Origin of the sequence: Kitasatospora sp. SUK 42, from assembly GCF_015776785.2 — a bacterium.
GTDB lineage: Bacteria > Actinomycetota > Actinomycetes > Streptomycetales > Streptomycetaceae > Kitasatospora.
Window position 1 is genome coordinate 1187895 of the sequence record NZ_LFMD02000007.1, and the last position, 57671, is coordinate 1245565.

The following is a 57671-nucleotide window of genomic DNA, read 5'->3' on the forward strand; positions in this document are numbered from 1 at the left end:
CGGTGGCGCCGACCGGTGCGACGGCGGCCTGCGGGGTGCCGGGGCTGGTCGGCCCGCACGCGGCGGCCCCGGCGAGGATGAGGGTGAGGAGGGCGGGGCCGGCGGCCCTGCCTATCGAGGGTTTGAACACGCGGCGTCATGTTACTGACGGGGAATAAGTTTGTCGAAAACACGCCAACGACCGAGCGGGGACGAACGAAGTCGCAGGTCAGACCAGCCGCGCGACAGGCAGCCGGCCAGTCGGCAGCGGCCCCGCCCGAACGGTCGACACCAGCTCTGCCAGGTACCGGGAGCGCCCCATCGGCGCCGCCCCGAGGCTGCGCACGTGCGGACCGTCCCACTGCGCGTCGAGCAGCCGCCCGCCCGCCGCGCCGAACCGTGCCCCGAGGTCGGCGACGGCGACCCTGGCGGCGTCGGACCGCCGGTGGAACATCGAGTCCAGACTCAGCACCGGCCCGACGGCCACCCCGAACACCCCGCCGACCAGCTCATCCCCCTCCCACACCTCGACGCTGTGCGCCGCGCCGCGCGCGTTCAGCTCCACCAGCGCAGAGGCCAACTCCTCGGTCAGCCAGACCGGTTGACGGCCTGCGACGCAGGCTGCGAGCACCTCGCCGAAGGCCCGGTCCGCCGTCGTCCACCACTGCGCCCCGTTGCGCAGCCGCCGGGCGAGGCGGCTCGGCAGCCGTACGCCGTCGGGCCGCAGCACCGGCCTGGGATCCGGCGACCACCACGCCAGTGCGTAGGGGTCGCTCACGCCCGACAGCAGCGCCACCCCGTCCACTTCCCCGTACCTGGCCTCGTTGTAGGCGCTCGCGTACACGTCCGCCGCCGGTAGCGGGAACAGGCCGTGCCCGTACGCCGCCAGCAGCTCGCCCGCGTCCAGCGACCCGCCGAACGCCACCGGCCCGTCCGCCGGGGCCCGTTGGAGATCGAGGCCGTCGAAGGCGCTCGCCCTGCCAACCCCGTTCACCCTGCCAACCCCGTTCACCCGGCCGCCCCCGTCCGCCCGGCCGGTCCCGCTCGCCCGACCGCCCCCAGGAATCCGTCCGCCTCCAGCCGCGCCAGGTAGTGGTCCAGCAGCACGGCGTCCACCTCCGGCAGCTCGATCCCGCTTCCCTCCAGCGCCGCCTCCGCGTTCGCCCGGTCGAACTGGGGGAACGTCGGCCGGAAGTACAGTTCGCTGATGGACAGTTCGGTCCCCGGCGCCCGGTCCACGAACAGCGGGACGAACGGCGTGATCGGGTGCGTCGGGTGCCCGGCGGCGAACCGGACCAGTCGCCGCACCCATTCCCCGTAGGGCAGTTGGGCGATCCGGTGGCCGCGCGACCGGAGCCGGTCGGCGAGGTCCGCGAGGGCTGCCGGGCCCGGCGAGGTGAGGTGGTAGACCTCGCCGTCGGCAGGTGCGCGGGCCGCGATGTGGACCATCGCGCGGGCCAGCCGGTCGGCCGGGACGAAGTCGAGCGGCAGCTGCACCGCCGGACAGGTGCCGCTGTCGGCGAAGTAGCGGATCAGCGCGCAGAGTTCGGTGCCGGTGTTCATGACGCCGGCCCCGAGGCCCCCGGTGACGTCGTTGGTGCGCAGCACCGTCACCGGCAGTCCGTCCGCCGCCGCGTTGTGCAGCAGCTGCTCGGCGACCCACTTGCTCTCGACGTACCCGACGCCGAGCCGGTCCGGGTGCGCGAGCGGCGTCCGTTCGGTGACCTCCGGAACGCCGGCCGCGCCGAACCCGGCGAGCACGGCGAGGGTGGAGAGGTAGTGCACGGGGACGCCCCGGCTGTACCCGGCGAGCCGGACGATCTCCCGGGTGCCGCCGACGTTGGCCGCGCGCAACTGGTGGTACGGGTAGAGGAAGTTGACCCGCCCGCCGAGGTGGTAGACCGCGTCCAGGTGCTCCGCCAGCCAGGTGAACCGACCGTCGGCCAGCCCGAGGCCCGGCAGGGCGAGGTCTCCGACCAGCGGAACCACCCTCGGCTCCGCCAAGTCGCTCAGCAGATAGCGCTGTTGGGAGGCCTGCAACCGTTCCAGCGCGCGCCCTTCGTCCGGGGCGCGGACCAGGCAGTGGATCCGGGCCCGGGTGGTGGAGAGCAGGGTGCGCAGCAGGTGGGAGCCGCAGAAGCCGGTGGCGCCGGTGAGCAGGATCTCGGCGGGATCGACCCGGCAGGGCGCGGGGCTCCAGGACTGCCGGACGGCGTGGGTGAGTTGAGCTTCGGCGCACCAGTCGACGGCGGCCTCCCCCGGGCCTGTGGCGCCGCCACTGCCGGCACCGCAGCCACGGGCCTCCTGCAGGGCGGCCGTGAAGGAGTGCAGCACGGGCGAGCGCAGCAGCGCCCGGGTGAGGGTGCGCACATGGCCGACGTCCAGGCCGAACATCATCCGGGCCCGGGCGAGCATCTCCATGGCGAGCAGCGAGGTGCCCCTGAGGGTGAAGAAGTCGTCGTCGGGGCCGACGAGTTCGACTCCGAGCAGCTCCGCCCACAGCTGCCCTACGGCCCGCTCCACCCCGCTCGCGTCCACCCCGCTCGCGTCCGCCTCGGCAACCACCCGCACCGGCTCGCGCCCTGGCTCCCGCACGGACGCAGGCCCGGGCGCCCGTGGCAGCGAGCGCCGGTCGATCTTCCCTGCCGGTGTGAGCGGCATCGCCTCCAGCGGCACGAACGCGGTCGGGACGAGGTGCTCGGGCAGCCGCTCCGCGAGGAACGCCCGGATCCCCTCGCGCGGGACGCCGACGTCCCTCGTCGTGTAGTAGGCGGTGAGCGCCCGGCCGCCGTCCGGCGAGGTGCCGTCGGCGGCGATCCGGGCCTGCCGCACGCCGGGGTGGGCGGTCAGGACGGCCTCGATCTCGGCCGGGTCGACCCGGTACCCGCGCACCTTCACCTGCTCGTCGAAGCGCCCGAGGATCTCCAGCCGCCCGTCCGCCCGCCAGCGCCCGGCGTCGCCGGTGCGGTACATCCGCGCGCCGGGCAGCGGCGCGTACGGGTCGGGCAGGAAGCGTTCGGCGGTGAGCCCGGGGCTGCGCCAGTAGCCGCGGGCGAGGCCGGGCCCGCCGAGGTGGATCTCGCCCTTCCCGCCGGGCCGGACCGGGCGCAGCCGTTCGTCCAGCACGTACACCCGCACACCGGGCAACGGCCGCCCGATCGGTACGGGGGCGGCCGAGGAGCCCAGCACCTCGGGGGTGATCTCGCAGAGCAGCGAGGTCACGGCCGCCTCGGTGACCCCGTAGGCGTTGAGCAGCCGTACGCCGGGCAGCCGGTCCAGGCCGGTCCGGCAGTCCTGGCCGTACAGCAAGTCCCCGCCGACCACCACCAGCCGCAGGCCTTCCGGCGCGGGCCCGCCGGGCGGCAGCAGGTCGAGCAGGTGGTGCCAGTAGGCGGGCATGAAGTCGGCGACGGCCAGGCCGAGCCCGGGCAGCCGCCGCACCAGTTCGGTCGGTGCCCAGGTGCCGCTTCCGGTGCCGGGGCCGGGGCCGGAGCCGGAGCCGGTACCAGTGCCGGGCCCGGGCCCGGAGCCACCGCCCAGCACCACCGTCGCCCCGGAGAGCAGCGCGGCGAAGACCTGTTCCAACGCGGTGTCCGACCCGAGCGCGGCCAGTTGCAGCACCCGCTCGCCGGGCGCGAGCCCGTACGCGTGCGCGACCCGGTCGAGGGTGAACAGCAGCGAACGGTGGGTGACCGGCACGCCCTTGGGCCGCCCGGTGGTGCCGGAGGTGTAGATCAGGTAGGCCAGGTCGTCGGCGGAGGCGTCGGAGGCGTCGGAGGCGTCGTCCGGCGGCACCGCCCCGACGGCGTCCACTCCCACCCGTTCCACCCCCGCGAACCCCCTCCCCGCGATCGCCACCCGCGCCCCGCAGTCCGCCACCAGCCCGCCGAGCCGCCGCTCCGGGTGCGCCGGGTCCAGCGGCAGGAACGCCCCGCCCGCCTTGAGCACCCCCAGCCACGCCACCACCAGCTCCACCCCGCGCTCCAGGCACACCGGCACCACCTGCTCCGGCCCCACCCCCCGCGCCCGCAGCCCGGCCGCCAGCCCGTCGCTGCGCCGGTCCAGCTCGCGGTAGCTCAGCGTGACGTCCTCCCCCACCACCGCGACGGCCTCCGGGGCGCGCGCCGCCCGCGCACGGAACACGCCGTGCACCGTCCGCGCACCACCACCCGCTTCAACCCGACGGTCAAACCGGCGATCAACCCGCCGATCGGCCCGCCGATCGACCCGACGAGCAGCAGCATCCACCCGCGCCCGGCACTCCGCCCGCCCCACCGCCCCGTACACCCGTCACCACCCGCCCGGCACCGTCAAGTCCCCCGGCCACACCGCATACTGCCCGTTGTCGTTCCGGACCACGGCGTGACGGCCGAAGCTCACATCCGTTCGTACGCCCCGTGCGCTGTCGGCTGCGTCATCCACCGGCTTGACCTCGTGGTGTGGCGGCAGAATGCTGGGAGGTGCGACATTTCCGACTATACGCACCCACGGAACACCGACAACGTCCGTCACGAACCACCGCCGGACGCCGCTGCGCCGTGGGCCGACCCCCTCCGCCACCCACCCCGCCCTCGCCCGAACTCCCTCGCCCGACCGGCGGGGTGACGTCGCGGAGGAGGTAGCCCCGTTGACTCGCCGGCGCCAACGCCTGATGGCCTGTTACCTGCTCTGGATGGTGCTGTTCACCGGCGTCTACTACGCCGACCCCGGGCAGCGGATCATCTGGTGGCCGGGCATCGGCCTCGGCGGCGTGGCCGCCATCCTGATCGGCGTCCACCTCAACCGCCCCCGGCACCCGCTGTTCTGGTACCTGCTGGCGCTCGCCAACCTGACCTTCACCCTGGGCGAGGTGCTCCAGGCCTTCCAGTTGGACATCCTGCACCTGCCCAACCCCTTCCCCTCCGTCGCCGACGGCTTCTACCTGGCCGAGTTCGCGCTGTACGCGGCCGGAGTGCTCGGCTTCATCCGCTGGCGAACGGCCCGTCAGGACCGCGCCGGGCTGCTGGACGCGCTGATCCTCACCATCGGCCTCGCGCTGCTCGCCTGGATCTACCTGATCCTCCCGTACGCCCGGAACCCGGACCTCGGCTGGTTCCAGAAGGCCGTCTCGATCGCCTACCCGCTCGGCGACGTGGTCGTGATCGCCCTGCTGCTGCGGCTGTTGACCCCACGCGGCGGCAACTCCCGCTCCCTGCAACTGCTCGCCGTGGGCACCCTCGGCATGCTCGTCTCCGACGTGCTGTACGGGCTGATCCAGCTGCACGGCACCTGGCACATCGGCACACCGGTCGAGCTGGGCTGGGCGGCGTTCTACACCGCCTGGGGTGCGGCCGCGCTGCACCCGTCGATGGTGGAGCTGACCAGGCCCGTGCCCACCCAGCAGCCGGACCTCTCCGCCGGGCGCCTGGCCCTGCTCACCATGGCCTCGCTGATCGCGCCCGCCATCCTGATCATCGAGTCACTGGCCGGGGACACCCGCAACGCGGGCGTGATCGGTGCCTTCTCCGCCCTGCTCTACCTGCTGGTGCTGGCCCGGCTGGCGGTCGTCGTGGTCGCCCGCCGGCAGGCGGTGGCCCGGGAGCGGACGCTGCGCGAGGCGGGCGCCCGGCTGAGCGCGGCCGTCACGGTGGCCGAGGTCGCGGACGCCGTGCAGTCCGCCGCCTCCGCCCTGATGCCCGCCGAGCCCGGGCACGTCGCCCTGCTGGCGGTCGCCGAGTCGGGGGTGCTGCACGTGCGGCACGCCGAGCACGGCGCGACGCGGCACCGCCTGGTGCCGGGGCACGGCGACGACGAGGTGCTCGCGCTCGCGGCCCGGCGCGAGACCCGGCTGCTGCCCGCCGGCTCCGTCGAGCTGCCCGCGTACCTGGACGGCATGCCCGCCGCCCTGGTCTGCCCGCTCACCCTGGCCGAGCGCCCCTCCGGCGACCCGCTGATCGGCGCCCTCGTCGTCACCGGCACCGAGCAGGAGCTGACCAGCCTGTGGGGCTCGCTGGAGATCCTCGCCGCCCAGGCGGCGCTGGCCGTCGAGCGGGTGGTGCTGAGCCAGGAGGTCGTCCGCCGCGACAGCGAGCTGTACTTCCGCACGCTGGTGCAGAACGCCAGTGACGTCATCCTGATCCTCGACGCGGACGACAGCGTGCGCTACGCCTCCTCCTCGGCCGAGCGCGTGCTGGGCCATCCCGGCCTGGACGGCACCCTGTTCACCGACCTCGTCCCGCCCGAGGACAGCCGGGAGGTCGGCCAGGCGCTGGCCCGGATGCGCGGGTCCACCGAACCGGGCCAGGGCGAGTGGCCCCGGAGCGAGCGGCCCCGGAGCGAGCGGCCCCGCGAGCACTGGCGGCTGCTGCGGCAGGACCGCACCCCGATCGAGGCCGAGGTCCGCTACACCGACCTGCGCGCCGATCCGACGGTCGGCGGCCTGGTGCTCACCCTGCGCGATGTGACCGAGCAGCGCCGGATGGAGCGCGAGCTCACCCACCGGGCCTTCCACGACTCGCTGACCGGGCTGGCCAACCGGGTGCTGTTCCAGGACCGGGTGGGCCACGCACTCTCGCGCGGCGAGCGCAGCGGCTCGGTGACCGGGGTGCTCTTCATCGACCTGGACGACTTCAAGGTGGTCAACGACACCCAGGGGCACGCGGTCGGCGACGAACTGCTGGTGGCGGTCTCGCTGCGGATCTCCACGGCGCTGCGCAGCTCGGACACGGCGGCCCGGCTGGGCGGGGACGAGTTCGCGGTGCTGGTGGAGGACGCGCTGCGCCCCGCCGACGTGGACACCATCGCGGGCACGGTGCTGTCGGTGTTCGCCGAGCCGTTCAAGCTCAGCGCGGGCGCGGTGCGGGTGAACGCGAGCATCGGCGTGGCCACCACCGAGGACAGTGTGGACGCGGCCGAACTGCTCACCCACGCCGACCTGGCGCTCTACGCGGCGAAGGCGTCCGGCCGCCGCCAGTGGTGCCACTACCGGCCGGCGTTGCAGGCGGGGCTGGTGGAGCGGCACGAGCTGAACGAGAACCTGGATTCGGCGATCGCAGAATCGGCCTTCCAGCTGTACTACCAGCCGATCGTCGACCTGCGCACGGGCGAGCTGGTCGCCTTCGAGGCGCTGCTGCGCTGGCCGCACGACCGGCGCGGCATGGTGCTGCCCGACGAGTTCATCGCCCTCGCCGAGGAGAGCGGCCAGATCGTCCCGCTCGGCGCCTGGATCCTGGAACGCGCCGTCCAGGAGGCCGCCCTCTGGCACGCCGCCAGCTCCGCCACCCGGGAGGCCGCCGGCCGCCCCCCGCTACGGGTCAACGTCAACGTCTCCGCCCGGCAGTTCCGCGACGCCGGCTTCGTGGACGTCGTCCGCCACGCCCTCACCGCCTCCGGCATCGACCCGCACACCCTCGTCCTGGAGCTCACCGAGTCCGTCCTGATGCGCCGCGACGACCGTCTGCGCACCGACATGGCCACCCTCGGCGAACTCGGCGTCGGCCTCGCCATCGACGACTTCGGCACCGGCTACTCCTCGCTCTCCTACCTGCGCGAGTTCCCGATCTCCATCCTCAAGATCGACAAGTCCTTCATCGACGGCCTCGGCCTCTCCCCCCAGCAGTACGCCCTCGTCGAGGGCATCGCCCGGATCGCCGACACCCTCGGCGTCCAGGTCATCGCCGAGGGCATCGAGCACCCCGAACAGCGCGACCTCCTCGCCGCCATGGGCTGCCCCCTCGGCCAGGGCTACCTCTTCGCACACCCGATGGACGGCCCCCAGGCCCGCGTCCTCGTGCGCGGCACGTCGTACGAACCGGCCTGAGGCGTCAATCCGTTTGCGCTCACACCGTGTCAACGGCGAAGATCTGTACCCGAACCCCGCCCGCCGTGCCTTCCAGAGGAACCCGGGAAGCACACGTCAGGAGCACGCATGGACGTCATCATCTCCGGGCTGGTCGTCGTCGGCCGCGGGATCATCCGTGTCCTCGACTGGGGCAATACCGTGGAAGGGTTCAGGATCCTTTCCCGGGAGCTCCGGGGGAAGTCCCGGGAGAACTGACCATTCGGCCCCGCGCTGCCCGACCCGGCCTGTCACTCAAGGAGATCACCATGACGGCGGCGAACGAGGCCGACGAGCAGTCCTGGTACGCGGTCCGCTGCGTCTTCCAGTGGAACGGCCGCGGCGGCACGTACGAGGAGCGCCTCACCCTGTGGCGGGCCGCCTCCGCGGACGAGGCCATCAGCCGGGCCGAGAACGAGGCCCACGACTACGCCCGCGACAACGGCCACCTCTACATGGGCCTGGCCCAGAGCTACCACCTGGCCACCGACGGGCGCCCGGGCGACGGCGACGAGGTGTTCTCCCTGCTCCGCGACAGCCACCTCGACGGCGACGCCTACCTGGACCGCTACTTCGACACCGGCGACGAGCGCCAGCACACCGCCCCCGGCCCCGATCCGACGTCCTCGGCGTCCGCCGAACACCCCGAGGCACCAGGGAGCCGTACGGAGCTGGTGAGCGCGATCAAGCAGGCTGCCGAAGCCGGCGTGTGGCGCGGCACCGGAAACCTGTACGAGGAGGCGCTGGAGAACATCGAGCACTTCCCCGCTCCCCCCACCGGCTCCGAGATCCCCGACCGGGAGGCCTTGGCGGCCGCGCTGGCGGACACCGTGGAAGCCTGGCGGCGGGACGCCGCGTCCGACGGGACGGGAAGGCCTGGAGTCATCTACTCGTGGTACGACGACCAGGCCCGGCAGTTGCGGATGTCGTTCGTTTCCGGCGGTCGCGGCGACATCCCCTTCCGGGCGCCCCTGCGGTTCGTCGATCGCGCACAGGACGTCGTGGACGCCTTCCTCGCCGGTGAGTACCGCGATCCCGACACCCCGTTGAAGGTCTTCGCCCTCGAACTGGCGGGAGAAGCCTGAGCGCTGGGCGAGGACCGCATCCTCTCCATCGACGGCATGTCAATCCCGGCTGACCGAGCTGGAAGCGGGTGACTGCACGCCGGACCTGACCGATCCGGGGCACGCGCTCAGGGAGTTCCTCCCGCATGACGACTTCACCGAGCTGTTCACCGCGCACAGACTCCGCGACGGCGGCAGCGAGGTGCTCGCCGGGGAGGTCGAGCAGACGCCGAGGAGGAGCACAACTCCGGGTGACCACAACCGACAAGTGAGAGCGGCCCTGCTCCGGAGTCCTCGGGAGCAGGGCCGTCCCGTGCCCTACTCCGGACGTGCGAGAGTCCGCCGCACCGAACGCGGCACCCGGTACGGCAACTGCGCGGACCGCTCCCGCACCCAGGCCCGACCGGCCGGGCGGTCCCTCGTCCAGCCGTCCGCGATCCGCGCCGGGAACCGGAAGGCGGTCAGCCACGGAAAGTCCGAGAACGGGCCCGGAATCCGGTGGCAGGCCCCCGCGATGTCAGCGATCAGCCGCCAGTCCACCGGGCCGTCCGTCACCGAGGCGAGACGACGCATGTCCACCAGCCCGGCCAGCACGATGTCATCACACCAGCGCCCCACCGACCCCCGCCCCGCCCTCGGCACCACCTCCCCCGGTGCCGTGGACGACGGGTACCGCGCCGCCAACCGCCGCACCGGCTCGATCGCCGCACCCCGGCGGTACCCCCGCGCCTGCCGCGCCATCCAGTGCCGTCCGTACTCGTCCGCCGCCGCCCACACCCTCCCCAGCAACTCCCGGTCAGACGGACACCGACGACCCGAGTACCGGGAACACAGCACCCGGACGTGATGGGTGACGGACGCCACCGACGCCGCGTACTCCCCCGCCACCAATTCACCCGGCCAGTCGGACGCCGCCTCCAGGCTCTCTCCGCTCAACCCGTCCCACGCCACGGACCGCAGCTCGATCAGGCCCCCGTCCCCGAGCTCCTCCACCAGAAAGCAGGCCGTAACCCCATGCAAGGGGTCAACCCCCATGGTCCACCGCCTCCAGCGTCCGCAATATCGAGCGCGGCACCCGGTACGGCAACTGCGCGGAGCGCTCCCGCGCCCAGGCCCGGCCAGCGGGCGACATCATGGACCGCCCTTTGGCAAAGCGCCCCGAATACCGGAGGGAGGCCATCAGACGGTTCGACGGAGGAAAGGGCACCCGGTAGCAGACACTCAGGATGTCGGTGATCCGCTGCCAGTCCACCGGGCCGTCCGTCACCGAGGCAAGGCGGCGAATATCCACCAGCCCGGCCCGCACGATGTCCTCACACCAACGCGCGATCACCCCACGCCCCGAATCCGTCAGTTCCTCCCCCTGCACGGCCGCGGACTCGTACTCCTCCGCCAGCCGACTCAGAGCCCTAGAAGCCAGACCCCCCACAGCCAGCCAGCAGCAGCGCGTCAACCAGTGCCGCCCGTACTCGTCCGCCGCCGCCCACACCCGCGCCATCACCTCCAACTCGGACATCCGCGGGCCACCCGGGCGTCGCGAACTCAACAACCGCACATGGCGGGTGACGGACGCCACCGACACCACGTACTCCGACTCCACCAATCCGCCGGGCCATTCGTACTCCGCAGACGGCCGCTCGCCTCTCAGGTGGGCGTGGGCCACGGAGCCGATCTCGCCCAGGCCCTCGTTCGTGCACGTCCTCACCAGGGCACGGGCATCGGCCTGACTCAACGGATCACCCCAGTCCGCCGGCTCCGGCAACCCCAACGTCCGCTGGATCGAGCGCGGCACCCGGTACGGCAACTGCGCGGAGCGCTCCCGTACCCAGGCCCGGCCGGTCCGCGACGTCGAGAACCAGCTTTCCCCCAGGTGCCGGGGGACCAGCACCGGCCGCACCGGCGCCAACATGGCCGCCGGATAAGGAATCCGGTGGCAGGCGTCGGCAATCTCCTTGATCTGCTGGCGGGCCTCCTCCGCCAGTTCGCCCGGCGCGTGGGCCGAGGCCAGCTCGTAGACGTCCTCGAACCCCGCGCTGTGCAGGCCCTGACACCACCGCACCGACGCCACGTGACGCCGACGCCGGGCAGTACCGCCCACCGGAGCGGTCCGCAGCGCCGCCACCAGTGCCCGGTACACGGTCTCACCGCCGTACTCACGGCAGGTGGCCAGCAGCCAGCGCTGCCCGATCGGATCCGCCGCCCGCAACCCGGCCACCAACGCCACCTCCGCCCCGGACCCTTCCGCCCAAGCGCTCCTGACCCGTCGACAGACGTCCGCCACCCCCGCCAAGTACTCCGCCAGCGCCTCAGCCCCCGGCGCCACCCCGGCCACGGCCGCCTCCGCCTCGAACACTTCGGCAGACCGCGCGACGCCCCGCACGGTCAGGAACCCCTGCAACGTGCACCACTTCAGCACCCATGCCGCATCGGCTCGCTTCATCGGTCCCGTCCTCCTGGTCGACTCCGGACGCCACCTATCGAAGCCGATAGACGTATATCGGCGTGTCCCACGGGATCTTTCCATCGATCGCCTTCTGCCTGAGGACGAAGAGCCGGTGGTTCCCGTTGTCGACCGTCTTGCCGTCGCTCAACAGAGTCGGGTACATGCCGTCTGCGGGCCGGAAGATCGACTGCAGCAGCTTGCCCTTGTCGAACAGCCTCTGTGCCTGCTTCAGCTTCTTGTCGCTCTCCGCGTTCCCATGGATGACGTCCCGGAACCACTTCCCGTTCAGGTCGGCGATGGTTCCGTTCGGCTCCGGCTGCCGACGCAGGAAGACCCGCTGGAACTTGTTGAAGTTCGGGTAAGGGGCACAGTTGTGCACCAGCACCGGTGTCCCGCCGGCCACCACGTAGTACGTGTGGACGTCCGCGACGGTGAGGTCGTACGCGGCGCGCGGGGTCGTGGTGTAGCTGGTCGCCGAGGTGACGGTGGCGCCGGTGCCGTCGGCGGTCAGGACCTCGTGGCCCGGCTGGAGTTGGCCGGCCTCGACCCAGCGGTCGGCGGTGACGTCCCAGAAGGGGTGGGTCACCGTGACGGTGAGCCGGGCGGACGCGCCGTCGGCGGGCCGCAGGGCGAGGTCGGTGAACTGTCGGTCGTCGGGGGTGGTGATGGTGGCGGTGACGGCCTTCGGTTCGCTGCGGCCGGTCTGCGGGTCGGTCGTGGCGACCTGGTCGGCCACGGCGACCTGCTCGATCGGCTTGGCGGTGCCGTCGGCCAGCATGACCAGGGTTCCGGCGGGGAAGCTGTGGCAGGCCTCGAAGAGTTCGGCCACCTTCGGCCCGAGGGTTTTCAGCAGACTCGCGCCGACGATGCTCGCGCCTTCGCCGACGAGGGCGGAGCCTGCGCCCTCCACGGTTCCTTGCAGCAGGCTCTGCTGCTTGTCCTTCGGGCTGAGCAGGTTGTGCGCCGCGGTGCCCGCCGCGCCGGCCGCCGCGCCGCAGCCGGCCACGCCGGCGACCAGGCTGGCGCCGCCGGTCTCGGGGGCGGCCAGGCCGGCCGCGCTGTAGCAGCCGATGTAGGTGACGCCGCTGACGATGGCTCCGCCGATGTCGGCCTTGTGGTCCCACAGGCAGCCGAACAGGCGTTGCAGGCAGCCCTTCTTCTTCTTGGGTTGGGTTCCGCCGTGCCCGTTGCCGTTGCCGCTGGTGGTGGCGATCTTGGCCGGGGCGTAGCGGGCACTGGCCCAGTAGCTTGCCGTCGACGTGCCTTGGGCGCACTCGATGGTGGCGCAGAAGCTGGCCGGGGCGAAGACGGGTTGTGGGGCGGTCGGGTTGTAGATGCCCTTGCCGCAGCCGTTGGGGTAGCAGTCGTCGGGTATGAGGCCGCTCGGGTCGCTCTGGTTGACCGGGTCGTTCTCGCTGTACGCGTACCCGTTCCACTGTTGCGGGTTGCCGACGTCGAGCAGGAGGTCGGGGTTGATGAACCGTCCGGTCCTCGGGTCGTACTCGCGGGCACCGAGGTTGGTCAGGCCGGTGGTGTCGTCCTTGAGCCCGCCCACGAAGCCCTTCTGCCCTGCCCAGGAACCGGCATCGGGCTGGGTGCCGCGGGGGTTGCCGAAGGGGTCGAGCGGACGGCGGGTGACGGCCATGCCGGCGGCGGTGTTGACCTGCACGTTGCTGGTGCCGTGCGGGTCGCTGGCCTGGACCAGCAGGGTGCCGCCGCCGATGGCCGAGGTGACCCGGGTGAGCGAGAGTCCTCCGGGGGCACCGAAGTAGCGGGTGTTGCTGGTGCTTCCGTTGCTGCTGCTGGTGTCGAGGGTGAGTTCGTCGGTGGTCAGGCTGAGCGTGGTCTGCCCGGGGTTGCGGCGGATCAGCAGGCCGCCGTCGGCGTCGTACAGGTAGGTGGTGGCGCCGGGCTTGGCGGTCTGGCTGTCGCCGGCGAGGCGGTCCTCGCCGTCCCAGGTGAGGGTGGTGGTGCCGGTGGTGTCGGTGATCGAGGCGGTGTTGCCGGCCGCGTCGTACTGGTAGGTGACGGCCTTGGGGCCGGCGGCCGAGGTGGTGGTGGAGCTGAGCAGGGCGTGCGGTCCGCCGGTGCCGCCGCCGGTGTTGGGCGCGATGGTCGGGGTGTTGACGCTCTTGGCGGCGCCGAAGGTCTGGGTGGTGGTGACGTCCTTGGCGGTGTTGCCGGTGACGTCGTGCTGGACCAGGCCGGTGCGGTTGCCGGTGGCGTCGTAGCTGTAGCTCTGCCAGTACGGGCTGGGCCCGCCGACGGTCTTGCCGCCGTTCGCCGTGGTGGCCGGGCCGGTGGCGTTGTCGCAGCCTCCGATGCCGGGCACGACGTTGGAGCTGCCGGTGCCGTGCTTGGTGCCGGAGGTGTCGGTCCAGTCGGCCGTGGTGTGGAGGGAACCGGTGTCCGTCCAGGCCTGGGTGAGCCGGCCGAGGTAGTCGTAGGTGAAGCACTGGGTGTCGGTGGCCTTGGCGTCCTGGATGTTGGATGCCGAGGTCAGCCGACCTGAGGCGGTGTAGGTGTAGCCGGTCTGGTCGACGGCGACGGTGCCGTTCTGCCGGTCCAGGAAGGAGTTGATGACCCGTCCGGTGGCCCCGTCGATCTGCGTGGTGCTGACGGTCTGCAGGCCCGGCGGTCCCACCACGGTGCGCACCGGCCGGGACATCGCGTCGTAGGTGACCCCGGCGACGAGGGTGTCGCCGGCGGTGTTGGCGGTCTGCAGCAGCCCGGTGTCGCTGTAGGAGTAGTAGACCGTCTCGGCAGGCAGGCCGCCCGCGGCCGGGAGGTCCATCGACTGCAGCGTGCCGATGTACGGGTAGTAGGTGAAGTTGGTGGTGTACGTCCCGGCGAGCGCGCCCTCGGTCGAGGGGATCGTGGTGGAGCTGCCGGTGGGGCGGTCCATCGCGTCGTAACCGGTGACGGCCTTGGTGTAGGCGGCGGCGCCCGGTACCGCTCCGCCGACGTAGCGGGTGGAGGAGGCCGGCAGGCCCTTGGTCACGGTGTCGTACGTCCAGGCGGCCAGTTGGTTGGCCGGAGCGACGGTGCCGGTGTACATGCCGGTCTTGCGACCGATCAGGTCGTAGGTGTAGGCGAGGGTGTTCCCGCGGGCGTCGGTGGTGTGGTCGATGCGGGAGTTGGCGTCGTACGCGGTGCGGCTGGTGCCGGAGTCGGGGTCGGTGAGGCTGGTCAGGCGGCCGCGCTGGTCGTAGGAGTAGCTCCAGGTGTTGCCGGAGGAGTCGGTGCGGGTTGCGGGCTGGCCGCTGGGGGTGTACGTGAAGGTGGAGATGTCCGCGTCGGCGGGCTTGCCGGTCGGGGTCGGCGTCCGGTACTGCCAGCTGGCGACGACCCGGCCGCGGGAGTCGCTGATGCTGGTGCTCGGGGCGGCACCGTCCGGGGGTGTGGTGTCGACGCGGTCGGCGCCGGGGTAGGCGGTGGCGGTGGCCCACTGGAGGTTGCCGTAGGAGCGGGTCTCGGCGCGCACGATGCGGCCCTGGCCGTCGAAGGTGTTCCAGGTCTGGGAGGGGACCTGGGAGTCCTGCGGCAGGTAGATGTTGCTGGTCGGGGCGGAGGTGGCCTCGTAGTACGGCGCGGAGGTCTTGATCGGCCAGCCGTGCGAGTCGTAGACGGTGTCGGTGATCAGCCGGCCGGTCTGGCGGGCGTCGCTGGTGCGCTGGGTCTGGCGCAGCCGGCCGAGGCCGTCGTAGAGGTCGCGCTGGCCGGAGTAGGCGTTGCCGGTGCGCTTGAGCCACTCGCTGGTGATCACCGAGGGCCCGTTGACGCCGTTGACGCTGTAGGAGTAGCGGTAGCTCGGGGAGAGGCTGGTGTCGCGTTCCGGGGTCCAGGCGGCGGTGAGGCGGCCGAGGCCGTCGTACTGCTGGGTGGTGGTGCGCCCGTTGAGGTCGGTGGAGGAGGTGGTGGCGCCGCGGCCCTGGTCGACGGTGACGGTGGTGGTCCAGCCAGCGCCCATGGGGCCGGTGGTGACGACGGTGCCGGCGAGTTCCCCGGTGGCGGGGGTGTAGTTGGTGGTGGTCACGCCCGGGGTGGTGCTGGGGGCGGCGATCCGGGTGCCGCTCGCGTCGTAGCCGGAGCCGTCGGTGGAGGTCGAGCTGGTGATGCGGCCGTAGTCGTCACGGGTGGTGGTGCCGTTGAGGGCGTAGACCGCGTTGCCATTGTCGTACCGGTCGAGGGTCTGCGAGCTGGTGGCGTCGCCGGTGGCTCCGGCCCGGCCGTACGGCTTGCCGTCGTAGAGGGTGCGGCTGACGCTGACGGTGTTGCCCGGGCCGGGGTCGGTGCCGCACGCCCCGGTGGTGACGGCGGTCTGCGCGATCAGTTCGGTGAGCAGCGGGTTGTCGCTCTGGCTCACGTACGTGTTGGTGGTGCAGGTCGGTGGGGTGGCGGCGGTGCCGTCGCCGAGGTCGGCTACCGACAGCAGGCGGTTGCCGTTGGCCGGGTCGCTGGTGGCGACGCTGGTGGTGGTGCGCCAGGTGCCGTCGCTCAGCAGGGCCTTGGCGATGCTGGTGACCTTGTTGGCCGGGTAGCGGGCGAGCAGGTCGGGCATGCCGCCGGACTGCGCGTGGGTGGCGGTGGCTTTCTGGGGTGTTTCGGAGAGCGTGCCGTTGATCGACACCACGGTGCCGCCGACCTGGTCGAAGGTCTCGGTGGCGACGACCTGGCCGGCCTGCCACTCGTTGTCCGGAACGGCGCCGCCGAGCGGGCTGGGAACGTCGGGGACGGTGCGCAGGGTCGTGCTGTCAGCGAGGTGGTCGCCGACCATGCCTTGCAGGTAGGTGACCCTCTGCTGGGTCTTGGGCGCCTCTCCCGGGTACGCGCTGCCGGTGGTGGTGGTCACCGTCCGGAAGCCTCGGAACTGGTCCCAGGTGCGGGTCTTGGGGTCGGCGAACTCGGCGTCGTTGCGGTGCCAGGCGGCGCCGCCGTCGTAGCTGTAGGCGGTGGTCTTGGTGACGGCAACACCGGTGACGGCGTCCTGTTCGCTGACGTCCTTGACGAGCGGCTTGTCGAACCAGTCGTCCACCGGATCGGTCGCGCCGGGCTTGTACCACTTGACCGGCATGCACGGCATGGAGTTGTTGTCGGCGGAGGACGGCATCCGGTTGTTGACCCGGGAGCACGCGGCGGTGGAGTAGTTGACGACGATCCGGCCGCCGGTCTCGGTGGTGATCTGGGAGATGCGCGGGCGGATGAACTTGGGCTGCGCCGGGTCGAGTCCGTCGATCCGGTTGGCGATCGGGACGGCGGTGAAGGAGACGGCGGGCAGCGCGGCGGCGGCGCGGCCGTTGGTGCCGGTGCGGGTGATCGAGTCGAGCCAGAGGGTCTTGGCGGTGTTGTCGCCCGGGTTGAAGAAGGACTGTCCGAGGTCCCAGCGGTCGACGGTGACGGGTGAACCGTTGACGGTGACCTGGGTGGTGATCGTGGTGAGGCGCTTGGTGGTGAAGAACGTGGGGCTGGTGTTGGGGCAGCTTCCGGTGCCGGTGCACAGCTGGTCGATCGGCGTGTCCGACCAGTTGGCGGCGTTGGCGGTGGTGCGGTCGCTCTCCTTGCAGGTGAAGGAGCCGGCGGGGAAGCAGCGTTCGGCCGTGGTGAAGAGCACGCTGGCGGCCGGCTTGCGGCTGCCCTTGGCGGCGATCTGCTCGGGCAGCCGCTGGCCGTAGTCGATCCGGCTGAGCGTCGCGGCGCGCTGGTAGCCGGTCGGGCTGCCGTTGGCGCTGGTCGGGCTGCCGCCGCGGTTGTAGGTGTTGGTCTCCGGCGCGTAGCTGTACGTGGTCAGGTTCCTGTGGGTGTCGACGACGTAGTCGAGGTTCCACCGCCAGCCCATGGTGCACCACGAACCCTTGCCGCTGGAGGCGGAGTTGCACGGGTCGCCACTGTTCGGCGAGTAGACCGGGACGGCGAGGGCGGCGTTGCTCGCGGGGTCGCTGCCGTCGCCGCCGGGCAGGTGGTTGAGGCCGAAGTAGTACTCGATGCCGTCGTGGGTGGAGACCTTCCAGTACTCGCCGGTGCTGGTGCCGTTGGCGGCGCCGGTGAGCTGCTCGACCGTGGTGCCGTCGTCGCCCTGGAGGTGCCAGACACCGCTGCTGTCGTCCTTCACCAGGGCGCCGGAGTGGCCGCCGAGGGCGAGGCTGGCGTTCTGGCCGCCCCAGCAGAGGTCGCCGGACTTGTCGATGCCGGCCTTGTCACACGGCTTGTAGGAGCGCTCGATGAAGCCGGGGTCGTAGCTCCAGCCGTCGCCGATCCAGGAGGACTGGCTGTTGGTGGCCGAGGTGCGGCCATCCACGGCGGCGGAATTGTAGTCGAGCGAGATGGCGGGGGTGGCGCCGCCGAGCGCGGGCGGCAGGGCGATCGGGTACGCGTAGGTGAAGTTGCCGAGGTTGGAGCCGGCGCCCCAGGCCATGGACGGGGTGAGCGGGCTGGCCGCGAAGTTGCCGCCGGCCCCACCGGGGGTGGTGTCGGCGGTGAGGACCAGCGAGGTGGGGGCCGGCGCGGTGCGGGCGATGCCCTTCGTGGACGCGGCGTCGCCGGTGGGTGCGACAGGCAGCTCGACCGAGGCGGTGATGGTGCCGGCGCCCGGGTCGACGCTCGCCTCGACCGGAGTCTTGGTGCGGCACTCGGGGCGGTCAGGCGTGGTGAGCGCGCAGGCTGGCAGCGTCACCAGCCTGGCCCGGTCGGCCCAGTTGGCCGGCTGCCAGGCTGAGAGGTCCAGGGAGACCCTGACGTGCTGCGGGGCGCCGGGCCGAGCCGAGGGGCCGGCCGACACGGCAACCAGTGGCGCGTCGACACCCACCGAGCGCCCGGCGGCCCGGTCGGTGACGGCGACCTCGGCCTCGTGCACCGGTTCGACGGCCTTCGGGTCCGCCGCCACCCGGACAGGCAGGTCGCCGGCCCGGGCGAAGGTGGCGCCGGCCGTTGCGGGCGAGCCGCCGCCGGTGGCGGCCAGGGCGGCCTTGGCCTCAGTGCTGTCGGGGCCGAAGGTGACGAGGGCGCTGCCGGTCTTGAGCGCCGGGAGCGCGGTCGGGGTGGAGTTCGCGGCGCCGGTGTCGCCCGTGGCGGGCAGCGGCGGAAGCGGGGTGACGGTGAGGTCGGTGCCCGGTACCGAGGCGGTGTCGTCGCCCAGCGGTGTGTTCGGCGGGTTCCAGACCTTCGGCGGCTCGTCGTTCGCCGCGGCCCACGCTGCGGCGGGCGGCACGCTCACCAGCCCGAGCGCGACGGCCAGTACGGTCGTCAGCCCGACCAACCGGCCGCCGGTCTGCTGCCCCGCCCGAGAACGGGCACGCCAAAGCGACATCTCGCTGTCCCCCCGGTGCTGTGGCACCCAACCAGGAACGCACGGTCGTCGTGCGTCAAAGTGGTCCAGACCATAGGGCCCCGACGATCGCCCGCGCCAGGGCTCGACCGGATCGATCCCGAACACTTGGGGAAGGCTTTGCTTTTCTCGTGACAGTCAATCAGGACATGTGCGCATAAGGCGAATTGGGGTTGACCGAACCCTTGGGGAGACAGCATCGTTCCGCCCCGAACTCCCGTCCGTCCGGGACGGGCACACGGATAGGGGATGCGACGCCCACGATGTTCACCACGAAATGGACACTTCCGAACACAAGGCGACGAGGCGGTTCATCGACCCCCAAACGCCGCCTCCGCGCGGCCGCGGCCGTCGGTGCGCTCCTCCTCGCGCCGCTCGCCGCCCCGGTCGCACACGCCGATCCGGCACCCACGCACGGCCCGGCCACCCTGCCGCCGCCGAGCGGGCCGGACTCGGCCGCGATGACCCCGGAGCAGCGCGCCGTGACCGACGCGGCCGCCCGGGCGAAGACCACCGGGCAGCCCGTGGTGGTCGACGCGCTCACCACCGAGCGCAGTCAGGCGGTGGTCAAACCGGACGGGCGGCTCAGCGTCACCGAGTCGGCCCGAGAGGTGCGCACGAAGAAGGGCGGCGGCTGGGCCGACCTCGACCCGACCCTGCACCGGAACCCGGACGGCACGCTCGGCCCGGCCGTCTCCTCGACCGGCCTCGCACTCTCCGGCGGCGGCACCGGCCCGATGGCCACACTGACCACCGAGGACAGCCGCAAGCTCGCCGTCACGGCCCCGTTCGCGCTGCCCGCGCCGACTCTGGACGGCGCCTCGGCGCTCTACCCGAACGTGCTGCCGGACGTCGACCTCAAAGTGACCGCCCTGCCCGCGGGCGGCTGGCGCGACGTGCTGGTGGTCCGGACGGCGGCCGCGGCCGCGAACCCGGCCCTCAGGACGCTGCGCTTCGCCACCACCACGACCGGCCTGACCGTCGGCGCGGACGCCAGCGGGAACATCAGTGTCACGGACGACACCGGCAAGGTCCGCTTCGGCGCCCCTCCCCCGCAGCAGTGGGACTCCGGCACCCTCGCCACGGCCCCGGCCACCGCCGGCGCCGCCAGGTCCGCCGCCCAAACCGCCGCACCGGCCGACCCCGGTACCCTCTCCACCCCGGAGGCACCGGGCGACGGCGCGAAGGTCGCCTCGATCGCCGCCAAGGTGACCTCCGGCGGCATCGAACTCACCCCGGACCCGGCCGCGTTGGGCCAGGGCACCGGCCCCTGGTACCTCGATCCGACGCTCGCCGCCACCAGCACCACCCAGGGCTCGGCCGAGGTCCAGGAGAACGTGCCGGGCGCCCAGAACTACAACAAGCAGAGCGAGGTCGCCACCGGCTACTGCGGCTTCAGCGACTGCGCCGGCTACGGCCGCGAACGCGCCTACTTCCAGTTCTCCGTCAACTCGGCGCTGTTCACCCAGCCCTCCGGGGCGCCGTACCGCCCGACGGTCTTCGGGTCGACGCTCTACACCAACGTCACCTACGCCTCCAGCAACGGCACCCAGACCCCGCTGGCGGTCTACTGGGCCCCGCGCGGGATCGACACGGGCACCAACTGGTACAACCAGCCCTGCGGGACCGGCGGCCTGACCCCGGCCTGCCCGAAGGCCACCGACAGTCGTCCGATCACCGGCTACGGCCCGCTCAACTTCGACGTCACCGGCCCGATGCAGCAGGCGGCCCGGGCCGGCGGCGGCACCTGGACGATCGTGATCGCCCCCGATGACGAGAGCCGGAAGGAGTTCCGGCACCGGATCGCGAGCAACCCCGTGATCACCACCGACTACGACATCACCCCGAGCATCTGGTACCCGAGGTTCTCGCCGTACGCCGGCTTCGCGAGCACCAACCAGATCACCGAGTGCAACACCGGCGGGGCCCACCCATGGGACAACGCGGGCTGGATCGGCAACAACCAGAACATCTATCTGGCCGCCAACAGCTGGTCCCCGGCCGGCTTCAACCTCTCCACGTCCTTCCAGGTCTGGGACGACAACGACCCCAATTTCGGCATCGCGCCGAGTACTTCGGGCGGAAACTACAACAACCCGGGATCGCCCGTCCCGGTCGGATCGCTCGCCGACGGCCACCAGTACGGCTTCCTCGCCCGCGCCTCCGATGGCACGCTCACCTCGGACGCCTCGGCCTGGTGCTACTTCCGGGTCGACCGCACCAACCCCCGGCTGAGCATCGGCTCCGCCGACTTCCCGCCCTCGGGCACCCCCAACGACAACCCGACGAAGTTCTCCGAGGACGCCGGCACCTTCACCTTCTACGGCCAGGACCCTGCGCCGGGCCCGGGCCTGCTGGCCTCCGGCGTCGCCTGCTTCCGCTACAGCTGGGACTCCTCCGCCGTCACCGGCTGGCACTGCGGTGACCAGAACACGGTCCTCGCCGACGGCAACGGCAACGCGTCCAAGGGGCTGACCCCGCCGCACTGGGGCACCAACATCCTCTGGGTCCAGGCCCAGGACAACGCGGGCAACTACAGCCAGCCCGCCACCTACGCCTTCTACGCCCCGTTCAAGCCCGGCAGCCGGCCCGTCCTGGGTGACACCAACGGGGACAGGATTCCGGACATCCTGGTCGCCGACGCCGACGGCTCGCTGCGGGTCATCAACGGCAACGCCGAGGTCACGCGCGCCACTTCGGCCACGGCGGCCAGCGCCCCGCGCCGGGACGTCAACGACACCAAGACCACGTGGAAGGACTACCAGGTCACCCACCGGGGCGCGCTCAACAAGTCCGGCTCGGTGGACCAGATCATCGCGCACAACACCGTCGACCCGATCCTGAAGCAGGACCTCTACCTGCTCCAGAACGACGGCTCCGGCCACTACGACGTCATGCCGCAGAGCTCGCTCGACCCGCCGACCGCCACCGCCTGCGCCAACGCCCCGAGCGGCGCGGTGCCCTGCCCGGCCACCCGCAGCTTCGGCAGCGACTGGTCGAACGTTTCGCAGATCGTCGCCATCGGTACCCCCGAGGGCGAGCAGACCGGGCCGTCCGACACCCCGCCCGGCCAGCCGCTGATCCTGTCGAAGACCTCCCTGCTGGCCGTGGTCGGCGACCAGCTGTGGCTGCTCAGCCCCGGCATCGGCGACAACACCCTGGACCGCACCGCCCGGCTGATCCCCTCGCCGGCCGGTGCGTGGAGCAAGTACGACCTGATCAACCCTGGCAACGCCAACGGCCCGACCATCACCGCCGACGGCAAGCAGCTGCTGCAGACCACCGTCTGGGCCCGCAACCGGGACACCGGAGACGTCCGCGCCTACCCGATCACCGGCGGCGCCACCCCCGACTTCAGCGCGCTCACCAACCCGGACGCCGGCACGCTGATCCTCTCCGGCGCGGCCGCGGGCACCACCAGGGCCAACTACCCGCGGATCGGCTCCTCCGGCGACCTCAACGGCGACGGCCTGGCCGACCTCTGGGCCATCGACAACAACAACGTGCTGCAGGTCTGGCGCGGCACGAACAGCAGCACCGTCCCCGGCCGGGTCACCGCATTGGCCGGGCCCAATGCCCTGGGCAACAGCACCGCCGCCGTCGAGATCCAGTCGGTGTGGCGGCCGGACATCTGCGCCGATGCCTGGGGCGGCACGAACAAGGGCGGGATGGTCGCGATCTACAGCTGCTACGGCGGCCCCAACCAGCAGTTCACCTTCGGCACCGACGGCACCATCCGCCACCAGGGCCTGTGCCTGTCGACCACCGAGACCGACCTGCGCGACGGCGTGAAGGTCAGCCTGGACACCTGCGACGGGCGGGTCGGCCAGAGCTGGGTGCGCAACACGGACGGGACCATCCGGACCGCCCAGTCGGGCTACTGCCTGGAGCTGCCCGGATGGGCTGACAAGCCCGGCACGCAGTTCGGCATCTGGAGCTGTACCGGCAACCCCAACCAGGCGTGGAGCCTGCCCCCGGTCACCGGCTGAGGTCTCCGGTTCCACCCGATCGAGCGGCGGTCAGGGGAACCTGGCCGCCGCTTCGCGCCCGTCGCAGGCCGGTGCCGGGCGTCGCTACCCGTACAGCGGGCTGCTGTACGAGTAGCGGCGCCCTGGCGTCGTCAGCCGAGCGGCAGCTCCAGCCGGGCCTCGCTCCCGCTCACCGAGGTGATGGTGGTGGTGGTCAGGGCGGGGAGGTCGGAGCCCGCGTAGGAGTACAGCGGGTCGCGGCTGTTGATCACCAGGGCGAGGCGGTGCCCGACCGGCAGGTCGTAGGAGGCGGCCTGGAGGCGCCAGGTGACGGTGGTGTTGACCTTCGGGGTCAGGTCGGTGACCGTCAACGGCTCGTGGGTGATGATCCGGGCGGTGCCGTCCGGAGCGACGTCGTACAGGTAGGCGATCACCGTGGCGGCGTCGGTGCTGCTGCGCACGGTGAGCTGCACGGTGGCGGTGCCCCTGATCCGGCGGGCCACCTCACCGGAGCCGGTCAGCGGGTCGGTCGACCAGACCAGCAGCTGATCGCGCTCGAACTTCGCCAGCTCGTACGGATCGGGGTTGCCGAACCACTCCCGCTGCCCGGTCTTGAGCAGCTCGCCCGCGACGGAGGAGGTCAGGGCACCGGCCGCGAAGTCCCGCGACCACCCGACGGTCGGCTTGTCGGTCAGCGCGCCGTCACCGGTGTCGCCGGCGCCGGTGAGGTACCAGTCCTCGCGGCCGGTGGTGACCTCGTGCCAGGACGCGTACGTCTCGCGGCGCGCCGGGACGGTGATCAGGTTGGTGCCGCCCGGGATGGCGACCGTCTGGTAGGTGAACATGCTCTGGCTGTTCACCGCCGGCCAGTTCGGCACCTCGTTGTCGACGCCGAGCAGGTGGTGGTCCAGCCACTCGTAGGCCTCCCGCGTCGGCACCGCCAGCCCGGGGAACGGCAGGCCGGTCACCAGCCCGGCCAGGCCGGGGCCTTCGGGGGCGCCGTGGTCGCCGATCCACAGGTTCAGCCGCTTCGGGACGGTGAGCCGCTCGAAGAGGTCGGTCACCGGGTTGACCGGGAACAGCGTCTCGTGCCAGGTGTTCGAGATGAACGTCGGGATGCCCCGCGCGTTCGTCTGGTCGACGTAGGCCTCCGGGGAGCGCTCGGTGCCCCAGGCGACCACCTCGTCGAGGTCCCGGCCGCTCAGGAAGTCCTTGAGGAGCTGCTGCGTCCCCTCGTCGAACTTCTCCTCCAGCGGTCCGCCGGTGAAGTCGATCAGCGCCTGCACGGCCTCCAGGTGCCGGGTGCCGTTGTTGTACAGGCTGGTGGCGAGGTTCCCCCAGGTGCTCAGCGCGACCACGGCGGAGACGCGGGCGGCCGGGTCGTGCGCGGCGACCAGCTGGCTGATCCCGGAGCCGTAGGACTCGCCGAGGAAGCCGATCCGGCTGGGCTCCAAGGACTCCTGCGCGTAGTCGATCACGGCCGAGCCGTCGGCCCAGTCGTTGGGCCCGGCCACGTCGATGAAGCCCTCGGAGGTCGACGGCCAGTCCTTGATGCCGATGCCGCGCGGGGAGTAGGCCAGCACGTGGTAGCCGCGCTGCGCCAGCTTGAAGTACGCGTAGAGGAAGGGCAGCCAGCCGAACGGGTTCCACCCGGCGGGCACGATCACCACCGGGTGCGGGGCGTCGTCCTTCAGCTTGATCGAGAACGCCGACAGCCGGACACCGTCGTGCGCGACGATGCGGGGGAACGCGGTCGTGGCGATCCGCTGCACCTCGGCCACCAGCTCCGAGAGCTCCGGCGGGAGTTCGACGCCCTCCTCGCCCTGGGTGGCGGCGAGCAGCGCCCGGGACACGTCGACGACGGCCTGATTGACGCTGTGGCCTGGGCCCCAGAAGCCGTTGGTGGCGATGTCGGTGAGTGTCGCGTTGGTGACCGACGGAGTCTGGTCACTGGTCATTCGGAACCACCTTCTCTGTGAACGGATGCCGAGCGGCATCATGATCAGAGCAGGGGGATACCAAACTGACGTCTCATCAACATTCACTGGAAATAGTGAAGTTGTGGCGATAGATGCCAGTGCGCGCCCCGTTCACGCTACCCACTACGAGGCCTCCCCTTCGTCGCCGTCGTCGGTTTTCGGCTGCGCCGACCGGCGCACCGGCCCTACGGTGTCCGCAACGACTGAGCATCAGGTACGAGGTGGTTGTGGTGGACATTCCCCTGGCGGACATGGTGGCCGCGGTGAAGGACGAACTGCTCGACGCCGCGGCCAGAGCCGGGGAGCACCCGGAGGTGGTGTTCGCGGTGGGGCCGGTGGAGATGGAGTTCGAGGTGGAGGTGCGCGCGGACGCGAAGGCCAAGGCCGGGTTCAAGCTGTGGGCGGTGGGCGCCGAGACGGAGGCCGGCGTCTCCCGGGGACGCACCCACCGCGTCTCCTTCACCCTGACCCCCCAGGGGCCCGACGGCGGCGACATCGTCGTCCGGTCCACGCAGGCACGCCCGGCCCGGCCCGGGAACACCCCGCCGCGCATCGACGGCTGACGGGGACCGGCCCCGGTCGCGGACGTGGTCCGTGGCCGGGGCCACACTGTTCGCAGGACGAACGTATGGGGTGTTCGTACGACGAGCGTGTGGGGTGGGAGTGGAGCGGGAGCGTCTTGCCGCGGTGACCGGCGCGGGCGGAGCTGGGTCCGGGTACGCGGTGGGCGGCAGGCTGGTGCTGTCCTCCGCCCATGTCACCGGCCCGGCCGGTACCCGGGTGGAGGTCTTCCACCCGGGCGGCCCCAGCGCGGTCGGCGCGACGGTCGTGTGGGCCGGAACCCCGAAGGAGCGCGACGACGCCGCCCTCCTCCTCGTCGACGACAGCCCCGACTGGCACCCGCCGACCACACCGGTGGGCTGGGGACTCCTCGTCACCAACCGGCCGGGCACCGCCTGCGAGACCTGGGGCATGCCGGACGAGGCGCAGCGCCCCGGCCGCGACACCGAGGCCTCGCACCTCGGCGGCCAGGTCAATCCCGGCAGCGGCTTCGTCAACTACCAGTACGTGATGGACCTCGCCCAGCCTCCCCCGCAGGAAGCCGCTGCGGGTACCTCACCGTGGGGCGGCCTCTCGGGCGCCGCGGTGTTCTCCGGCCGCCTGCTGATCGGGGTCGTCGCCGCCGACCGCTCCCGCTCCGCCCACGGCCGGCTGAACGTCGTCCCGTCCTACGTCCTCCACCACGACGAGGCCTTCCGCGCCGCCCTCGCCGAGCACGGCGCCGGGGCAGGGGGCGGGAGCGGGGCCGGGGGCGGGGGCGGGATCGGGCCCGGGGCAGGGGCCGGAACCGTCGCGGGGCTGGGGGCCGTGGAGTTCCAGGGCCTCGCCGACCCCGCCCACGACCACGCCGGACGCCGCCGGCCGGCAACACCGGCCGCACTGCTGGAGGCCGGACGCCAGGTCGTCCCCTTCCACGGCCGCACCGAGCTCCTGGACGAACTGCGGGCGTGGTGCGGGCTGGGCGGATTCGGCGCCTGGCTGCTGCACGGCCCCGGCGGCCAGGGCAAGACCCGCCTCGCCCACCACCTCTCCGGCCTGCTGGCCGCCGAGGGCTGGGCGGTGCTGTGGCCGCGCACGGACGCCGGCGCGGCGCAGCTACGGGAGGTACGGCACGCGGGCAGACGGCTGCTGGTCGTCCTCGACTACGCCGAGACCCGCACCGACCAGCTCACAGCGCTCGTGGAGGCGGCCGCCGAGCACCCCGGCACCAGCGCGCTCAAGTTCCTGCTGCTGGCCCGGACGGACGGCGACTGGTGGCTCGACGCCACGACGCGGAGCCGTCTCGCCGAGAGCCACTTGGCCGGGGCCCGCAGCCACCGGCTCACCCCGCTGGAGGACGACGCCGGTCAACGGCCCGCGCGCTACCGGGAGATCGTCCGGGCCCTCGCCGCGGCCCTGCCGCTGGTGGACGGGCTGGCCGGGCACGACTGGAGCACCCCGCCCCCTGCGCGCGGGCTGGACGAGGACGCGTACGGCAACGCGCTGACGCTGCACATGACCGCCCTCGCGGACCTCCTCGACATGGCCGATCCCGTACGTGCCGCACACGACGAGGCGCACACGGTCGAGGACCGGCTACTGGGCCACGAGCGCCGCTACTGGCGCCAGAACGCGACCATCCGCGGCCTCATCCCCACCCTCGGCGCCGCGACGCTGGAGACCGCACTCGCCGCCGCCCACCTCACCGGCGCCACCGACCGCGAGGACGCGGACCGGCTGTGGCAACGCCTGCCCGCCCTCGCCGACCAGCCCCGCACCGTCCGCGACCAGGTCACCGCCTGGCTCGCCGCCCTCTACCCGGCCGGGCCCGAACTCGGCGGACAGCCCTGGGGACACCTCCAGCCCGACCGCCTCGCCGAACGCCACATCGGCCGCGTCCTGGAAGCCGACCCCCACCTCGCCGAGCACCTCCTCGACGACGCCGACGACAGCCAGGCCGGCCAACTCCTCACCGTCTACAGCCGCACCGCCGCGCACCCGGTGTTCCAGCAGCGCCTGGCCGAGCGGCTCACCGACCTCTGCGTCCGCCACCAGCAGCAGTTGGCCCCGCACGTCATCAAAACCGCGATCCGCGCCGACCACCCCGCCCCGCTCGTCAGTGCTCTCGACGCCGTCGTCGCGGAGCCCACCACTCCTCTCAACGGCCTCAAAGCTCTCCAAGACCTGTTTCCCCACTCCAGCCGACGGCTCGCCGCCACTGCCGTCAAGCTCGGACGCGCCCTTGTCGACCGCCACCGCGCTCTCGTAGGGGAAAATTCGAGCGGTTACCTGTCCGATCTCGCCATGGCCCTCAACAACCTCTCCGTCTGTCTGAGTGAGGTGGGTCAACGGGAGGAGGCCCTTGCCATCAGCCGGGATGCCACCGGCCACTACCGCACACTCGCCGACGCAAACCCGGACGCCCACCTGCCCAACCTCGCCATGGCCCTCAACAACCTCTCCGTCAATCTGGCCGACCTGGGGCGGCGGGAGGAGGCCCTCGCCATCAGCCGGGATGCCACCGACCGCTACCGCACACTCGCCGACGCAAACCCGGACGCCCACCTGCCCAACCTCGCCAAGTCCCTGAACAACCACTCCAACCGGCTCAGTGCAGTAGGCCAGCGCGATGATGCCTTGACTGCCAGTCAGGAAGCCACCAACCACTACCGCACACTCGCCGACGCAAACCCGGACGCCCACCTGCCCAACCTCGCCATGGCCCTCAACACCCTCTCCATCCGGCTGGGTGAGGCCGGTCAACGGGAAGAGGCTCTGGCCACCAGCCAGGAAGCCACCAACCACAACCGCACACTCGCCAAGGCAAACCCGGACGCCTATTTGCCCGACCTCGCCGCTTTCCTCAACAACCTCTCCAACCGGCTGGGTGAGGCCGGTCAACGGGAAGAGGCTCTGGCCACCAGCCAGGAAGCCACCAACCACAACCGCACACTCGCCGACGCGAACCCGGACGCCTACCTGCCTAACTTCGCCGCTTCCCTCATCACTCTCTCCGTCCGGCTGGGTGAGGCCGGTCAACGGGAAGAGGCTCTGGCCACCAGCCAGGAAGCCACCAACCACTACCGCAAACTGGCGCGTGCCTACCCCGAGCTCTTCAAAGCCGAGCTACAGAAGACCCAGAATGTGGCCGCCTGGCTCGAAACCCTCGAACCGTAGCCCGGCGACTCCCTCACAGGCAGGCGAGGACGGCACTCACACGGCCGTCCTGTGGCCGGATGGGGCCTTGTCACCTCTCCGTCATCCCCTGGTGAAGAGGCCGTTGAGGTCCGGGTAGTCGATGCCCTCCCGGACGGAGTCGTAGCGACCAGCCCCGTGCAGGTCGAGCGCCGCGCGCCGTACTGCGGCGTAGGCGGACTGCGCGACGCCCGAGCCGAGGCTGACGCGGGCCACGCCCAGGGCGCCCAGCTCGGCCACCAGCGGCATGCCCGGCCCGGCCATGACGTTGAGGGGGACGGTGAGGGCCGCGGCCAGTTCCCTGATGGCGGCGGTGTCGGCGAGGCCGGGGACGAAGATCCCGTCCGCTCCGGCGTCGACGTAGGTGCGCGCCCGTTCCAGGGTCTCCGCGAGCCGGGTGGCGGGGTTGCCCGACCCGAGCAGGTAGGTGTCGACGCGGGCGTTGACGAACAGGTCGGCACCCGCCGTCCGGGCCGCACGGCGGGCGGCGCCGAGGCGTTCGGCGAGTGCGGCCGGCGGGCGGGGGCCGTCCTCGATGTTGATGCCCACCGCGCCGGCTTCCAGCAGCAGGGTGACGGTCCGTGCGACGTCGTCGGGGGTCTGCCCGTAGCCGCCCTCGATGTCCACGGTCACCGGGACGCCGACGGCTACCGCGATGCGGGCGACGACATCCAACACCTGGTCCCGGGGGACGGAGTCCCCGTCCGGGGCGCCGAGCGACCAGGCCACTCCGGCACTGGTGGTGGCGATCGCGGAGGCACCTGCCGCCTCCACGATGCGGGCGCCGGCGACGTCCCAGACGTTGGCGAGCGCGAGCGGACGGGCGGGGCTGTGCAGGGAGCGGAAGACCGAGGACTTGTTCGCGTTGATCATGTCCCTGAGCCAATCAGTGGGTGAGGACGTTGTCCGGCAGAAAACGGACATGAACGTGGGCCCCTGGACGCTCAGCGCTTGACGATCTGGTCGAGGACGGCGGCGACGCCGGACTTCACCGCGTCGCGGTGGTGGAGGGGCTCCGCGGGCAGGTCGCTGGTGGGGCGCACGCCCCGGTCGGCGAGGAGGTGGAGCATGCGCAGGGTGCGCAGGCAGTTGCTGATGTGGGCGGGCACCGGGGTGCTGATGCGGTCGGCCCCGAAGCGCTCGGCGATGGGATCCAGCCAGCCGACGGCGTCGCGTTCGCTCAGGTCGGTGCGGGTGAGGATCCGGGCGACGGCCCGGGCCAGGCGGTCGTCCTCCATCTGGTCGTAGACGTGGTCGGTGGGGGCTGTCAGCCGCGCGGCGGCCAGGTCCAGCATCCGTACCGGCGCCACCTCGGGGTGGCGGCCGAAGCTGCCGAGCAGGTCCGCGCCGTGCGCCACGGCGTGGAGCCAGCCGAGCGTCTCGTCGTGGCCGCGCAGGTCCTGCTCCGCCGGGTACCAGCGCTCGAAGGCGTCCACCCAGCCGGACTTGACGTCCCCCTTGGCCACCAGCATGTCGAGCACGAGGGGCGCGAAGGTGCGGGCCTCGATGCGCGGGTCGCCGAACCGCTCGGCCATCTCGTCCCCCAGCTCCAGCCGCCGGGGCGCATCGATCACCCCGCGGGCTATCCAGGTCGCGAGGACGGCGTAGGGCTCGCCGTCCCGGACCAGGGGGTCCGGGTCCGCCAGGGCACGGGACAGCTCGCGGACGAGTTCTTCCAGGGGCCGGTCCGCGGGCACGGCGTAGTCGGCGGCTTCGATGGTCTTCCAGTCGGTCACAGCGCGCAGGATAGGTCCTCGCCGTGGCCGTGCGCCTGCGAATTACGCCGGGACGATCAGGCCGAGGTGGTCGCGCAGGGCCCGCCGGCCGGTGGTGGTGACGGTGAGGGCGCGGGTGGTGCCGACCCGGGTGAGCCATCCGGCGGTGAGGGCGTGGGTGCACAGGGCGGCACCGGCGGCGCCCGCCAGGTGGGGGCGGCGCTCGGTCCAGTCGAGGCACGCGCGGACGGGCGGGCGGCGTGATCCGCCGGGCAGCGTGATCCCGAGTTCGGCGAGCCAGGCCGCGCCCTCACCGGTCAGTGCCGGCTGCGGCCCCCACGCCAGCAGGCCGCGCTCGACCATGGCGTCGGTGACCGCCAGCGCGACGGAGCCGGCCAGGTGGTCGTAGCACAGCCGCGCGCGGGCGAGCGCCCGCTGGCGGCCGGAGGCGGCCAGCGAGCGCGGCCGAGGGGGCTGCTGGGGAGCGAGCGCCGCGAGGCTCTCGATCAGCTCCACGACCCTTCGGTCGGCCAGCCGGAGGTAGCGGTGGCGTCCGTGCCGTTCCTCGGCGAGGAGGCCCCCGGCGACGAGCAGGTTCAGGTGCGAGGTCGCGGTCGAGGGCGCCACCCCGGCGTGACGTGCGAGTTCGACGGCCGTCCAGGCCCGGCCGTCGAGCAGCGCCAGGCAGAAGGCGGCCCTGGTCCCGTCGGCGAGCAGTCTGGCCACGGCGGCCAGGTCCACGCCCACGTCCTGTTCCACGCGTCGAGCGTCCACCAGTCGATTGTCCACCCGTCGATTGTCCGTCGGCGTTCCTTCGACGCCCGTCGAAGCGTCCGCACCGTAGCCTCGCCCGGCAACGCTCCCACACCCCTGGAGGAACCATGTCCGTACCCGGAACGACCCGCCCCCGGGCCGACCTGGTCGTCACCGACGCCCCCGCACCCGCGGACTTCGCGACGATCTCCGACGGGCTGGACCGCTTCAACGTCGAGCGGATCGGGGTCGACGACCGCAGGCCGCTCGCCGTCCTGGTCCGCGACCCCGAAACGCACCGGACGGTCGGCGGGCTGACCGGGCGCACCTCGCTCGGGCTGTTCTTCGTCGACCTGTTCTTCCTGCCGCCCGAGCTGCGCGGCGGCGGGCTGGGCAGGGAGGTCCTCCGGCAGGCCGAGAGCGAGGCCCGCGCCCGCGGGTGCCGCACGGCCGTGCTGTACACGATCAGCTTCCAGGCCCCCGGCTTCTACCGGAAGGAGGGCTGGCAGCTCCTGGGCGAGGTCCCCTGCGATCCGCCGGGGACCAGCCGCGTCTTCATGACCAAGGAGCTCACCGCGCCGCCGAGCCCGGAGTAGCACCCGCCGTCGCCCGCCCCCTCCCCGGACCACCTGCCCGTCCCTCTCCGGAGACGACGGCTTCTCAGGCACGGCTCAGACAGTCGTTTAAGGGTTTCTCATCTTCGGGCCCGACCTTTGGGCAGGGGCGTCCCGGTGCCGATCCGGTGCCGACCCGGTGCCGAACTCGGATGGGACGACCACGGGGTGGGATTTCGGCCGTTGCCGACATGGCCGTGACCAAGGCGGATACGGGCCCTGAGACGGGGCGGGCGGGGACGGGTGGGGGATGTCTCGGTTGCGTGACGGGTGGTTCGGCCGGATGACCCTGCGGGGTCGGCTGGCGTCGTTCACGGCCGCGGCCGTGTCACTGGCTGTGGTGCTGTCCGCGGTGACCGGCTGGTTCGTGGCCCGTGGGGAGATGACCGCTCAAGTCGATCAGACGCTGACGCGCACCTGGGCGCCGAACGCCCATGCGTCCCCCCAGTCCGAGATCAGAGCGATTTACGACTGGTGCCGCGGGGTCGTTCAGCCGTGGATGACGAGGGACGCCATTCCCACGGTGATCTTCGCGGACGGGACGTCCTGTCCGCCGAACGACTCCCGGTCCGTGAAAGTCACGGATGACGATCTGCCGGTGGCGCGCAGCGGGACAAGGGGAGCACACGCGCGCTCCCACTTCCGCGACGGCCAGCTGGCCAACGGTGACGACGTGCGCGTGTACGTGGTCAGCTACGGACCGATCGAGTTCAACGGCGAACGCACCACCGCGGCCGTCGCGCTGTCCCAACCCCTGCGCCCGGTACGCGACGCACTGTTCGGACTCGCCCTGATCACGACCTTCGCGGCCGCACTGGTGATCGCGGCCTCGGCCTTCGGCGCGCTGTGGCTAGCGCGCAGGGCCCTGCAGCCCGTCGACCGTCTCACCCAGGCGGCCGAGTACATCGCACGCACCCAGGAGCCGGGGACGACCATCGACGTGACCGGCCGTGACGAGATCGCCCGCCTCGGCCAGGCGTTCAACGCCATGAGCACCGCGCTCGCCCATTCCCGCGACAGCCAGTCCCAGCTCATCGCCGACGCCGGCCACGAGCTGCGCACCCCGCTGACCTCCCTGCGCACCAACATCGACCTGCTGGTCCGCAGCGAGGAGACCGGGCGGGCGATCCCCGAGGGCACGCGCGCGAAGCTCTTCACCAACCTGAAGGCCCAGACGGTGGAACTGTCCACCCTCATCGGCGATCTGCTGGTCCTCTCCCGCCCCCTCCCGGCCGCGGGTACCGCTCCTGTCGCCGCACTGGGGCTGCACGATGTCGTCTCCCGCGCGCTGGACCGCGCAAGGCTGCGCGGACCCTCTCTGGTGTTCAACGTCGACCTACAACCCTGGTACGTACGGGCGGACACGCACACCATGGAGCGGGCCGTCGTCAACCTCCTCGACAACGCGGTGAAGTTCAGCCCGGCCGACGGCGCCATCGAGGTTTCACTGGCCTCCGGCGTCCTCACGGTTCGCGACCACGGCCCGGGCATCGCGCCCGAGGACGTGCCGCACGTGTTCGACCGGTTCTGGCGCGCGCCGTCCGCGAGGCAGCTGCCCGGATCCGGCCTGGGCCTGGCGATCGTCGCCCAGGCGATCCGCGGCGCCGGCGGCGAGGTGGCACTCGCCCCCGCGGCCCCCGGACCGGACGGCACGACGGGCGGCACGGTGGCCACCGTGAGGCTGCCGGGCTCGCCGACACCTCCCGCTCGCACGGCTCCGGCCTCCCCGCACAACTAGAGCGCCGGAGCGGCGGTGGTTAGCTCAAACCTCGGTCGTGGCAGCGAAGGTGAGGAAGGACTGCCAGGCGGTCGGGGTGAAGGTGAGGTGCGGGCCGGCGGCGTCCTTGGAGTCGCGGACAAGGACGGCGGTGGTGGTCTCGGCGACCTCGACGCACTCCGCGCCCTCGTTGCCGCTGTAGCTGCTCTTGCGCCAGGCGATCTCGACGCAGGCGGCGCCCTCGTTGCTGCTGTGGCTGCTCTTGAACCAGACCAGTTCCATGCCTTCTGACGGTACGCCAACGGCCCGCCGCCGGGAAGGCGGTGGGCCGTTGAGGGGAGGTTGTCTCAGACCTCGGCAGTGGCGGCGAACGTCACGAACGCCTCCCACGCGGCCGGCTCGAAAGCCAGCTGGGGGCCACTCTTGTCCTTGGAGTCACGCACGTGGACAATGCCGGGGGTCTCGGCGACCTCGACGCAGTTAGCGTCCTCGTTGGTGCTGTAGCTGCTCTTGAACCACGCCAGCTCGGCCATGCCTATCGCTCTCCCAGAATCTGTTCGATCAAGGCCAGGGACTCCCTCAGGCTAAGCGCCTGAGCCCGGATGCTGCTGTACCGTGCGGCCATATTACGGACTTCCGCCGGGTCCGTGATCAACCGATTTACGTGCTGCGCTGCCACATAGCCGATCTGCGGCCGATTGGGCGGAGTCAGGAGGGTAAAGGAGCCGCCCATCCCAGCATGGGTCAGCCGATCGAGCGGCATGATCTGAAGTTCAGGGCCTCGCATCTTTCCCACCTTGAGGAGATGCTGGAGCTGCTCGCTGTGAACGTCCCATCCCCCGAGGGGGCGCCGCAGAACGCTCTCATCAACCACCCACGTCACAACGGGCATCGGCCAGCGAGCCAGGATCTCCTTGCGTGCCAGTCGAGTCGCCACCCACTCGTCGACCTGCTCGGGCGAAAGCAGCGGGCGCCGCATCTCGTACAGCGCCCGGATGTACGCCTCGGTCTGCAACAAGCCCGGGATGACCATCGTGCTGTAGTCGTGGATCTCGATGGCCCGGTGCTCTTCGGACGTGAAGGCCTTGGAGAAAGCCGGATGCCGCTCGCTGACCCGGATCTTCGCCTTCATCACGTCGTCCGCGATGACCTTCAGCGCACCCTCTGCGTTGAGGAGGCCGTCCACCAGCGTCAGGTACTCGATTCTCGGGGTCCGCACACCCCGCTCGATCGCGCCGACCAGGTCCTCGCTGTAGCCGCTCATCTTGGCCAACTGCCGCTGCGTCAAGCCGGCCCGCTCGCGGAAGAACTTGATCAGTTTCCCCACCGCGCTGTAGAACTCCGCGACGCCATCGGAGATTCCCGCCGTCTCTCCGTCATCGAACACCGTGCGCTCGACGCCACCCATGGGAACCACCCTCCCATTGCTCGATTGATTCGGGCCAGCCGACAAGCCAACCCTCCGCATTCGCACAGACACCCTCCGTGCCTGCCGAATCCATGGTCAGCGTACGTCCGCCCCGCCACGCTTTTGCCCATGAAGTCCGAAACCCCCCTCGACAGACCGCGTTCCCACACCACCCTCCTCCACGCCACCCCCAAGGGCGCCGCCATCTGCCGACGCATCGCCAGGCGTCAACTCACCGCCTGGGGACTGAATTCGACGCACACCGAACCCTTCTACTCGGCGCTCCTGATCGTCGCCGAGCTCGCCGCGAACGCGATCACGCACGGACGCATTCCGGGGCGCGGGTTCGAGCTTCACCTCGCGCTCACCACCACCGTGCGCCGGGGCACGACCCTCCGCATCGAGATCTCGGACCCCCGGGGCGAGCGACTCCCCCTCCTCCCCACCGTCCACACCCCCAACTCCCAGTCCGGGCGCGGCCTCGTCCTCATCAGCGCCCTCGCCGACCGCTGGGGCACCATCCCCCGCCACCCCAACGCCAAGACCGTCTGGGCCGAGCTCGACCTCACCCCCACCACTCCCGAAGCCCCCTGAAACGCCGAGGAGTGGGAAGTCGGCCCCACCGACTTCCCACTCCAAACCCGCGCTACAGGACCACTCCAGCCAGTGCTGTGACCGCGTAGGTTCATCGGGTGACGTCCATTCGACCGCTGGAGGCGCGGCGGCTGAGCCTGTCCGTGTACGCAGATTGACCGACCGCGAACCGCAGCCCCGGAGTGCCGAAAGGGACAAGTTCACGAGAAGGACAGCGACAGAAGGACGACTCAGGAGGCGGACGGCTCGATCTCGCCCGCAAAGACGATGACCTGGTCGATGCGGTTCCGCCGCAGATGGACGACGTCCGTTCCCGACAGGCGGGGGCCTCCATCCGGCGTGGTGAAGACCCACTGGTACCGGGCCCACTCGTCAGGCATGTCCACCTCCGAGCAGCGCGCCATCGTGCCGGTCCCCGCCGGGTGGCGCCGGATGTCCAGCACGAACCGCTCGACCGCCGCGATTCCTTCGCTGCGGCCCAACGGCCCCCAGAAGACCACGTCCGAGGTCAGGGCCTGGGAGAGCAGGGCAGTCACATAGCTGTCGTCCGAGGCGTTGAACGCGGAGATGAACGTGTCGATCGCGGTGCGTGCCGTCTCTTCCTGCATCCCCCAGTAATACCAGCCGTTACGCGTGCGCTCGCCCCGCGAGCCGCCTTCGGATCACGGTGGACCATCCCGGTCACAGCACCAGTCGCCCCGGACCCCGAAGCCGACGGACCCTCCCCATTCCTCACTCGTTCGAGTGAAGATCCGACATCACTCGGGCCGAAGTATTGACGGAGCGGGAAGTCGGCCGGGCCGACTTCCCGCTCCACGGCAAGGTGAACTCACCAGCTCGTGGCGCCGGCCTCCCCACCCACGCTGCCGGCGCCGTAGCCGCCGTAGCCTCCGCTGACGCCGCCCCCGTAGCCGCCGTACGAGCCCGAGACACCGCCCGAGACCGTACCGGCCGGCTCGCTGGAGGCGATCACGACGACGGTGATCCGGCTTCCGTCGAGCTCCTGCCCGTTCAGCGCGGCCACGGCGGCGGCCGCGTCCTGTCCACTGCTGTACGTGGCATAGCCGAAGCCCTTCGACGCCCCGGTGTCGCGGTCCCTCATGATGATGGAGTCGAGCACCTGCCCGTACTGCGCGGCCACTTGGAGCAGGGTGTCGTCCGTGGTCGACGAACTCAGGTTGCTGATCTTGATCTTGGCAGCCATGGCAGGACCCCTTCGAAGCGCTGACGACGATCCGTCGCGCCAGGATCGCAGGGCGCCCGCTCCGCGCAGGGCCGAATCCCACGATCCGTCCGGGAACGACCGTCCAGCCTCCACCTCCCTCGCACATCCGGAACGGAACCGTTCGGAGGTTCGGGATTCGCCAAGGGTCCACTTTGTAAAGGCCGTTGCATATCCCACCCATCAGGGCACAAGGTGGATGCTTCGGGTACGCGGACAGGAGCGGATCATGGGGATATTCGGCCGGAAGCGGAAGCGCGAGCAGGAGCAGGAGCAGCCCTCGGGCGGCGGGATCGACATCGGCGGCGGGATGCGGGTGCACCTGGAGGTCAGTCCGGAGCAGATGCGGCAACTCACCGACCAGGCCCGGCAGGCGGCCGAGGCCGGGGACGTCAAGGCCATGTTCCACCTGGCAGGGTTCCTGGAGCACCAGGGCAAGGTGCAGGAGGCCGCGAACTGGCACCACAGGGCCTCCTCCGCCGGCAACGCGGACTCCGCGGCCTGGCTCGCCGACAGGCTGCTCAAGCAGGGCCAGACCGAGCAGGGCCTCGACTACCTGCGGCTCGCCGCCCAACTCGGGCACGTCTCCGCCACCTTCAACCTCGCGGTCCTACTCCTCGGCGAGAACAGCGAGGACTACGAGGGTGCCCGGTGGATGCTGCGCGCCGCCGAGGCGGGCCACCAGAAGGCGATCGACTACCTCGGGATCAACATCGAGGAGGTCCGCAAGGCGCGGGCCGCCGTCGAGCGGGACATCGCCAAGGCCGAACAGGGCGACGTGGCCGCCGCGCACCGGGCCGCCGTCGGGCTGATCGACCTCGTCGAGGACGAGCAGGCCGACCACTGGTTGGAGGTCGGAGCGCGGGGCGGGAACGCCGACTCCGCCTACGAGTTGGCACAGCGACTGCGCGACGGGGGCGAGACGGAACGCGCCCTGGAGCTGATGAAGCAGGCCGGGCAGCTCGGCCGCAAGGACGCGACCCGGGTCGCCGGGGTGTGGCTGTACACCGACGGCGACCCGGCCGCCGCCGTACCGCTGCTGCGGCAGGCCGTGGCGGACGGCGAGGAGCTCGTCGTCCCGATCCTCGGCGCCGCGCTCGCCGCCGCCGGCGATCTGGACGGCGCGGAGGCCGTGATGCGCCCGGCCGCCGAGGCGGGCGACTGGCAGGCGCAGTACAACCTGCTGTCCGTCCTCCAGCAGCAAGCGGCCCGCGCCGGGACGCAGCCGAGCCCGGAGGAGCAGGAGCTGCTCATCCGCGCCTCGGAGGGTGTGCACGACGCCGCCCAGGAGCGACTGGACGCCGGCCGGCCGGACCAGGCCGTCCACATGCTGCGGATCGCCGCCCGGGCCGGCGACCCGGTGGCGCAGCGCTCCCTGGGAAAGCTGCTGCTGGCCATGAACCCGAAGGACCCCGAGGGCCGGGAGTGGAAGCAGCGCGCGGACAGCGTCCTGGGGCGGTAGTCCTGGGACGGAAGGAGGCGGCCCGCCGGGAGCGGGCCGGGCGACGAATTTCAGCGAACAGATAACAGATTTCGAAATCTGTCATCTGTTCGCTGTTATCTGTTCGCTGTCACCTGTTACCCGCCCGAGGGGGCGCGGCCGCGCCGCTCCGGTGTTCCAGGAGCTCCACGCCGGTCCGATACAGCTCCACCAGCAGCGGCCGCAGCGCCTCGCCGGTCGGCGTCAGCCGGTACGAGGTCCGCACCGGGAAGCCGAGCAGCCGCTCGCGGGCCACCAACTCCCGCTCCCCCAGAGTCTGTAGACGCTCGGCGAGCACCTTCGGGCTGATCTCCGGCAGGCGCTCGCGCAGCTCCCCGTACGACGCGGGGCCGTGCATCAGCTCGCGCAGCACCAGCGTGGTCCAGCGGCCCGACACCGCCGCCAGCGCCACCTCCACCGGGCAGTCCGGCTCCGGGCGCACCGTACGGCCGCGCGCGTCCGGCACCAGCTCGGCGTCCCAGCGGGTGTCGGTGCGGGGCACGTCGCTTCCCGTTTGGTGACCTACGACGGCCGCGGATTCACTGCTCGCATGACTCACCCCACCAGCCTCCCCCTCACCAGCGACCCGGCACAACACCCGGCCGTCTTCGCCGCCGCCTTCAACAGCGGCGACCCGGCCGCCCTCGCCCAGGTCTACGACCCCGCCGCGCTCTTCGTCCCCTCCCCCGGCACCACCGCCACCGGTGCCCAACTCCACCGCGCCAACGCCGACTTCCTCGCGCTCGGCCTGCCCATCACCGTCCACCCCCGGCACACCTACGTCGCCGACGACATCGCCCTGCTCATCGTCGACTGGACCATCTCCGGCACCGCCCCCGACGGCACCGACGTCCACCTCACCGGCACCGCCACCGACGTCGCCCGCCGCGGCCCGGACGGCCGCTGGCGCTACCTCATCGACAACCCCTTCGGCACCGCGTAGACGCCGTGCCAGACGTCGTACCAGGCGCCGCGCAGGGCGCCGTGCAGGGCGCCGCTACGCTGGGCCGATGCTGCTCCCCACCGTCCCGCGCACCCGCGTACGACCCTCCGCGCGGCCGGCCATCGCGACCCCCTTCGGCCCGCTGACCTTCGTCACCGCCGTCGGGGACACCGCCCTGCCCTCCCTGCCCGAGGAGCTCTTCGAGCTGCCGGGCGGCCGCACGATCGCCCGCTGGACGCTCCCCTCGGCCCGCGTCGAGCTGCTGCTGACCCCGTACGACGCCCAGCTCGACCCGGACCACTGGGGGCCGTTGACCGACTGCCAGGCGGCGGTGTGGCGGATCGACGCCCTGGCGCCGCTGCCCCGGGTGTGGTTCTCCGCGAGCCTGCCGGCCCAGCTCCCGGAGGGTGCCGGCGCCTACTGGGACGGGGGCCAGGCGCTGACCGCGTTCACGGTGGAGGACGAGAGCACCAAGCTCACCGTCGGCGGCCACGACGAGGAGGCGATCTGCTCGGCGGCCGATGCGCGCGAGGTGCCCCGACGGTGGGCGGCACTGATCGACGAGGTCCACGAGCGTTCGTCCAGCACCTGGGGCGTGGACTTCAACACCGACGCCGACGCCGACCGCGGCATCGTCTGGCGGCTGCCCCCGCTGGAGGCCGGCGAGCACTGCGAGCTGCCGGTGGTCGCTGCCTGGGCCTCGGCCGACGACGAGACCGAGAACACCTGGTACGCCGTCATGCCCTCGCCGACGGTCCTGCTGCGCCAGGTCACCGCCGCTGCGGCCTGATCGAAGAGCCGATGGGGGACTTCCCCGGCGGGAAGTCCCCCATGCGGTCAGACCGTCCGGCCGCGTACGGTCAGATGCTCGCGGCCAGCTCCGTGCCCTGCTTGATCGCCCGCTTGGCGTCCAGCTCGGCCGCCACGTCGGCGCCGCCGATCAGGTGCACCGCCAGGCCGCGCTCGCGCAGCGCCTCGTACAGGTCGCGGCGCGGCTCCTGGCCGGTGCAGAGCACCACGGTGTCCACGGGCAGGAGTTGGCGCTCGCCGTCCACGGTGAAGTGCAGTCCGGCATCGTCGATCAGGTCGTAGCTCGCGCCGGCGACCATGGTGACGCCGCGGTGCTTGAGCTCGGTGCGGTGGATCCAGCCGGTGGTCTTGCCCAGCCCGGCGCCGACCTTGCTGCTCCTGCGCTGCAACAGGTGGACGCTGCGCGGGGGCTTCGGCCGCTCGGGCGCGCGCAGTCCGCCGCGCTCGTGGTACTCCGGGTCGATGCCCCACTTCGCCTGGAACACCGACGGGTTGAGGCTCGCCGCGTCGCCCCCGTCGGTGAGGAACCCGGCCACGTCGAAGCCGATCCCGCCTGCGCCGAGGATGGCGACCCGCTCGCCGACCGGCGCGCCGTCGCGCAGCACGTCCAGGTAGCCGAGCACGCTGGGGTGGTCGATCCCGGGGATGTCGGCGGGAGTTCGGGGGGTGACGCCGGTCGCGAGGACGATCTCGTCGTGGCCAGCCTCGGCCAGCTGCGCGGCGGTGACGGTCGCGCCGAGGCGCAGCGTGACGCCCAACTCGCCCAGCCGGGTGCGGAAGTAGCGCAGCGTCTCGTCGAACTCCTCCTTGCCGGGGATGCGCCGGGCGATGTTCAGCTGCCCGCCGATGCTCTCGGCGGCGTCGTACAGGGTGACGTCGTGGCCGCGTTCGGCGGCGGAGACGGCGAAGGCGAGGCCGGCCGGGCCGGCTCCGACGACGCCGACGCGCTTGCGCAACCGGGTGGGGGCCAGGACGAGTTCGGTCTCGTGACAGGCGCGCGGGTTGACCAGGCAGGAGGTGATCTGGAGGTTGAAGGTGTGGTCCAGGCAGGCCTGGTTGCAGCCGATGCAGGTGTTGATGGCCTCGGCGCGGTCGGCCGCCGCCTTGTTGACGAAGTCGGGGTCGGCGAGCAGCGGTCGGGCCATCGAGACCAGGTCGGCGCAGCCGTCGGCGAGCAACTGCTCGGCGATCTCGGGGGTGTTGATGCGGTTGGTGGTGACCAGCGGAATGCCGACCTCGCCCATCACGCGCTTGGTGACCCAGGCGAAGGCGCCGCGCGGCACGGAGGTGGCGATGGTGGGGATGCGGGCCTCGTGCCAGCCGATGCCGGTGTTGATGACGGTCGCGCCGGCGGCCTCGACGGCCTGGGCGAGCTGGACCACCTCGTCCAGGGTGGAGCCGCCGGGTACCAGGTCGAGCATGGAGAGCCGGTAGACGATGATGAAGTCCTCGCCGACCCGCTCGCGGACCCGGCGGACGATCTCCACCGGGAAGCGCATCCGCCGCTCGTACGGGCCGCCCCACTCGTCCTCGCGGTGGTTGGTGGCGGCGACGACGAACTCGTTGATCAGGTAGCCCTCGGAGCCCATGATCTCGACGCCGTCGTAGCCCGCGCGGCGGGCGAGTTCGGCGCAGCGGGCGAAGTCCTCGATGGTCTGCTCGACCTGCTCGGCGGTGAGCGCGTTGGGGACGAAGGGGCTGATCGGGGCCTGGAGCGCGCTGGGGGCGACGAGGTCGCGATGGTAGGCGTAGCGGCCGAAGTGCAGGATCTGGAGGGCTATCCGTCCGCCGGCGGCGTGCACGGCGTCGGTGACCACGCGGTGCCGGTCGGCCTCCTCCTCGGTGGTGAGCATCGCGCCGCCCTCCCAGGGGCGCCCGGCCTCGTTGGGGGCGATGCCGCCGGTGACGATCAGGCCGACGCCGCCGCGGGCGCGCTCGGCGTAGAAGGCGGCCATCCGCTCGTAGCCGCCGGGGGCCTCCTCCAGGCCGACGTGCATCGAGCCCATGATCACGCGGTTGGGGAGGGTGGTGAAGCCGAGGTCGAGCGGGCTGAGCAGGTGCGGGTAGCGGCTGCCGGCGGGGGTGGAGCTCATCGGCGTCTCCTGGAGGGCGGGCGGTGGATTTTGTTACTGAACAGTAGGGTACGGTCGCGGCGCTATGCAACTAGTTGCATAGCGCCGATGGGCATGGAAAAGCCCCGGCCTCCCGGAGCTCGGACTCCAGCGGAGGGCGGGGCTTCCCCGGCCGACTGCGTCAGACGTTCACGCCGTAGTCGGTGGCGATGCCGCGCAGGCCGGAGGCGTAACCCTGGCCTATCGCGCGGAACTTCCATTCGGCGCCGTTGCGGTACAGCTCGCCGAAGACCATCGCGGTCTCGGTGGAGGCGTCCTCGGACAGGTCGTAGCGGGCGATCTCCTGCCCGTTGGCCTGGTTGACGATCCGGATGAAGGCGTTGCGGACCTGGCCGAAGTTCTGCAGCCGGGCGTCGGCGTCGTAGATCGACACCGGGAAGACGACCTTGGCGACGTCGACCGGCACCCGGGCGAGGTCGACCTTGATCTGCTCGTCGTCTCCGTCGCCGCCACCGGTCAGGTTGTCGCCGCTGTGCTCGACCGAACCCTCGGGGCTGCGCAGGTTGTTGAAGAAGACGAAGTGCTGGTCCGAAACCACCTTGCCGAGCGCGTTGCACAGCAGCGCACTGGCGTCCAGGTCGTAGTCGGCCCCGGTGGTGGTGCGTACGTCCCAGCCGAGACCCACGATCACGGCGCTCAGTCCGGGCGCCTCCTTGCTCAGCGAGACGTTGCCGCCCTTGGCCAGCGAAACTCCCACAATGCCCTCCTCGGATCTCTCCCTAGCGGACGAATCTACAACACTGTAGAGATCACGAGAATCCGCCTGCAGGCGGGCTCCGCCCCGGGGATTTCTCAGGGACTTCGGCAGGAACCGATCGCCGGGGAGCCCGGTCCGCACGACCACCCTAGACTGGCGGTGGATTCCCGTTCCAGGCCCTGTCGCCGGAGGTTCCGATGCGCCAGCGGTACAGCTTCCACCTCGACCAGGGCGGGCACTCGGTGACCGTCAACGTCCGCTCCGGCCTGATCACCGAGACCGAGGTGCTGGTGGACGGCAAGGAGTGCGCGTTCCACCGCGTCCACGGCCACGGCGACTACCCGCTCACCCTCTCCGCGCAGCTCGCCGGGGAGCCGCCGAGGCCGCTGTCCGTACAGCTGGACCGCACCGGGGTGGCGGAGCACCCGCTGGCCTGCGTGCTGGAGATCGGGGGCGCCGAGCACCCGATGCCGGAGCACACGGCGCGCTGACGCGACCACCGCACTGACGCGACCACCGCACTGACGCCCGGCGCGGGGAGAGGCCGGGCCCGGCCGTGCGTGACAGCGCGGTCCGGGCCGTCCGCCCCTCCGTGGTGGTGCGCTACTCCGCGCCGATCTCCGCGAGGATCTCCTCGACCGCCTTCCGGGCCCGCTCGGCGTCCTCCGCGACCAGGCCGATCCTGGTCCGACGGTCGAGGACGTCGGCGGCGTCCAGGGCGCCCTCATGGGTGACGGCGTAGGCGATCTCGGCGCGCGTCACGTCGACGCCCTCGGCCACCGGCTCCAACTCCCCCGCCGCCAGCACCTCGTGAGCCGCGCCGCCATGGCGGGCGAGCAGTGAGACGGGGATGCCGGCGGCCGGAACCGGGCGGCTGTCCCCGTGCCCCGGGGCGCCGACCAGCGGCAGGCGGGCCGTCCAGCAGGTGCGGGCGGGCAGGCCGCGCAGGCGGACGGCGGCGTCCACCGCGTCCTCGGCCATCCGACGGTAGGTGGTGAGCTTGCCGCCGACCACGGTGACCACCCCGGACGGGGACTCCAGCACCGCGTGCTCCCGGGAGATGTCGGCGGTGTTCCCCCCGCCGGTGTCGATCAGCGGGCGCAGTCCGGCGTACGCGCCGCGCACGTCCGCCCTGGTCAACCCGGTGGCGAGGGCCGCGTTCACGGTGTCCAGGAGGAACGTCAACTCTGCTTCGGTGGGCTGCGGTTCGTCCGGGATCGGGCCCGGGGCGTCCTCGTCGGTCAGCCCGATCGCCACCCGGCCGAGCTGCTGCGGCAGGGCGAAGACGAAGCGGCTGGTGGAGCCGGGCACCGGCACGGTGAGCGCGGCCGCCGGGTGGCCCAGCACGGCGGCGTCCACCAGCAGATGGGTGCCCCGGCTGGGGCGCAGCCTGATGGAGGTGTCCACCTCGCCCGCCCAGACGCCGGTGGCGTTGACCACCGCGCCCGCGGTGACGGTCAGCGCCTGCCCGCTCAGGGTGTCGACCAGCCGGGCGGAGGTGCCGGTGACGTCCTCGGCCCGCACCCGGGTCAGCACCCTCGCCCCGTACTGCGCCGCGGTGCGCGCCAGGGCGACCACCAGCCGCGCGTCGTCCACGAGTTGGCCGTCGTGCGCGACCAGCGCGCCGCGCAGGCCCGCCGTCCGGACGCCCGGCACCAGCTGCCGCGTCCGGGCCGCGTCGATCCGGCGCATCCGGGGCAGCAGGGCTCCCGGCGTCCCGGCGCTCAACCGCAGCGCGTCCCCGGCGTGGAAACCCGCCCGGATCAGCGAGGCCTGGCCGGGGCGCAGCAGGTCAGGCAGCAGCGGCACCAGTTGGGGCAGGGCGCGGATCAGGTGCGGGGCGGTGCGGGTCATCAGCACACCGCGCTCGACGGCGCTCTCCCGGGCCACCTTGACCCGACCGGAGGCGAGGTAGCGCAGGCCGCCGTGCACCAGCTTGGAGCTCCAGCGGCTCGTCCCGAAGGCGAGGTCGCGGGCCTCGACCAGCACCGTGCGCAGGCCGCGCGCGGCGGCGTCCAGGGCGACCCCGGCGCCGGTGACGCCGCCGCCGATCACCAGCAGGTCGACGCGCGGATCGTCGGCGAGCGCGTCGAGCTCCAGGGAGCGGCGACGGGCGTTGAGTCGAGTGGTTCCCGCGTACGGGCCGGCGGGCGTGCCTGCGGTGGGCGTCATGGCGCGAGGTATCCGTTCAGCGCTCTGGCCAGTTCGCGCCGCCAGGCCGCCTCGGGCAGCAGGGAGGCGACCATGCGGTGCGACTGGACGGTGGACTGGGCGATCAGCAGGACCATGGCGGCCAGTTCGGTCGGCTCGCCGGCGCGGATCGAGCCGTCGGCCTGGCCCAGCTCGATGCCGGTGCGCAGCGCCTCCAGCAGACCGCGCTGGCTGGCGCCGAGCCGCTCGACGACGTACCGGAGCAGCAGGTCGGAGTCGTCGGAGTGGAGCAGCGCGCCGAGCACCGGGTGGTCGCGCAGCCGCACCGCGACCTCGACCACCCGCGCCACGAAGGTCTCCCGGTCGCGGACGGCCAGCGCGGTGCCCTCCAGGGTGGCCAGGATCTCCCGGGTGAGCAGCGCCCCGATCACCGCCTGGACGTCCGGCCAGCGCCGGTAGACGGTCGGGCGGCTGACCCCGGCACGGCGGGCGATCTCCGCCAGCTGGGTCCGGCGGACGCCGAGCTGGACGACCAGGTGGGCGGCGGCGTCCAGGATCGCGTCGTCGGTGCTGCGGGGCTGCTCGGATGCGGCGTTACTACTTGACATGATGTGTGAAACTGTAACGCATGGCACCTGAGACGCAAGCGGGACCGGCCGGCGCCGCCCTTCCGCTCCCCCCGATGAAGTGGGACGCCTGGGGCGACCCGGCCCTCGCCAAGGAGCTGTCCGCGGACATCAAGGGGCTGCTCGCCGCCGCCCTCGGCGTCACCGGCGACGCCACCCCCGGGCCGGACGCCGCCGAGGTCGTGCTGCGCCCGTCCCGGATCACCGCCGAGGACCTCAAGGCCCTGGCCTCCGCCGTCGGCGAGGCGCACGTCAGCGCGGCCGACGCCGACCGGCTGCCGCGCGCCGGCGGCAAGTCCACCCCCGACCTGCTGCGCCGCCGCAGCCGCGAGCCGCAGGACGCGCCCGACGCCGTCGTCCTGCCCGGCAGCGAGGACGAGATCGCCGCCGTCCTCGCCGTCTGCGCCGAGCGCCGCCTCGCCGTCGTCCCGTTCGGCGGCGGCACCAGCGTGGTCGGCGGCCTCGACCCCGAGCGCGGCCCGTTCGAGGCCGTCGTCTCGCTCGACCTGCGCCGCTTCGACCAACTCCTCGACCTCGACGAGACCTCCGGCGAGGCCGTCCTCGGCGCCGGACTCACCGGCCCCGCGGCGGAAGCCCTGCTCGCCGAACGCGGCTGGGAACTCGGCCACTACCCGCAGAGCTTCCGCTACGCCACCATCGGCGGCTTCGCGGCCACCCGCTCCTCCGGCCAGGACTCCGCCGGATACGGGCGCTTCGACGAGATGGTGCGCGGCCTGCGCGTCGTCACCCCCGCCGGGATGCTCGACCTCGGGCGCGCCCCCGCCTCCGCCGCCGGGCCCGACCTGCGCCAGCTCTTCCTCGGCTCCGAGGGCACCCTCGGCGTCATCACCGCCGTCCGCCTGCGCGTCCACCCGCTGCCCGCCGTCAAGGCCTACGAGGCGTGGAGCTTCCCCGACTTCGCCACCGGCACCGCCGCGCTGCGCACCGTCGAACAGCAGGGCACCGGGCCGACCGTCATCCGGCTCTCCGACGAGGCCGAGACCATGGTCAACCTCGCCATGACCGAACAGATCGGCGGCGCCCCGGCGGTCAGCGGCTGCCTGGCCGTCACCGTCTTCGAAGGCAGCGCCGAACAGGTCGCCGCCCGGCAGGAGCTCACCCGCGAGGCGCTGCTCGCCGCCGGCGGCACCTCGCTCGGCGACGGCCCGGCCCGCTCCTGGGAGCACGGCCGGTTCAACGCCCCCTACCTGCGCGACTCCCTGCTCAGCGCGGGCGCGCTGTGCGAAACCCTGGAGACCGCCGCCGCCTGGAGCCGGCTCGCGGGACTGCGGGTCGCCGTCACCGAGGCGCTGACCGGCGCCCTGCCCGGCGCCCTGGTGCTCTGCCACATCTCGCACGTGTACCCGACCGGCGCCTCGCTCTACTTCACCGTCGTCGCCGCCCTCGGCGAGGACCCGCTCGACCGCTGGGCCACCGCCAAGCGGGCCGCGGGCGACGCCATCCTCGGCGCCGGCGGCACCATCACCCACCACCACGCGGTCGGCACCGACCACCGGCCCTGGATGAGCGAGGAGATCGGCGACCTCGGCGTGCGCATCCTGCGCGCCGTCAAGGCCGAACTCGACCCGGCGGGCATCCTCAACCCCGGCAAGCTGATCCCATGACCGACACGAGAACCGTCCGCAGGGTCGTCGTTCTCACCAACCCGGCGGCGGGCATCGGCCACGCCGAGTCCGCCGCCCGCCGGGTCGTCGCCCGCCTGCGCGCCCTCGGAGTCGAGGTCGAACCGCAGGCCGGGCGCTCCACCGAGGACGCCGTACGCCTCGCCCGCGAGGCCGCCGCCGACGGCGTGGACGCGCTGGCCGTCGTCGGCGGCGACGGCATGATCAACCTGGCCCTCCAGGCCCTCGCCGACACCTCCGTACCGCTCGGAGTGATACCCGCCGGCACCGGCAACGACCACGCCCGCGAGTACGGCCTGCCGCTCGGCGACCCCGAGGCCGCCGCCGACGTCGTCGCCGCCGGGCGCACCCGCGGCATCGACCTCGGCCGGATCACCGGCCCCGACGGCGCGGCACGCTGGTACGGCTCCGTCCTCGCCACCGGCTTCGACTCCCTGGTCAGCGACCGCGTCAACCGGCTGCGCTGGCCGCGCGGGCGGATGCGCTACAACCTCGCCATCCTCGCCGAGTTCGCCAACCTGCGCCCGCTGCCGTTCCGGATCACCCTCGCCGACGGCACCGTCATCGAACGCGACCTCACCCTCGCCGCCGTCGGCAACACCCGCAGCTACGGCGGCGGCATGCTGATGTGCCCCGACGCCCTCCCCGACGACGGACTGCTCGACCTCACCCTCGTCGACGCCATGCCCCGGCTGCGGATCGCCCGCTTCTTCCCCACCCTCTTCAAGGGCACCCACACCACCCACCCGGAGGTCACCACCCTGCGCACCGAGTCCCTGCGGATCGAGTCCCCCGGCATCACCGCCTACGCCGACGGCGAGTTCATCGCGGCCCTGCCCGTCGAGGTCACGGTGCGACGGAAGGCCCTACGCCTGCTGGTGCCGTGAGAACCTGAGGCCAGGGAGGGCAGCCACCATGCAGCTCGCAGTGAACGTGACACCCCACGGCATCCCCGTGTTCGAACTCCTCATCGGCCTGGCCCCACTCGCCGTCGCCGGCTCGGCCGTCATGGCCGCCGGCCTCGGCCTCACCAACCACTGGCGCTGGACCCGCCGCCCCAACTGACCGCCCGCGCCCGCGCCGAGAGCCACGGGAGCGAGCCGGTCGTGCGCGCCGTCCTCACAGGTGCGCCCTGATCTGCCGTACCGGGTGACCGAGCGCGGCACCGATCGCCGCCAACTGCGGCTCGGTGAACCAAAGGCACTCCGGGTTCCACACCTCGACCTCGAACCGGGCGAAGCCGCACGGCCAGTCGTACTCCAGCACCTCCAGCGTCGTTTCCGCCCCGCAGCACGGCACCGTGACCACGAGCGTCGCGAAGCCGTCCTCGGCGTGTTCCTCCAGCAGGTCGCCCCACCAGTCCGGCCCGAGCGTGCCGCCACAGTGCGGGCAGCCGATCCTCTCCAGGTTCTCCCCGCAGTCGACCGCCGCCGTCCGCTCGTGCCAGGTCAGCTCCAGCTCCGCCCCGTCGTCCGCACCGAGCAGCCCGACCACCACCGCCCGCGCCCGCTCGGCTGCCGATGGATCCGGCTGCCAGCGCGGGTCGGTGGGGATCACCGACAGCACGTCGTCACTCATGCGGATCCCCCTCGGCGTCCAGCATCAGCGGGGCGGCCGGCTCCGGCGCCGGGCCCAGGTCGAGCGGCCGCCAGTCCAGGCCCTCGCCCCAGCCCGGCTCGGCCCGCGCCCAGGCCGTCATCGCCGCGATCACCGGCTCGGGCCCCTCCAGGTGCACCTCGAAGTGCCGGTCGGCGGAGCCGTCGCGGTGTTCCAGCGCGTAGTGGCGGCCGGCCTTGTGCCACACCTGGATGTAGACGTCCGGCAGGTCCGGTATCCGCTGCACGACGAGGAAGCAGTCGCCCCCCGCGCCGATGCGCCGGACCAGCCCCGCGAGTTCCTCCGCGCCCACCCTCAGGTGCCGCGCATCGTTCGTCTGCACCGCGATCGCCAACATGCGGTCACCCTGGCACGCACCACTGACAATCGGGCGGGGCGGTCCGGCGGTTCAGGCCCGTACGGGACTCCGCTGACAGGGCCGACCGAGAAGGCCAGGGCCGAGATGCCGGTACGGACGGTGACCCGGCCGGGGCCGGTCAGTGCAGCCCCCTTGCCCGTGGGCGCCCTATGCGCCGTGGTCCTCCCGGCGGAGGCGGAAGACGACGTTGCGCCGCGCCGGGTCCTGTGGGGCGTCGGGGTCGGCGAAGTCCTCGGCGGGGTCGTGGGTCATCCCGAGGCGGTGCATCACCTTCTGCGAGCGCAGGTTGGCGGCGGTGGTGATGGCGAGGATCTCGGGGAGGGCGAGCGCGTCGAAGCCGTGGGCGAGGACCGCCCGGGCCGCCTCCGTCGCGTAGCCGTGGCCCCAGGCCGACCGGGCCAGGCGCCAGCCGATCTCGACTCCGCTGACCGGGTCCTGCTCCTCGACCTCGTCCAGGCCCGCGAAGCCGATGAACTCGCCGCCCTCCCGGGTCTCGACGGCCAGCCACCCGTGCCCGCGCCGCTCCAGCTCCGCCTCGAACCGCGCCACCGAGGAGTCGCTCTGCTCGCGGGTGAGGATGCCGCCGAGGTGCTCGCGGACCTCCGGGTCGGCGTTCATCGCGGCCCACGGCACGAGGTCGGACTCCCGCCAGCGGCGGATCAGCAGGCGTTCGGTGATCATTTCGTTCATGCCCCAACCCAACGGCACACCGCCCGCGCGGGCAAGCGAAAAACGGGGTGCCCCGCCGCGCCCTGCCCGGGTAGCGTGCGGGGCATGTCGAGCCCTGAGGCATCCAAGGTGGGGGCACGCGGTCACGCCGTCTGCCCCCTGAAGCACTGCTGACACTGCTGAACCGCTGAGTTCAGCGACCCGATCGTGCGTGTGGCCGGTCGGGCGGGTGCGTGTGCCCTCGGTGGGGGGGCGGGCTGTGGTGACGAGACGGACGGTTCCTGTCCCGACTTCCACCCTCCCGGAGTCTCTCGATGCCTGTTCCGCTGTACCTGCTCGCCCTGGCCGTGTTCGCCATGGGCACCTCGGAGTTCATGCTCGCCGGCCTGCTGCCGGGCCTCGCCGCCGAGCTCGGCGTCCCGCTCGGGACGGCGGGCACCCTCACCTCCGCCTTCGCGCTCGGCATGGTGGTCGGCGCGCCGCTGATGGCCGGGCTGGCCCGCAGCCGGCCGGGGCGCGCCACCCTGTTCGGCTTCGTGCTGGTGTTCGCGGCGGCGCACGTCGTCGGGGCCGTCACCACGAGTTTCCCGGTGCTGTTCGCGAGCCGTGTCGTGGCCGCGCTCGCCGATGCGGGCTTCCTCGCCGTCGCGCTGACCACCGCCACCGCGCTGGTCCCGCCGGACCGCAAGGGACGGGCGCTCGCCGTACTCCTCTCGGGCACGACGGTGGCCACGGTCGCCGGGGTGCCCGGGGGCGCGGTCCTGGGCGCGCTGCTGGGCTGGCGGGCGGTGTTCTGGGCGGTGGCCGCGCTCTGTCTGCCCGCCGCCGCCGGCATCCTGCTCGGCCTCCCGGCGCCCGCCGCAGCGGGGCGGGCGCCGGGCCGCCCCGACCTGCGCGCCGAACTCTCCGAGCTGCGGCGGCCGGGGCTGCGGAAGGTCCTGCCGCTGGCCGCGCTGGTGAACGCCGCGACCTTCGGCGGCTTCACCTTCCTCGCCCCGGTCGTGACCGGCCCCGCCCGTCTCGGCGACCTGTGGGTGCCCGTCGCCCTGGTGCTGTTCGGGGCCGGTTCCTTCCTGGGCGTCACCGCCGCCGGGCGGCTCGCGGACCGCCGCCCCGGCCTGGTCCTCGCCGTCGCCGGTCCGCTGCTGCTGATCGGCTGGCCCGCGCCGGCCGTTCTGGCACACGAACCGGCCGTCCTGCTCCCCCTCGTCCTCCTGCTGGGCGCGCTGTCCTTCGCCCTCGGCGGCACCCTGATCACCCGAGCCCTGTACGCAGCGCCGGGCGCCCCCACCATGGCCGGCGCCTACGCGACCGCCGCCCTCAACCTCGGTGCCACCGCCGGCCCCCTGGTGGCCGCGACCACCCTCACCACCCCCGCCGGGCCGCTCGGCCCGTTCTACGCCGCCGCTCTCCTCATCGCGGCCGCCCTCCTGCTCGCCGCGCTCCCGCCGAGGCTCGGCTGAGCCTCAGTCGACCACCGTCAGCACGATCTTCCCCTGGAGGTGCCCCAGTTCGGCCCTGCGGTGGGCGGCCGCGGCCTCGCGCAGCGGGTACACGCTGTCCAGCGCGACCCGGACGCGGCCGTCCACCGGCAGTTCGGCCAGTTCGGCGAGGTCGCTGCCGCTGGAGCGGACCTGCCAGATGCCCTCGTGGAGGACGATCCCGAGCTCGGCCGCCCGCTCGGGCCGGTAGTCGCCGAGGAAGGCCGACACCCTCGGCGCCGAGGGGCCGGCCGAACCCGCCCTGATCGCCTGGCTCACCGAGTTCATCCTCGGCGCGGGCGCCCACCAGGGCCTGCCCGCCACCCTGATGGCCACCCTGGAGAACCCGGACTCCGCCCTGCACGCGAGCTGCCTGCGGATGCGGCAGGCCGGTGGCCGGCTGCTCGCCGCCGCCCAGCGGGACGGCGCGGTCCGCCCGGACGTCACCCCGCTCGACCTCTTCGCCCTCGCCAACGCCCTGAGCTGGATCACCGACCAGGCCCCCACCCTGGCCGAGCGCCGCGACCACCTCCTCGGCCTGGTCCTGGACGGCCTGCGGGCCCGCGTCTGAACGGCGTCACACCCCCCGGGTCGCGGTGATCCGGCCGGCCTCGATCGCCTCGACCAGCTGGGCGTGGTCGGCGGCCGTGCGGTCGGCGTAGTGGAGGGCGAAGTCGGCGACGGCGTCGGCGAAGGTGTCGGCGGTGCCGAGGTAGGCGGCGATGGCGAGGCGGTCGCCGGTGCGGGCGTGGGCGCGGGCGAGGGTGCGGCCGCACAGGTCGGCGTAGGAGCGCAGCAGGTCCGGGGACATGGTGTCGATGTCCGCCGAGCCCTTCATGTCGCGCAGTTGGCGGCCGTAGTAGTGCCGGCCCGCGGGGCCGGCGGTCCAGCCGAGGAAGATGTCGCTGTGCGCCTGCATCAGGTGCTGCCCGGTGACCACCCGGCGCCCGCCCTGGTGGGCGGCGACCTCCGCGTCGACCCGGGTGGGCGGCAGGTGGTCCTCCAGCACGGACCGGCCGGCCTCCTTGAGCTGGAGGAACAGCGGGTCGCCGCTGTTCCGGCCCTCCAGCAGGACGATGTAGCAGCGGGTGCCGACGCTGCCGACGCCGACCACCTTCATCGCCGCGTCCACGAAGCGGTAGCGGTCCAGCAGCACCCGGCGGTCCTCGGCGAGGGTGGCCCGGTAGTCGCCGAACAGCTTGCCGATGCCCCGCAGTTCGGACTTCTTCAGCGACTCGATCAGCGGCGGCTCGCTGACGATCCGCCGCCGCCCGTCCCGCTCCTCGGTGAGCTTGCCGAAGGCCTGGAGGCTGGTGCACCGCCGGGCACGGGCGAGCTCGGCCGCGACCTGCCTGCGCTGCTCGGGCTCACGGACGAGCGGCAGCAGCTCGGCGGTGTCGACCCGGCTGTACCAGACGTCGAGCTCACCCAGCCCGGCCAGTCGGCGCAGCGCGACGGCGTAGCCCTGTGCGGCGGTACGGGCGGCGCGCCGGGCCGAGTCGTCGTCCTCGCCGCGATCGCGGGCCGCGACGGCGATGCTGGCCGCGAGGCGCTTGACGTCCCACTCGAAGGGGCCGGGGTAGGTCTCGTCGAAGTCGTTGACGTCGAAGAGCAGCGCGCGTTCCGGCGAGGCGTACACGCCGAAGTTCAACAGGTGGGCGTCGCCGCAGAGTTGGACGGTGAGCCCGGTGTGGGGGACGGCGGCGAGGTCGGCGGCCATCACGGCGGCGGCGCCACGCAGGTAGGCGAAGGGGGTGGCGGCCATCCGCCCGTAGCGGATCGGCAGCAGCCTGGCGACCCGGTCGGCGCCCTGCGCCTCCAGCACGGCGAGCGGGTCGGGGCGGTCGGCGGCCGGGATCCAGCGGCCGTGGTCGGAGCGGGTGGCGCGCTCGCGGGCGGCCCGGCCGCTGCGGCGGCGTTCGGCGGGGGTGGTCATGCGGCGGCTCCGTCCGTCCCTGGGTCTCCACAGTGATATGCCCGGAAACGGGCGCACCTCATCGCGACGCTAGGGGCCCGGTGCCGGAGGGCGCAGCGCGGCGCCCTCCGGCACTGGGCCGCACGGGTGAACCGACCGGCTCACCGCACGGTGAAGTCGGCCATCATCGCCATGTCCTCGTGCTCCAGGTTGTGGCAGTGCAGCATGTACGTCCCCGCGTAGTCGCCGAAGCTCACCAGCACCTCCACCGCCTCGGCCGGGCGCAGGTCGACGGTGTCCTTCCAGCCCGCGTCCCACGGGCCCGGGTCCTCGCCGTTGCGCCCGATCACCTGGAAGTGGCTCAGGTGGACGTGCACGGGGTGGTGCACGTCGCTGGAGAAGCGCCAGCGCTCGACGGTGCCGAGGGCGGGCGCGGCGAGGCTGTGGCCGGGCCGGTACGGGCGGCCGTTGATGGTCCAGCCGTCCTTGCGGCTGCGGCGGAACCGGAAGTCGCGGGTGGCGACGGCCTCGGAGGCGTTCAGCTCCTCGACGGTGGAGAGCCGCTCGGGCACCCGGGCGTCGTCGTCGACCGGCCGCGAGGAGACGTCGAAGCACATCACCTCGGCGGCGCGGTCCTCGCCGAAGCGGTTGAGCAGGCGCACCCGGGTGCCGGCCGGGTAGCGGGAGAAGTCGACCACCACGTCGAAGCGCTCGCCGGGGGCGATCTCGATGGCGTCGTGGGCGACGGGGGCGGCGAGCAGGCCGCCGTCGGAGCCGATCTGGACCAGCGCGTCGCCGCCGGCGGGCTGCGGGTCGAGTGCGAGCCGGTAGAGCCGGGCGTTGGAGGCGTTGAGCAGCCGCAGCCGGTAGTGCGCGCGGTCGGTGTCCAGGCGGGGCCAGGGCGCGCCGTTGACCAGGACGACGTCGCCGAGGACGCCGTTCATGTAGGCGTCGGTGACGCCGGGTTCGACGAGAGCGGGGTCGGCGACCGGGTAGCGGAAGGAGCCGTCGGCGGCGAAGGAGCGGTCGGTGAGCAGCAGCGGGAGGTCGCGTTCGCCGCGCGGCAGCGGCAGGGCGTCCTCCTCCTCGTCGTGGACCAGGTGGAAGCCGGCCAGGCCGCGCCAGACGCCGAGGCCGGTGAAGCCCATCCGGTGGTCGTGGTACCAGAGGGTGGCGGCGCGCTGCTTGCCCGGGTAGGTGTGGGTGCGCTCGCCGACCACGGCGCGGACCTCCGTCTGCGGCATCCCCGGCATTCCCGGCATGTCCGCCATCGGCGCCGGCCGTGGGGGCGCGGCGGAGCCGACCGGCAGCAGCAGGTCCGTCGGGTAGCCGTCGCTGTCGGCCGGGGTGTGCCCGCCGTGCACGTGGACCACGGTCGGCACCGGCAGTTCGTTGCGGTGCCTGACCATCGCCGCCCGCCCGGAGCGGGTGACCACCGTCGGCCCGGGGAAGGTGCCGCCGTACGTCCAGGCCTCGGTCCTCACTCCGGGCAGGATCTCCACGGAGGCGACGCGCTGGGTGATTTCGTAGTGGTCGCCGGTCGCGTCCGACAGCACGGGCCGGAGCACGGGTGGCACCGGCAGCGGGACCTGGAAGGCCTCGGGCAGGTCGAGTTCACTGGAGAGCAGCCGCCCGGGGCGGCCCTCCACGAGCAGCCGGGCGGCCGAGGGGCCGGCGACGGCGGCCAGCGCGCCCGCGCCGAGCACCGAGGCGCCGAGGCCCAGGAACCGGCGGCGGTTCACCGGTTCACCTCCAGCGGCCCGCCGGGGCGCGGCAGCCGTCCGCCGCCGTCCTGGCCGGTGTCGCGCAGGGCCTCCCGGGCGGGCAGCGGCAGCCGCCAGGCGCCGACCAGGACGAACAGGATGCCGCTGACCAGCAGCACGCCGAGGGTGATGTGCAGGCTGACCGCCCGCGCGTAGCCGGCGCCGATCTGGCCGACGACGGCGAGGGCGAGCAGGGCGGTGGTCCCCAGCGGCCAGCGCGGGCCCCGGCCCGGCCGGAGCACCAGCGCGGCCACCGCCAGCTGGAGCACGACCACGGTGGCCAGCAGCATCGCGGCGCCCTCGTGGCCCTTGAGGGAGTCGTAGGCGCCGTCGAGGAAGCTGCCGGCCAGCACGGTCTGGAGCAGGGCCAACAGCGCCAGGGCGGCGGTGGAGATCCGCAGCAGGATCAGCGGCCAGCGGGGCGCGGCGGCGGGGGGACTGCTCATGTCGGGCTACTCTCTGCGTCGGCGGGTCGGGCGGGGGCGGGCGAGAGCGTAGCTGATCAACCGTCACGATCAGCTGAATCGAAGGTGCTTGGCCTTGATCACCACCCCTTCGAGCCCGATCCCTCCGACGGTCGTCCCCCGTACGGCCGCCACCCGTACGGCCGTCACCCGTCCAGGGGAACGCCCCCGGGTCTCCCCGAGGGCGTCACCCGTACGGACGCGGCTACTGCCGGGCCGCGCCCGCCGCCACCGGCCTGGTCCGCAGCAGCAGCCGGGCGGGCAGCCCGGTCGCGCCCAGGCAGAGCAGGACGGCTCCGGCGGCCAGCGGCACGGCGAGGGTCGCCGGGACGTACGGGGAGGTGCCCGCCACCCCCCGGGCGACCGGGACCAGCGTGATCCAGGCGATCACGGCACCGACCGCCAGCCCGGCCGCGGCGACCAGCAGCGCCTCCCAGCGCAGCATGCCGCGCACCTGGCGCCGGGTCGTCCCGGCCAGCCGCAGCAGCGCGACCTCGCGGCGCCGGTCCAGGACGGTCATCACCAGGGTGTTGGCGGCCGTGACGGCGGCGAACCCGCCGAGTACGGCGGCCATCACGGTGTTCGCCCAGCTGTTGAGCTCCATCATCCTGTCGGCCTGGGCGACGAACCCGGCCCGGTCGGTCACCATCGCGCCGCCCGGTCCGCCGAGGCCGCCCAGCGCGGCGGCCACCGCCGCACGGTCGGCGCCGGGGGCGTCGGCGACCAGCACCTGGCTGTCGTACCCGGCGGTGACGTGCGCGGCGACGGCGGCCCGGGGCAGCAGCGCCCGGCCGAAGCCGAGGCCGCGGTCGTACACGGCGACCAGCGTGGGGCGCACGGCGGTGCCGTCGCCGAGCCAGAGCGCGACGCGCTCGCCGACCTTCGCGTCCAGCGCGTCGGCCAGGGTGGCGTCCAGGGCGACGGTGTCGGCGCCCCGGCCGAGGTCGGCGAGCGAGCCGCTGCGCACGCCCAGGTCGAGCACCCGGGGCAGCCGGGCCGGATCGCCGTCCACGCCGAGGGCGGGGGCGGAGCCGAGCTGGCCGCTCTGCCGGTAGACGACGCCGGTGCGCAGCACGCCGACCGCGCTGTCCACCCCCGGCACCTTCGCCGCCCGCTCGGCGGTGCCCGCGGGCAGGCCGGGGCCGGTGGCGGCGAGCACGTGGTCGGCGGTGATGCCGGCGCGGACGTTCTCCCCGGTGGTGTGGCGCAGGGTGCTCTGGAGCACCAGCAGGGTGCCGCAGAACGCGGTGACCAGCACGATCGGGGTGATCGCGGAGGCCAGCCGGCGGGCGTTGGCGCGGGAGTTGTCGGCGGCCAGCGAGCCGGTGGCACCGCCCGCCCGCAGCGGGGCGCCGAGCACCGCGGCGGCGATCCGGGCCAGGTGCGGGCCGAGCAGGGCGACGGCCATCATGAAGCACATCACCGTGCCCTGCGCGGTCTGGGCGGCCTTGGCGCCGTCCAGCGCGGAGGCGACGGCGGCGGTCACCACCCCGCCGGCGGCGAAGACCAGGCCGAACGCGATGCGGACCTTGCCCGGCCGGGGCGGCTCGACGGCGGCCTCGCCGAGCGCCTGCCCGGGGCGCAGCCGGGACGGGCGGCGCGCGGCCAGGAAGCCGGCGGCGAGCGCGGCGAGGGAGCAGGCGAGGACGGCGGCGAGCATCGGCAGCGGGCCGACGTCCAGCCGGACGCCCGCCGGGACGGCGTCGCGGTCGACCAGCTGGTCGAACCACCAGTGGGCGAGGGCGAGTCCGGGCAGGACGCCGAGCGCGCCGGCGACGGGGGCGACGAGCATCGCCTCGGTGGCGATGGTGCGGCGGATCTGGCGCGGGGTGGCGCCGATGGCGCGCAGCAGCGCGAACTCGCGGGCGCGCTGGCCGGTGGCGAGGGCGACGGTGCTCATCACCACGAAGACGGCGGTCATGGTGGCGTAGCCGCCGAAGACGCCGCCGAGCTCGGTCAGCAGGGTGCGGGCCTCGCCGAGGGCGGGCTGTTCGACGGTGGCGCGCTCGTCCCCGGTGAGGACCTCGGCGTCGGCGCCGACGGCCTGGCGGACCTGGGCGGCCAGGGCGGCGGGGGTGACGCCCTCGCGGGGCTGGACGGCGATGGCGTCGATCCGGCCGGGGTGGCCGGAGAGGCGGTCGGCGGTGGCGTCGGCGAACCAGGCGGTGGGCCCTGCGGTGGATCCGGTAGCGGAACCGGTAGCGGGCCCGGTAGCGGACCCGGTAGCGGACCCGGCGGTCTGAGCGGCGGCGAGGCCGGAGACGCGGTAGCTCGCGGTGCCGCCGGGCGCGGTCAGGGTGATGCTCGCACCGGGCGCGAGGTGGGCGGCACGCGCCGTGTCGACGTCCAGCACCACCTCGTTCGCGCCGGGCGCGCGGCCCTCGACGAGCTTGTCCTGCGGTCCGGCGATGCCGAGCGCGGCGTAACCCCGGCCCGTCAGCGAGGGGATGGCAGGGGTGGGAGTCAACGGGAAGGCGGTGTCCGGTCGGGCGGCCGCGACCCTGGGCAGGGCGGCGATCCGGCCCACCAGTGCGGCGTCCGTACGGGCCCGCTCGGGCGTGGTCTGCCGCTCGGTCTCGGTGTCCTCGCCGACC

Annotated in this window: 46 protein-coding genes and 1 pseudogene (1 of these 47 only partly in view); 19 read left to right on the forward strand and 28 right to left on the reverse strand. The window is 72.8% G+C overall.

From position 1 onward, the window contains the following. Window positions 1-208: 208 nt before the first annotated feature. From RZ50_RS26930 to RZ50_RS30395, 3 genes are all read right to left on the reverse strand, one after another. Complete coding sequence (locus RZ50_RS26930) at window positions 209-973, reverse strand: leucyl/phenylalanyl-tRNA--protein transferase (RefSeq protein ID WP_196951414.1); 765 nt, start codon at window positions 971-973, stop codon at window positions 209-211. Between the two features lie 14 nt (window positions 974-987). Beyond that, window positions 988-4122, reverse strand: coding sequence for a thioester reductase domain-containing protein (locus RZ50_RS26935; protein WP_196951413.1), 3135 nt, complete (start codon window positions 4120-4122; stop codon window positions 988-990). Between the two features lie 147 nt (window positions 4123-4269). After that, window positions 4270-4539, reverse strand: coding sequence for an MbtH family NRPS accessory protein (locus tag RZ50_RS30395; RefSeq protein ID WP_374199989.1), 270 nt, complete (start codon window positions 4537-4539; stop codon window positions 4270-4272). 67 nt (window positions 4540-4606) lie between these two features. Here RZ50_RS30395 and RZ50_RS29515 point away from each other — a divergent pair, with 67 nt between their 5' ends. The 3 genes from RZ50_RS29515 (at window position 4607) to RZ50_RS26950 (ending at window position 8880) form a co-directional block, all read left to right on the forward strand. After that, a complete protein-coding gene (locus RZ50_RS29515) occupies window positions 4607-7777 on the forward strand; it encodes an EAL domain-containing protein (RefSeq protein ID WP_254803068.1) in 3171 nt (1056 codons plus the stop codon). A gap of 108 nt (window positions 7778-7885) precedes the next feature. Then, entirely contained in the window at window positions 7886-8014 is a 129-nt protein-coding gene (locus RZ50_RS29780) for a hypothetical protein (protein WP_256463760.1), read from the forward strand. A 50-nt stretch (window positions 8015-8064) separates the two neighbouring features. Continuing rightward, window positions 8065-8880, forward strand: coding sequence for a hypothetical protein (locus RZ50_RS26950; RefSeq protein ID WP_196951411.1), 816 nt, complete (start codon window positions 8065-8067; stop codon window positions 8878-8880). A gap of 297 nt (window positions 8881-9177) precedes the next feature. Here the strand turns inward: RZ50_RS26950 and RZ50_RS26955 are convergent, their stop codons facing one another. Next, on the reverse strand, window positions 9178-9438 hold the full coding sequence (locus RZ50_RS26955) for a hypothetical protein (RefSeq protein WP_217680862.1): 261 nt from the start codon (window positions 9436-9438) through the stop codon (window positions 9178-9180). Between RZ50_RS26955 and RZ50_RS26960 the strand changes: the two genes are divergently transcribed. Next, complete coding sequence (locus RZ50_RS26960; RefSeq protein WP_217680863.1) at window positions 9431-9706, forward strand: hypothetical protein; 276 nt, start codon at window positions 9431-9433, stop codon at window positions 9704-9706. The two genes, RZ50_RS26955 and RZ50_RS26960, sit on opposite strands and share 8 nt — an antisense overlap. A 177-nt stretch (window positions 9707-9883) precedes the next feature. On the opposite strand, the gene RZ50_RS26965 is transcribed toward RZ50_RS26960, so the two are convergent. Together RZ50_RS26965 and RZ50_RS29975 are read right to left on the reverse strand one after the other, a co-directional pair. Then, window positions 9884-11299, reverse strand: a complete 1416-nt coding sequence (locus tag RZ50_RS26965) for a hypothetical protein (protein ID WP_196951408.1) — start codon at window positions 11297-11299, stop codon at window positions 9884-9886. A 34-nt stretch (window positions 11300-11333) separates the two neighbouring features. Beyond that, complete coding sequence (locus RZ50_RS29975; protein WP_196951407.1) at window positions 11334-18605, reverse strand: RHS repeat-associated core domain-containing protein; 7272 nt, start codon at window positions 18603-18605, stop codon at window positions 11334-11336. A gap of 479 nt (window positions 18606-19084) precedes the next feature. Here RZ50_RS29975 and RZ50_RS26975 point away from each other — a divergent pair, with 479 nt between their 5' ends. After that, a complete protein-coding gene (locus RZ50_RS26975; protein WP_196951406.1) occupies window positions 19085-22612 on the forward strand; it encodes a ricin-type beta-trefoil lectin domain protein in 3528 nt (1175 codons plus the stop codon). A gap of 131 nt (window positions 22613-22743) precedes the next feature. Here the strand turns inward: RZ50_RS26975 and RZ50_RS26980 are convergent, their stop codons facing one another. Beyond that, window positions 22744-24549 carry an alpha/beta fold hydrolase gene (locus RZ50_RS26980; protein WP_196951405.1) on the reverse strand — a complete coding sequence of 602 codons (1806 nt, stop codon included), beginning with the start codon at window positions 24547-24549 and terminating at the stop codon, window positions 22744-22746. A 251-nt stretch (window positions 24550-24800) separates the two neighbouring features. On the opposite strand from RZ50_RS26980, the gene RZ50_RS26985 reads away from it, so the two are divergent. Then, window positions 24801-25133, forward strand: a complete 333-nt coding sequence (locus RZ50_RS26985; protein WP_196951404.1) for a trypco2 family protein — start codon at window positions 24801-24803, stop codon at window positions 25131-25133. Between the two features lie 100 nt (window positions 25134-25233). After that, a complete protein-coding gene (locus RZ50_RS29980) occupies window positions 25234-28287 on the forward strand; it encodes a tetratricopeptide repeat protein (RefSeq protein WP_308272335.1) in 3054 nt (1017 codons plus the stop codon). Between the two features lie 81 nt (window positions 28288-28368). Here RZ50_RS29980 and RZ50_RS26995 read toward each other — a convergent pair whose 3' ends face one another. The 3 genes from RZ50_RS26995 to RZ50_RS27005 all read right to left on the reverse strand — a co-directional run bounded on the left by RZ50_RS26995 (window position 28369) and on the right by RZ50_RS27005 (window position 30794). Then, on the reverse strand, window positions 28369-29178 hold the full coding sequence (locus tag RZ50_RS26995) for an isocitrate lyase/phosphoenolpyruvate mutase family protein (protein ID WP_196951403.1): 810 nt from the start codon (window positions 29176-29178) through the stop codon (window positions 28369-28371). 71 nt (window positions 29179-29249) lie between these two features. After that, window positions 29250-30041, reverse strand: coding sequence for a DUF2785 domain-containing protein (locus tag RZ50_RS27000; RefSeq protein WP_196951402.1), 792 nt, complete (start codon window positions 30039-30041; stop codon window positions 29250-29252). 42 nt (window positions 30042-30083) lie between these two features. Beyond that, window positions 30084-30794: a winged helix-turn-helix domain-containing protein gene (locus RZ50_RS27005; protein ID WP_308272337.1), complete on the reverse strand. Its 711-nt coding sequence runs from the start codon at window positions 30792-30794 to the stop codon at window positions 30084-30086. Window positions 30795-30901: 107 nt separating this feature from the next. Between RZ50_RS27005 and RZ50_RS27010 the strand changes: the two genes are divergently transcribed. Together RZ50_RS27010 and RZ50_RS27015 are read left to right on the forward strand one after the other, a co-directional pair. After that, entirely contained in the window at window positions 30902-31369 is a 468-nt protein-coding gene (locus RZ50_RS27010; RefSeq protein WP_196951401.1) for an N-acetyltransferase, read from the forward strand. 589 nt (window positions 31370-31958) lie between these two features. Further along, window positions 31959-33125: a HAMP domain-containing sensor histidine kinase gene (locus tag RZ50_RS27015; protein WP_308272339.1), complete on the forward strand. Its 1167-nt coding sequence runs from the start codon at window positions 31959-31961 to the stop codon at window positions 33123-33125. A 24-nt stretch (window positions 33126-33149) separates the two neighbouring features. Here the strand turns inward: RZ50_RS27015 and RZ50_RS27020 are convergent, their stop codons facing one another. The 3 genes from RZ50_RS27020 to RZ50_RS27030 all read right to left on the reverse strand — a co-directional run bounded on the left by RZ50_RS27020 (window position 33150) and on the right by RZ50_RS27030 (window position 34512). After that, window positions 33150-33386 carry a DUF397 domain-containing protein gene (locus tag RZ50_RS27020; protein WP_196951399.1) on the reverse strand — a complete coding sequence of 79 codons (237 nt, stop codon included), beginning with the start codon at window positions 33384-33386 and terminating at the stop codon, window positions 33150-33152. Window positions 33387-33451: 65 nt separating this feature from the next. After that, window positions 33452-33637 (reverse strand): DUF397 domain-containing protein, encoded by a 186-nt coding sequence (locus RZ50_RS27025; protein WP_196951398.1) that lies wholly within the window; start codon window positions 33635-33637, stop codon window positions 33452-33454. Between the two features lie 2 nt (window positions 33638-33639). Then, a complete protein-coding gene (locus RZ50_RS27030; RefSeq protein ID WP_196951397.1) occupies window positions 33640-34512 on the reverse strand; it encodes a helix-turn-helix transcriptional regulator in 873 nt (290 codons plus the stop codon). Between the two features lie 129 nt (window positions 34513-34641). Between RZ50_RS27030 and RZ50_RS27035 the strand changes: the two genes are divergently transcribed. Beyond that, window positions 34642-35106: an ATP-binding protein gene (locus tag RZ50_RS27035; RefSeq protein WP_217680865.1), complete on the forward strand. Its 465-nt coding sequence runs from the start codon at window positions 34642-34644 to the stop codon at window positions 35104-35106. 230 nt (window positions 35107-35336) lie between these two features. On the opposite strand, the gene RZ50_RS27040 is transcribed toward RZ50_RS27035, so the two are convergent. Both RZ50_RS27040 and RZ50_RS27045 read right to left on the reverse strand, forming a co-directional pair. Beyond that, on the reverse strand, window positions 35337-35714 hold the full coding sequence (locus tag RZ50_RS27040; RefSeq protein ID WP_196952467.1) for a nuclear transport factor 2 family protein: 378 nt from the start codon (window positions 35712-35714) through the stop codon (window positions 35337-35339). A 221-nt stretch (window positions 35715-35935) separates the two neighbouring features. Then, entirely contained in the window at window positions 35936-36310 is a 375-nt protein-coding gene (locus tag RZ50_RS27045) for an RNA-binding protein (protein ID WP_196952466.1), read from the reverse strand. A gap of 247 nt (window positions 36311-36557) precedes the next feature. Here RZ50_RS27045 and RZ50_RS27050 point away from each other — a divergent pair, with 247 nt between their 5' ends. Next, on the forward strand, window positions 36558-37790 hold the full coding sequence (locus tag RZ50_RS27050) for a tetratricopeptide repeat protein (RefSeq protein WP_196952465.1): 1233 nt from the start codon (window positions 36558-36560) through the stop codon (window positions 37788-37790). 109 nt (window positions 37791-37899) lie between these two features. Here the strand turns inward: RZ50_RS27050 and RZ50_RS27055 are convergent, their stop codons facing one another. Next, entirely contained in the window at window positions 37900-38310 is a 411-nt protein-coding gene (locus RZ50_RS27055; protein ID WP_308272341.1) for a helix-turn-helix domain-containing protein, read from the reverse strand. 48 nt (window positions 38311-38358) lie between these two features. On the opposite strand from RZ50_RS27055, the gene RZ50_RS27060 reads away from it, so the two are divergent. After that, entirely contained in the window at window positions 38359-38751 is a 393-nt protein-coding gene (locus tag RZ50_RS27060; protein WP_196952464.1) for a DUF4440 domain-containing protein, read from the forward strand. A 67-nt stretch (window positions 38752-38818) separates the two neighbouring features. Continuing rightward, window positions 38819-39541, forward strand: coding sequence for a hypothetical protein (locus RZ50_RS27065; RefSeq protein WP_196952463.1), 723 nt, complete (start codon window positions 38819-38821; stop codon window positions 39539-39541). 70 nt (window positions 39542-39611) lie between these two features. On the opposite strand, the gene RZ50_RS27070 is transcribed toward RZ50_RS27065, so the two are convergent. Both RZ50_RS27070 and RZ50_RS27075 read right to left on the reverse strand, forming a co-directional pair. Next, window positions 39612-41654: an NADPH-dependent 2,4-dienoyl-CoA reductase gene (locus RZ50_RS27070; protein ID WP_196952462.1), complete on the reverse strand. Its 2043-nt coding sequence runs from the start codon at window positions 41652-41654 to the stop codon at window positions 39612-39614. 160 nt (window positions 41655-41814) lie between these two features. Continuing rightward, a complete protein-coding gene (locus RZ50_RS27075; RefSeq protein WP_196952461.1) occupies window positions 41815-42390 on the reverse strand; it encodes a TerD family protein in 576 nt (191 codons plus the stop codon). Window positions 42391-42587: 197 nt separating this feature from the next. On the opposite strand from RZ50_RS27075, the gene RZ50_RS27080 reads away from it, so the two are divergent. Continuing rightward, window positions 42588-42881, forward strand: a complete 294-nt coding sequence (locus RZ50_RS27080; RefSeq protein ID WP_196952460.1) for a hypothetical protein — start codon at window positions 42588-42590, stop codon at window positions 42879-42881. Between the two features lie 112 nt (window positions 42882-42993). Here RZ50_RS27080 and RZ50_RS27085 read toward each other — a convergent pair whose 3' ends face one another. Continuing rightward, a complete protein-coding gene (locus RZ50_RS27085) occupies window positions 42994-44562 on the reverse strand; it encodes a glycerol-3-phosphate dehydrogenase/oxidase (RefSeq protein ID WP_196952459.1) in 1569 nt (522 codons plus the stop codon). Beyond that, window positions 44559-45149 carry a TetR/AcrR family transcriptional regulator gene (locus RZ50_RS27090; protein ID WP_196952458.1) on the reverse strand — a complete coding sequence of 197 codons (591 nt, stop codon included), beginning with the start codon at window positions 45147-45149 and terminating at the stop codon, window positions 44559-44561. The genes RZ50_RS27085 and RZ50_RS27090 overlap by 4 nt, the downstream gene beginning before the upstream one ends. Before the next feature lie 74 nt (window positions 45150-45223). On the opposite strand from RZ50_RS27090, the gene RZ50_RS27095 reads away from it, so the two are divergent. From RZ50_RS27095 to RZ50_RS27105, 3 genes are read left to right on the forward strand one after another with little or no spacing between them, the layout of a single operon-like run. After that, window positions 45224-46792: an FAD-binding oxidoreductase gene (locus tag RZ50_RS27095; RefSeq protein ID WP_196952457.1), complete on the forward strand. Its 1569-nt coding sequence runs from the start codon at window positions 45224-45226 to the stop codon at window positions 46790-46792. Next, entirely contained in the window at window positions 46789-47697 is a 909-nt protein-coding gene (locus RZ50_RS27100; RefSeq protein ID WP_196952456.1) for a diacylglycerol kinase, read from the forward strand. Before RZ50_RS27095 ends, RZ50_RS27100 begins: the two co-directional genes overlap by 4 nt. A 28-nt stretch (window positions 47698-47725) precedes the next feature. Beyond that, on the forward strand, window positions 47726-47875 hold the full coding sequence (locus tag RZ50_RS27105; RefSeq protein ID WP_196952455.1) for a hypothetical protein: 150 nt from the start codon (window positions 47726-47728) through the stop codon (window positions 47873-47875). Window positions 47876-47929: 54 nt separating this feature from the next. Here the strand turns inward: RZ50_RS27105 and RZ50_RS27110 are convergent, their stop codons facing one another. The 3 genes and pseudogenes from RZ50_RS27110 to RZ50_RS27120 all read right to left on the reverse strand — a co-directional run bounded on the left by RZ50_RS27110 (window position 47930) and on the right by RZ50_RS27120 (window position 49475). Continuing rightward, window positions 47930-48388 (reverse strand): hypothetical protein, encoded by a 459-nt coding sequence (locus RZ50_RS27110; protein ID WP_196952454.1) that lies wholly within the window; start codon window positions 48386-48388, stop codon window positions 47930-47932. A 4-nt stretch (window positions 48389-48392) separates the two neighbouring features. Next, window positions 48393-48764 (reverse strand): annotated as a pseudogene (locus tag RZ50_RS27115) (hypothetical protein); the annotation flags it as partial. 168 nt (window positions 48765-48932) lie between these two features. Further along, on the reverse strand, window positions 48933-49475 hold the full coding sequence (locus tag RZ50_RS27120; protein WP_196952452.1) for a GNAT family N-acetyltransferase: 543 nt from the start codon (window positions 49473-49475) through the stop codon (window positions 48933-48935). 293 nt (window positions 49476-49768) lie between these two features. Here RZ50_RS27120 and RZ50_RS27125 point away from each other — a divergent pair, with 293 nt between their 5' ends. After that, window positions 49769-50917, forward strand: coding sequence for a Cmx/CmrA family chloramphenicol efflux MFS transporter (locus RZ50_RS27125; protein ID WP_196952451.1), 1149 nt, complete (start codon window positions 49769-49771; stop codon window positions 50915-50917). A 3-nt stretch (window positions 50918-50920) separates the two neighbouring features. Here the strand turns inward: RZ50_RS27125 and RZ50_RS27130 are convergent, their stop codons facing one another. After that, window positions 50921-51214 carry a zinc-binding dehydrogenase gene (locus RZ50_RS27130; protein ID WP_308272344.1) on the reverse strand — a complete coding sequence of 98 codons (294 nt, stop codon included), beginning with the start codon at window positions 51212-51214 and terminating at the stop codon, window positions 50921-50923. 34 nt (window positions 51215-51248) lie between these two features. Between RZ50_RS27130 and RZ50_RS27135 the strand changes: the two genes are divergently transcribed. Next, a complete protein-coding gene (locus RZ50_RS27135) occupies window positions 51249-51506 on the forward strand; it encodes a hypothetical protein (RefSeq protein ID WP_374199999.1) in 258 nt (85 codons plus the stop codon). Between the two features lie 6 nt (window positions 51507-51512). Here the strand turns inward: RZ50_RS27135 and RZ50_RS27140 are convergent, their stop codons facing one another. The 4 genes from RZ50_RS27140 to RZ50_RS27155 form a co-directional block, all read right to left on the reverse strand. After that, a complete protein-coding gene (locus RZ50_RS27140) occupies window positions 51513-52871 on the reverse strand; it encodes a DUF2252 domain-containing protein (RefSeq protein ID WP_196952448.1) in 1359 nt (452 codons plus the stop codon). Between the two features lie 140 nt (window positions 52872-53011). Further along, window positions 53012-54592 carry a multicopper oxidase family protein gene (locus RZ50_RS27145; RefSeq protein ID WP_196952447.1) on the reverse strand — a complete coding sequence of 527 codons (1581 nt, stop codon included), beginning with the start codon at window positions 54590-54592 and terminating at the stop codon, window positions 53012-53014. Beyond that, window positions 54589-55059 (reverse strand): hypothetical protein, encoded by a 471-nt coding sequence (locus RZ50_RS27150; protein WP_196952446.1) that lies wholly within the window; start codon window positions 55057-55059, stop codon window positions 54589-54591. Before RZ50_RS27150 ends, RZ50_RS27145 begins: the two co-directional genes overlap by 4 nt. Before the next feature lie 223 nt (window positions 55060-55282). After that, window positions 55283-57671, reverse strand: partial view of an FtsX-like permease family protein gene (locus tag RZ50_RS27155; protein ID WP_196952445.1) — the 3' portion only. The gene runs 206 nt beyond the window's last position; only the last 2389 of its 2595 coding nucleotides appear in the window; the start codon falls outside the window, past its right edge — the gene reads right to left on this strand; the stop codon is at window positions 55283-55285.

What these genes read in the sequence shown, in the direction of transcription:
- RZ50_RS27110 (WP_196952454.1), bottom strand. Translation starts at nt 48,388, where the DNA reads ATGAGTGACGACGTGCTGTCGGTGATCCCCACCGACCCGCGCTGGCAG.
- RZ50_RS26975 (WP_196951406.1), top strand. Translation starts at nt 19,085, where the DNA reads ATGACCCCGGAGCAGCGCGCCGTGACCGACGCGGCCGCCCGGGCGAAG.
- RZ50_RS27070 (WP_196952462.1), bottom strand. Translation starts at nt 41,654, where the DNA reads ATGAGCTCCACCCCCGCCGGCAGCCGCTACCCGCACCTGCTCAGCCCG.
- RZ50_RS27045 (WP_196952466.1), bottom strand. Translation starts at nt 36,310, where the DNA reads ATGGCTGCCAAGATCAAGATCAGCAACCTGAGTTCGTCGACCACGGAC.
- RZ50_RS27030 (WP_196951397.1), bottom strand. Translation starts at nt 34,512, where the DNA reads ATGGGTGGCGTCGAGCGCACGGTGTTCGATGACGGAGAGACGGCGGGA.
- RZ50_RS27080 (WP_196952460.1), top strand. Translation starts at nt 42,588, where the DNA reads ATGCGCCAGCGGTACAGCTTCCACCTCGACCAGGGCGGGCACTCGGTG.
- RZ50_RS27100 (WP_196952456.1), top strand. Translation starts at nt 46,789, where the DNA reads ATGACCGACACGAGAACCGTCCGCAGGGTCGTCGTTCTCACCAACCCG.
- RZ50_RS27020 (WP_196951399.1), bottom strand. Translation starts at nt 33,386, where the DNA reads ATGGAACTGGTCTGGTTCAAGAGCAGCCACAGCAGCAACGAGGGCGCC.
- RZ50_RS29780 (WP_256463760.1), top strand. Translation starts at nt 7,886, where the DNA reads ATGGACGTCATCATCTCCGGGCTGGTCGTCGTCGGCCGCGGGATCATC.
- RZ50_RS27140 (WP_196952448.1), bottom strand. Translation starts at nt 52,871, where the DNA reads ATGACCACCCCCGCCGAACGCCGCCGCAGCGGCCGGGCCGCCCGCGAG.
- RZ50_RS27065 (WP_196952463.1), top strand. Translation starts at nt 38,819, where the DNA reads ATGCTGCTCCCCACCGTCCCGCGCACCCGCGTACGACCCTCCGCGCGG.
- RZ50_RS26965 (WP_196951408.1), bottom strand. Translation starts at nt 11,299, where the DNA reads ATGAAGCGAGCCGATGCGGCATGGGTGCTGAAGTGGTGCACGTTGCAG.
- RZ50_RS27120 (WP_196952452.1), bottom strand. Translation starts at nt 49,475, where the DNA reads ATGAACGAAATGATCACCGAACGCCTGCTGATCCGCCGCTGGCGGGAG.
- RZ50_RS27060 (WP_196952464.1), top strand. Translation starts at nt 38,359, where the DNA reads ATGACTCACCCCACCAGCCTCCCCCTCACCAGCGACCCGGCACAACAC.
- RZ50_RS27095 (WP_196952457.1), top strand. Translation starts at nt 45,224, where the DNA reads ATGAAGTGGGACGCCTGGGGCGACCCGGCCCTCGCCAAGGAGCTGTCC.
- RZ50_RS27040 (WP_196952467.1), bottom strand. Translation starts at nt 35,714, where the DNA reads ATGCAGGAAGAGACGGCACGCACCGCGATCGACACGTTCATCTCCGCG.
- RZ50_RS27085 (WP_196952459.1), bottom strand. Translation starts at nt 44,562, where the DNA reads ATGACGCCCACCGCAGGCACGCCCGCCGGCCCGTACGCGGGAACCACT.
- RZ50_RS26995 (WP_196951403.1), bottom strand. Translation starts at nt 29,178, where the DNA reads ATGATCAACGCGAACAAGTCCTCGGTCTTCCGCTCCCTGCACAGCCCC.
- RZ50_RS26950 (WP_196951411.1), top strand. Translation starts at nt 8,065, where the DNA reads ATGACGGCGGCGAACGAGGCCGACGAGCAGTCCTGGTACGCGGTCCGC.
- RZ50_RS27125 (WP_196952451.1), top strand. Translation starts at nt 49,769, where the DNA reads ATGCCTGTTCCGCTGTACCTGCTCGCCCTGGCCGTGTTCGCCATGGGC.
- RZ50_RS26960 (WP_217680863.1), top strand. Translation starts at nt 9,431, where the DNA reads ATGTCCACCAGCCCGGCCAGCACGATGTCATCACACCAGCGCCCCACC.
- RZ50_RS29975 (WP_196951407.1), bottom strand. Translation starts at nt 18,605, where the DNA reads ATGTCGCTTTGGCGTGCCCGTTCTCGGGCGGGGCAGCAGACCGGCGGC.
- RZ50_RS27010 (WP_196951401.1), top strand. Translation starts at nt 30,902, where the DNA reads ATGTCCGTACCCGGAACGACCCGCCCCCGGGCCGACCTGGTCGTCACC.
- RZ50_RS27025 (WP_196951398.1), bottom strand. Translation starts at nt 33,637, where the DNA reads ATGGCCGAGCTGGCGTGGTTCAAGAGCAGCTACAGCACCAACGAGGAC.
- RZ50_RS27035 (WP_217680865.1), top strand. Translation starts at nt 34,642, where the DNA reads ATGAAGTCCGAAACCCCCCTCGACAGACCGCGTTCCCACACCACCCTC.
- RZ50_RS27090 (WP_196952458.1), bottom strand. Translation starts at nt 45,149, where the DNA reads ATGTCAAGTAGTAACGCCGCATCCGAGCAGCCCCGCAGCACCGACGAC.
- RZ50_RS27150 (WP_196952446.1), bottom strand. Translation starts at nt 55,059, where the DNA reads ATGAGCAGTCCCCCCGCCGCCGCGCCCCGCTGGCCGCTGATCCTGCTG.
- RZ50_RS27105 (WP_196952455.1), top strand. Translation starts at nt 47,726, where the DNA reads ATGCAGCTCGCAGTGAACGTGACACCCCACGGCATCCCCGTGTTCGAA.
- RZ50_RS27050 (WP_196952465.1), top strand. Translation starts at nt 36,558, where the DNA reads ATGGGGATATTCGGCCGGAAGCGGAAGCGCGAGCAGGAGCAGGAGCAG.
- RZ50_RS26980 (WP_196951405.1), bottom strand. Translation starts at nt 24,549, where the DNA reads ATGACCAGTGACCAGACTCCGTCGGTCACCAACGCGACACTCACCGAC.